The organism is Williamsia sp., assembly GCF_036566845.1.
Taxonomy (GTDB): Bacteria; Actinomycetota; Actinomycetes; order Mycobacteriales; family Mycobacteriaceae; genus Williamsia.
In genome coordinates, this window is sequence record NZ_DATCVM010000105.1 from 1 (window position 1) to 57,671 (window position 57,671).

Sequence of the window (57,671 nt, forward strand, 5' to 3'; positions counted from 1 at the left end):
ACTCGCTGGTCGCCATGCCGCGGCCCGACGATCTGCAGGCCGAACGGAAGGCCGTCGACGATGCCACAGGGCACGGTGACAGCGGGCTGCTGTGTCAGGTTGAACGGATAGGTGTACGGCGTCCAGCTGGTCCAATCCGGATCCGAACTGTCCGGCGGCACATCCGTTCCCGCCGCAAAAGCGACGTCGGGGATCGTCGGGGTGACCAGGACGTCGTAGTCCTGATGCAGCAATCCCATCTTTCGCCCGAGGTCCATGCGCACGGTCGTGGCGTCGATGAAGTCGCCGGCCGAGTAGTTCGAATGCCGCGACAACGCCTGCACCAGTGAAGGATCCACCTTCTCCGCGGCACCGTCCCCGTAGGCGGCGAGCACCACGGCGGCGCCACTGAACCACAGCACGTGATACGCCCAGACCGGGTCGTCGAGCGACAGGTCGATCTCCTCGACCGTGGCGCCGAGACCCGTGAACGTCTCGAGTGCGTCCCGGACCCCGGCCTCGACAGCGGGATTGTTGATCCCGTAGCCGAGGTTCGGACTGAACGCGACGCGGAGGCCATCGAGCGGATCTTTCGTCAGGTCGATGGGGTCGGCCGCGGCCAGAGCCGACCAGTCCCGGGCATCGAACCCGCTGATGACGTCGAGCATCGCCGCGACATCGGCAACACTGCGTCCCATCGGCCCCACGTGCGCGAGGGTTCCGAACGGGCTCGCCGGATAGATCGGCACCCGGCCATAGGTGGGTTTGAAACCCACCACACCGCAGAACGCCGCGGGGATCCGGATGGAGCCGCCGCCGTCCGTCCCGACCGACAACACGCCCAGCCCCGCCGAGACGGCGGCCGCACCGCCACCGCTCGATCCCCCGGAAGTCCGATCGAGATTCCACGGATTCCGCGTGATGCCACAGGACGGACTGTCCGTCACGCCCTTCCAGCCGAACTCGGGGGTGGTGACCTTGCCCAGGAGGACGGCACCGGCCTCCCGCAGCCGGGCCACAGCAGGCGAATCCTCCGGCCAGGGCTGGTCGGGGTTGATCAGCTCCGACCCCCGCAGCGTCGGTCTCCCAGCGGTCAACAGCAGGTCTTTGATGGTCACCGGCACCCCGTCGAGCGGGCCCAGCGGCGATCCCTGTCGGTGACGCTGCGCCGAGAGTTCGGCGTCTCGCCCGGCCGAATCAGCCCAGACCTGCGTAAACGCGTTGATCGACGGGTTGAGGCGCTCGATCGCGTCGAGTGTTTCCGAGGTCACGTCGATCGGCGAGATCTCACCAGAGGAATAGCGAACCTGCAGGTCAGTGACACCGAGGTCGCGAGATTCCGAGTTCCGTCGCATGTCCACGATGTTCAGTTCGCCTCCGTCCGGCCACAGTGCTCCACCTTGGTAGATTGTTGACAATTTACCGTAAGCTCTCGAGGAGACAAAGTCCCCCGCCGCCTCATATCCCGATCTGCCCAGTTCAACCGGCGAAAGGAACCCGGATCAATGGTGACCACCGTTGGCATGCTGTACCCCGGCAACGCCGCCGAGGACGACTACCCGCTGCTCGAACAGATCCTGGGCGACAACATCGCGCTGCCCGTGGTCATCACCAGCGTGGGGGTCGACGCGCATGAGGTCGAGGCCCTGCTCGACCTCGGAAGTAGCGAACGGCTACTCGACGGTGCCCGGCAGGTCGCGCAGCACCGACCCGATTCGGTCATGTGGGCGTGCACCTCGGGCAGTTTCGTTTTCGGCTGGAATGGCGCCCACCAACAGGCCGGCGAGATCAGCGAAACACTCGGTATTCCAACAGGTTCGACGTCGATCGCATTCGCTGCGGCATGCCGGGCTCTGGAACTCGAACGCGTTGCGGTGGCCGCCACCTACCCCGACGACGTGTCCCGGCACTTCTCGAAATTCCTTGCCGCAGCGGGTGTCGCCGTCACCGAGCTGGTCTCACACGACATCCCCACCGCCGCATTGGCCGGCGAACTCGGGCACGACGACGTGCTCGACCTGGCACGGAGCAACGACTCCACCGAGGCCCGCGCCATTCTGATCCCCGATACCGCGCTGCACACCGTCGCCTGGATCGACGAACTCGAAGAGGTCCTGGGCAAACCTGTGCTGACGGCCAATCAGGTGACCGCCTGGTACGGGCTGCTCCTCGCCGGCAATCAGGTCACCAGCGATCGCCTCGGAACACTGTTCCGGCAGTAGGCGCCTCAGGCGTCGGCCACGACCGACAGTCCGATCGTCCCGTTCTTGCCACGCCGCAGCAGGCTTCCCTTCACCGTCAGCCACCCCAGGATCCCGTATTTCTTCACGATCACCTTGCGGGCGTGATCGGTTCCGGCCGCGTCCAAGACCCTTCCGGTTCCGTGGACGGGTGGACCAAATGTCTCCTTGCCGCGCACGTCACAGGCCTGCACGATCACCGCGGTGTTGCGGCGCAGCCGTTTGACCTTCCACGAATCGGAGACGGTCCACATCAGCAGCTCGTCACCGTCGAGTGCGGCCCAGATCGGCGATGCCACCGGGGTGCCGTCCTTACGAAAAGTCGTCAGTCGCACGTACTTTGCGGTACCAGCTTGTCCAAACGGCGCGGTCATCGAAAAACCCTCTCCTCGCGGACTCGTGGCGTTGATGCCACGCATCCGACAGGGAATCGATGCTACGCAACCAGAGGGCGTGTTGCGCGCGCCGATAGGATTTCCCAGTGGTCAGACCGATAGGAGGACAGCCGAACGCCCGTGAACCGGACGTCGCGCCTCGCGCGGACGGTGGCGCGTTCGGCGGCGGTATCGGCGTGCCGATGTTCCTGGCTCTGGTCCTGTTGTCCGCAACCGCCCCGCTGGCGACCGACCTGTATCTGCCGGGCCTGCCGACCGTGGCAGATTCGCTGCACACCACCAATGTGACCACCCAGCTCACACTGACGACGTTCATGTTCGGCATGGGTGTCGGGCAGCTGCTGACCGGAGCCCTCTCCGACGGCTGGGGCAGACGGCGTCTATTGATCGGCGGGACGATCGCCTTCGTCGTCGCGAGCGTTCTGTGCGCGCTCGCTCCGTCGATCGCCGTTCTGATCGCCGCCCGACTCTTGCAGGGATTCGCCGGTGGGATGGGAATCGTGTTGTCCCGGGCGGTCATCTCCGATCGCGCCCGCGGAGACAGCGCGGCACGGCTGTTCAGCCTGATGATGCTCGTCGGCGCCACGGCACCTGTCGTCGCGCCCATCCTGGGCGGCGTTCTCCTGAGCCCGATCGGGTGGCGCGGCATCTTCTGGGTCCTGGCCGGCATCGGCGGTGTCATGCTCATCGACGTACTCACCATGATCCCCGAGACACTCCCGGCCGAGAAACGACACGGCATCAGCCTCACGAGGCTGGCCGCCAACTTCGGAAAGGTACTGCGCAACCGCAGGTTTGTGGCCTATACAGCCACGCTGGCCCTCGCATTCGGCGTGATGTTCTCGTACATTTCGGCCTCGCCGTTCGTGGTACAGGAGATCTTCGGGTTCTCCCCCTCCCAGTTCTCGATGGTGTTCGCGGTCAACTCTGTGGGACTGGTTCTCGCCAGCGCGATCAATACCCGCCTGATCGGTCGGGTGCACGTCCGCACTCTTCTCGGAATCGGCCTGGTCTTGATCAGTTCCTCGAGTGTCGTCTTACTCGTCCTGGCCCTGACGACACCGACGTCGACGTGGGTCTTCTTACCGTTTCTGTTCGTCACGGTGCTCGGAATGGGTTTCACCATGGGCAATTCGGTCGCCCTGGCCATCGACCAGGCCCACGAGGTCGCCGGCACCGGCTCGGCCCTGATCGGCGCATCGCAGTTCACCCTCGCGGCCATCGTGTCACCCCTCGTCGGGATCGGCGGCGAAGGCACATCGGTGCCGATGGCCCTGACGATGACGATCTGCGCCGCACTCGCCGCCGCCGCGTTCCTGCGATCCAGATAGGTGCAGGTCGGGACCAGTCGATGAGGCGACCAGTCGTTCAGGCAGTCAGGTGGTCAGGCAGTCAGGCAGTCAGGCAATCAGGCAACGCGGCCGAACAATGACTGCGCGGCACAGGGTTCAGCGGTGTGGTCCGCAACGCCGGCGTCCTGCAACGTGGCCCAGGCAGTCACCTGATTCGCCGACAGCACCGGCTTCCCGAGCTCCTGTTCCAGCGCCGAAAGGATGTCGTAGGTGGGCAGATTGGTGCACGACACGAATATCGCGTCGGCCTCGGGCGAGTCTGCCGCGCGGATCAGATCGGCGGTGACGCTGTACGGAATCGTCCAGATGTCGTGGTCGTAGCCCAGACCGGCCTGCGAGACCACCGACCGGCCGGACTCGGCGAGGAAGTCGCACAGCAAGTCGGTCAGGGACGCCACGTACGGGGTGGCCACCGCGATCCGGCCCAGGTCCATCACATCGAGCGCCCGGAGAAGGGCTTCCGACGTGGTGACCGCGGCCGGGGCGCCGGCAGCCCGCATACAGTCCGACAACGCGATGGCGCCGGCCATGCCATGAACGAAGCTGCCCGAGGCGCAGGCGTATCCGACGGCAGCGGGCCGGACGCCGAGCACACTGCGGACCGCGGCGGAGATCTGGTCGTGTTCGCCGAGGGCACTGACCATCTCGACGTCCACGGCGCGAGTCGGGGGCATCGGTGTGCGGGTGAAATAGAGCGACACCGACCACGGCATCCAACGCCAGAGTTCACGGTCGGTTGCCATGTCGAACGGGCAGACCATACCGATCCCGATATCTGTTCCCGGCGCCTCCGCATCGGGCACCGGACGCAGGAAATGACTGTCCATCAGCCGATGATGGCACCCGGCGATCCTCACGACAATCGTTGGAAGATCAAATCCCGGTTACGAATGCCGATCGTCTGCCGGCCAGGTCGCGGTGGGCACGCGCAGTCCCTCTCGTAGTCTCGACAAGGTCGGTTGAGCCGACGCGTGACCACGAGGCACCAACGCGAGGAGTCATCCATGAGCGCAGAGATCCGGGTACTCGATCACCCGCACGAATCCGGTCAGGCACTTCGTATCTTCGGGCGGGCCATGGTTGGCCTGGCCGGCATCAACCAGCTCGATCCCGAGCGCGTGCTCGAACCGGGACGTTTCCTCGGCGCCGTGGAGTCCGGCACAGCAGGCTCGGGCACAGCAGGCTCCGACACAGTGGTGGGTGGGGCCGACTCGTACACGAGCTGGCTCGCCGTACCCGGCGGCAACCGTGTTCCCCACGCGGCTGTGACACACGTCGGAGTGCTGCCCACTCACCGGCGCCGCGGCATCGTCCGCCGGCTGATCACCGCTCAACTGGAAGATCTCGCCCGCCGCGGCGAGGTCGTCGCGACCCTGCGCGCGTCGGAGGCCACCATCTACGGCCGCTTCGGCTATGCCGTGGCGAGCAGTGCCGCGTCGATCGAAATCCTCAGTGCGCGAGCGGGTCTTCTTCCCACAGTTCCCGATCCGGGTCCGGTACGGCTGATCGACGACGACCCCGATTCAGGTGCGCTGACCCGCGAGATCTACTCTGGCGCCCGTTGGGCCGGCGCGATCGATCGGCCGGACGGTTGGTGGAATCTGCGCGATCTACAACGTGAGAAACAGAGCACACCAACCTATCTCGTCGCCTTCGAGGAGGACGGGGTCGGCACCGGGTACGCACGCTATCAACCCGCAGACCCGGCTCACTGGTTCACCAGCGACCGCCGCGAAGTGGTGGTCGACGACTTCGTGGCCAACTCCGACAAGGCGTACCTGGCGCTGATTCGGCACCTACTGTCACTCGACCTCGTCGATGTCATCATCTTCGCATCCCGGCCCCTCGACGACCCGCTGCCCATCCTCTTGAAAGACCCGCGAGCGGCGCGAGTTCGCTCGGTCAGCGACGAAACCTGGCTCCGCATAATCGATGTGGAGCCCGCACTGGCGGCCCGGCGCTACGGCGCCGCAGCGCCGGTGACCATCGCGGTGTCCGACCCACTCCTCGCGGGCAACAATGGAACCTTCGAGGTCGGCCCGGACAACGTCCGGAGAGTCGACACTGCCCCCGACATCTCGGTGGACGTCACCGGCCTCGCGGCGACCTATCTGGGCGGCACCACGTGGCAGCACCTGGCCTTGGCCGGTGTCGCGACCGCCCATACCGACGGCGCGGCCGGGCGCGCCGACAACCTGTTCGGCACCACCAGGCTCCCTCACTCGGGCACAATTTTCTGATGACTCCACGGCGGGGAACGCTGTCGAACAATTATGCAAGCCCGCCGCTTGATGTTGCCTTCGACCATATTTCGCGTTTGTCTTGACCGAGGGAATACCCCGACTCGGCAGCGCTGCAAGATCTCGGGTCGCGTTACCGAGCATCCTTTGCGGTGACCCGCCCTCCAGGAATTCGAGGCCTTACCGACCCGACCCGCCGGTCAGACGCTTCGGGCGATCTCACAGAAGGTCTTGTACGTGGCTTTGAGGGTCTCGCCGGCGACCGCCGAGTCGGCGACGTCGCCGGCGGGCCCGCATCGCCACCTGTCCATCGAAATACGTATCAGCGAGGTGAACACCGACACGATCACGCGGACTCGCGGATCGTCGGGGTCAACACCCATCCGCTCGGCCACCTTGGTGGTGATGCTGCGGAATTTCTTGTCGCCGAGTTCGATACTCCGCGCGTTCACCGACGGCGCGTTCTGGATGATCCGGTTCATCGTCTCGAACCGGGTGAGGTCGACCGCGCCCACCGGGCATCGACCGTCGAGAATCTGCACCTGCGCATTGACCAACGCCTCGATCTCATTGCCGGTCTTCGGCTGGGCATCGAGCGACGCCGCCATCGAGGCAATCATGTCCTCGACGGGCGCCAGGACAACGTCCTCTTTCGTCGCGAAGTAGCGATTGAACGTACGCGGCGAGATGTCGGCGACGTCGGAAATCTGATCAACGGTCGTGGATTCGAAGCCCTGTCGATCGCATAGATCGAGCGCCGCGGTGATCAGCCGATCACGCGTCTGCAGCTTCTTACGTTCCCGAAGACCGGCCTTGACCTGGCCTGTTCGGACTTCTGCGAGGGTCACGTCCACATGATAACCCCACTTCCTGAGATTCATGCTGACCCCGCCAATTGGCGATGTCCGAATTTTGGCGCTTGACGACTTCTGTCTGAACCTGCCATTATTGGCAGCGCATTGCATTCACGCGATCCAAACCTCCAGATTTGAGGATCCAGTGGCTTCATCTGACACAGTCATCTCCCAAGATTTGCCTGACCCCACAACCACCGCGAAGGCCACCGCGTCTCCGGCCGGCGATTCACGTCGTTGGTTCGCACTGGTGATCATCGCGCTCGCACAACTGATGGTGGTTCTCGACGCCAGCATCGTCACCATCGCATTGCCCTACGCCCAAGCCGATCTGGACATTTCGGACGCCAACCGCCAGTGGGCACTCACCGCCTACACGCTGATGTTCGGCGGCCTGCTCCTCCTGGGCGGCCGGATGGCCGACTACCTGGGCCGACGCAACATGTTCCTGGTCGGCCTGGTCGGATTCGCCGCATCGTCTGCGATGGCCGGCTTTGCCTGGGATGCGATGTCGTTCTTCGCCGGCCGCGCCCTCCAAGGTGCATTCGCCGCGATCCTCGCACCGGCAGCCCTGTCGCTGATCACCGTCACGTTCATCGAACAGCATGAACGAGCGCGTGCCTTCGCCGTCTACGCAGCAGTGTCCGGCGGTGGAGCAGCCATCGGCCTGATCGCCGGCGGCGCGCTCACCGAGTTCTTCTCCTGGCGCTGGACACTGCTGGTCAACACCCCGATCGCCATCATCGCCGCCATCGGCGCGCTCGCCCTGGTGGTCCGCGACAAGCCCTCGCCCAGGACCGGTGGATACGACATACCCGGCGCCGTGACGGTCACCCTCGGCCTGGTCGGCCTGGTCTACGGATTCACCAAGGCCGCTGAGGACGGATGGGGTTCGTCGACGACGGTTCTGCTGTTCGTCGCTGCCGCAGTGTTGCTCGCCGCGTTCGTGACGATCGAGCTGCGAACCACCAATCCGCTACTGCCACTGCGTATCCCCGGTGAGATCAACCGAGGCGGAGCCTACCTGGTCGCGTTCATCACCCCGACCGCGATGTTCGCGATGTTCTTGTTCCTCAGTTACTACTTCCAGAACATCCTCGGCAACAGTCCTATGCGAGCAGGCGTCTTGTTCCTGCCGTTCCCGATCGTGGTCATCATCTCGGCAGGCCTCACCAGTAGCTTGCTGCCGAGGTTCGGACCCCGACCGCTGATGATGGTCGGCACCGCCCTGGGTGGCGTGGGCTTTGCATACCTGGCACAGCTGGACTCGAACTCGAGCTGGGTGTCCCACGTCCTGCCGAGCGAAATTCTGATCGCGTTCGGAATGGGCCTGGTGTTCGTGGCATCGCAAACTGTTGCGCTGCACCGGATCAAGGCCGAAGACTCTGGGGTGGCCAGCGCTCTGCTGAACACCTCACAGCAGGTCGGCGGATCAGTTGGCATCGCCCTCCTGAGCACCATTGTGGCGCAGGCATTCTCAGGTCACAATGGTTCGGAGATGACACAGGATCCGACAACCGGGGCGATGGTCCCCGTCGACCCGGCCGGGTTCATGGACGCCAACATCCACAGCTACGATGTCGCCTTCTACTGGGGTGCGGGATTCATGGTCCTGGCGTTTGTGGTCTCGATGTTCATGATCCGGATGAACCGTCACGAGCTGGGCGACGAGCCGCAGAACGCGGTGGCAGTCGCTCACTGAGTCGCCCACGAGTCACCTCACAGGCTTTCCTTCCGCGTGTAGGTGACACGTCACCTGCACTGAACAAGAACCCCCCGCACCGATCCTGGTGCCGGGGGTTCTTGGCCATCCGCGTAAACGGCTACGGCGTAGGTTGAGTGCTTGACCCTCACACTGTGTCAGGCTGCAACGTGGAGACTGCCATGAACACCATCGGAGATTTTGCCAAGCTGGGCCGGGTATCGGTCCGGATGTTGCGGCACTACGACTCGATCGGGCTGCTCACCCCGTCACGGACCGACCCGCACAGCGGCTACCGGTTCTACGAGATGAGTCAGCTCAATCGGCTCAACCGCATTGTTGCACTGAAAGATCTGGGCCTACGCCTCGACGAGGTCCGCCAGATCGTCGACAACGAACTCACAGGCTCGGACCTGCGGGCGATGTTGCGGCTGCGACGCGCGGAAATCGAGTCCCAGATCCGCGACGACCAATTCCGGCTGGCCCGAGTGGAAGCACGACTCCGACTCATCGAAAGCGAGGACGGCATGTCCACCCCATCCATCACCACCAAAACCGTTGCCCCGACCCAGAACGTGGGTCTGCGTGCGCTGGCCGCCAGCCCCACCAACGAAGACATCGGACCGATCATTCGGCCGCTGTACCCGCGCGTTGTCGAAGCACTCCATGCTGCACGGGTCACGCCGGTGGGTCCCAGCGTCGCCTACTACTCTCCCGCTCCGGAGGAGTCCGAAGACGCGGTGTGGATCCACGCCACCTTCCCGGTGTTGTCCGAGTCTGTCGATGGTCTCGAGACCTTCGAGATCCCAGGCGGCGAGGTTGCATCACTGATCCACCGCGGCGCGATGGATTCAATCGATTCGGCCTACCAGAACCTCAACCGGTGGGTCACCGACCAGGGACTCACGCTCACCGGGCAGGGCCGGGAGACGTATCTCGAGATCGCCGACGACGAGGCCGACTGGGTCACCGAGGTCCAGGTGGACTTCGTCCGCTGATCGCCGAGCTCCCGAACACAGCCCTTGGCTCGCGGGCACCGGCCGGCCTCATTCGGGCCGGCCGGATTCGGGCTCGGCTTCGGGCTCAGGTCCGGGCTCTGAGTCTTTCTCCTTCGGCGGATCCGGTGGCGAGACGCCACATTCGCGTCTTCGTTGTTCGAGTTGCTCATTGCGGCGGGCCCGCATCAAAGGTTCGTGGACTGCCGACCCACACTCAATCCTCGATGCCGTGCACGGTCCGAGTCGTCGGTCAACGTGCCATCAGGATCGAGGTACTCCACAATCCGCTCACCGATCCGCTCCACCTCCGGCGGGGTGTACCGCCGGCATAGATGCGCAAGCGCGGCCTCGGCGTTTTCCCGCTCCTCCGCATCAACCTTCGCCGGGATCTTGGCCATCACATCCATGACGATCGCCGCGTGATCCAGGTCGATCTCACCTTCTCGCAATGACGCCGCCGTCTCGGGATACCGCTGTTCGATGACCTCGCCGCTGGGTGTCATCGACAGTGTCAGCGCGTCTGTCGCTTCCAACCGCTTACGGGCCACCCCGGGCCGCAGCCTCAGCAGGCTCTTGAGCATCGCGATCGGTGATCCGAAACCGACCTTCGAATATGCGCGGCGCACAGTGACTTCGCGAAGCATCGGCAACCCGGCCGCCTGCAACCGCCGAGAAGCGACCTCGATGCGCTCCACCAACCGGACACAGTCCTCGTCGGACGATGCCGTCAGATTTACCGCGGCCAACTGCTCCACAGCAGCATCGAGCCCCGACAACACACCCTCGGGTGATGTATCGAAGCCGGCCTGGTCTGACATTGAGAACCCCTGCACATTGACGAACCAAAGACGGAAAAGATGGCTTCAGAATGATTCGTCATCAGGAGACTGCGCTGGTTTCCAGACTACCCACAGCCCGCAGATAGGCAGTACGTATGTTCGAACTTCTTGCCGCAAATCCTCCCGCGCACGCACAAACCCCCCTGCACCGCGACGGTGCAGGGGGGTTCGTATTCAGTGCGTCGGTACTTCAGGACGAGTCGTCAGGCCCCGTCGATCAGCCCACCACCAGCGTTTCGCCGTCCGCGCTGGTGTTCACCGGGACGACGTCGCCGTCGGTGATCTCACCGGCCAGCAATGCCCTGGCGAGCTGGTCGCCGATGGACTGCTGAACCAGCCGGCGCAGTGGACGCGCACCGTAGAGCGGGTCGAATCCACGTGTGGCAAGCCACTTCTTGGCGTTCTCGGAGACCTCCAGGTCGAGCCGTCGCTGCGCCAGGCGCTTTTGCAACTGACCCAACTGGATGTCGACGATCGAGACCAGTTGTTCAGCAGTGAGTGCATCGAAAACCACGACATCGTCGAGGCGGTTGATGAACTCCGGCTTGAACGCCGACCGCACCGCTGCCATCACCTGATCCTTGGTTCCACCTGAACCCAGGTTGGACGTCAGGATCAAGATGGTGTTGCGGAAGTCGACTGTGCGTCCCTGTCCATCGGTCAGACGACCTTCGTCGAGAACCTGCAGCAGGATGTCGAACACGTCCGGATGCGCCTTCTCGACCTCGTCGAACAGCACCACCGTGTAGGGGCGCCGCCGAACCGCCTCGGTCAACTGGCCGCCGGCCTCATAGCCGACATAGCCCGGAGGTGCACCCACCATCCTTGCCACGCTGTGCTTTTCGCCGTACTCACTCATATCGATCCGGACCATGGCATGTTCGTCGTCGAACAGGAACTCGGCAAGAGCCTTGGCCAGCTCTGTTTTACCGACGCCGGTTGGACCGAGGAACAGGAACGAACCCAGCGGCCGGTTCGGGTCGGCAACTCCGGCCCGGGACCGGCGCACCGCGTCGGACACCGCTTCGACAGCAAGCTTCTGGCCGATCACCCGGGATCCGAGTTCCTGCTCCATCCGCAGCAATTTGGCGGTTTCCCCTTCGAGCATGCGCCCGGCGGGGATACCGGTCCAGGCCGAAACCACCTGTGCCACATCGTCCGGTCCGACCTCTTCCTGCAACATCACGTCACCGGTCGAGGCGGCACCCGACTTCGCCACGGCGGCGTCGAGTTCCTTTTCCAAGGTCGGGATGGTGCCGTACCGGAGTTCAGCCGCACGGCCGAGATCGCCGTCGCGTTCTGCCCTATCCGATTCGCCGCGAAGGGTTTCGAGGCGTTCTTTGAGGTCACGCACCGAGTCGATGGCGTTCTTCTCGCCCTGCCAGCGAGCCGAGAGCTCGTTGAGCTTCTCCCGCTGATCGGCCAACTCCTGACGGAGCTTGTCCAGGCGCACCTTCGATGCCGCGTCGGTCTCTTTTTCCAAGGCGACCTCTTCGACCTCGAGCCGGCGAACGACCCGCTCGACCTCATCGATTTCGACTGGGCGCGAATCGATTTCCATGCGAAGACGGGATGCGGCCTCATCGACCAGGTCGATGGCCTTGTCCGGCAGGAAGCGCGAGGTGATGTACCGGTCACTCAGTGTCGCAGCGGACACCAGTGCGGAGTCCGTGATCCGGACGCCGTGGTGCACCTCGTAGCGCTCCTTGAGCCCGCGCAGGATGCCGATGGCGTCTTCGACCGACGGCTCACCGACATACACCTGCTGGAAACGACGTTCGAGCGCCGCGTCCTTCTCGATGTACTGGCGGTACTCGCTGAGCGTGGTGGCACCCACCAACCGCAGTTCACCGCGGGCGAGCATCGGCTTGATCATGTTGCCGGCGTCCATCGCGGAGTCGCCGGTGGCACCGGCACCCACGATGGTGTGCAGCTCGTCGATGAACGTGATGACCTGTCCGGCAGAGCCTTTGATCTCTTCCAGGACCGCCTTCAGGCGCTCCTCGAATTCACCGCGGTACTTGGCACCGGCAACCATCGAACCCATGTCGAGGGAGACGACGGTCTTGCCACGCAGGCTCTCGGGGACGTCGCCGGCGATGATGCGCTGGGCCAGTCCTTCCACGATCGCCGTCTTGCCCACACCGGGTTCGCCGATGAGGACCGGGTTGTTCTTGGTCCGACGACTCAGCACCTGCACGACGCGACGGATCTCGGTGTCGCGGCCGATGACCGGATCGAGCTTGCCTTCACGAGCGGCAGCGGTCAGGTCGGTGGAGTACTTCTCCAACGCCTGATATGTGCTTTCCGGATCGGCCGAGGTCACGCGAGCACTGCCACGCACCGCGACAAACGCGTCCTGAAGCGCTTTGGCGGTTGCGCCGGCACCGGCGAGCAACTTGGCGACGTCGGAGTCGCCCTTGGCCAGGCCGACAACAAGATGCTCGGTCGAGACGAACTCGTCATCGAGTTCACCGGCGAGCTGTTGCGCCGCCGAGATGGCCGCGATGCTCTCCCGGCTCAGTTGCGGGGTCGAGCTGGCACCGGAGGCCTTGGGCATCCGGTCGACGATCTGTTGCGCGGCGGCGCGGATCTGCGCAGGGTCAACGCCAACCGCCTTGAGCAGCGGCGCAGCGATTCCGTCGGACTGATCCAGCAGTCCGACCAGCACATGGGCGGGCCGAACATCGGGGTTACCGGACGCAGCGGCATCCTGGATCGCGGCCGACAACGCGGCCTGCGTCTTGGTGGTGGGGTTGAAGCTGTCCACGAGTCACCTTCCTTCTAAGGTCTATACAAGCAGTTTCGGGTCGCCATTGCGCCCGTTCAGAAGGTGTAACGCACCAAGACTTGAGTCTGTTCCGCTCAACTGTGAAATTGTCGAGAATGTTCTCGGACGATCTCCGGCTGCCGCGCTCGCATGAAGTCTGGACTGGTGGACGAAATTTCTGGACTACTGGACTGGATCGCCTCAGGAGTCACAAAGTCTGGACGATGTGTGACCCACATCACTCTAGAAGCCGCTGATCGAGCCTGTGGCTCGGCCCCGATCGCGTAAACCGCCCACAACCGAGACAGTAAACCGGAGGTGCCAAAGCCTCCCCAAACGCCAACACCAAGTAGCTTGGGCTGATGCTGGCTCCATACTTCACAGTTGACAAGATCGCAGTTGTATCAGCGCAGGCGGACTATACGACTTCGTAGTGAGCACTTCACCCGAAAGTCCCGATGGCTCCGCGCTCGACAACGCGGCGGGGCTATTGGGTCGTGTCCTACGGAACGAAGTGGACGTAGCGTCACTTCTCGGATTCTTGGCCGCACGCGATCCTTGCCCCTTGCAGCAGTTCCTCGATTTGCCGGAGCCAATTCGCAACGTACGGGTCGAAGTACAGTTCGCGAATACGAGCCGATTGGACGTCGTGCTCGATGGCGGCAGGGGGCCGATTGCAGTTCTTGAACTGAAGGTGTCCGCCACTGAGCACGGCGATCAACTCGCGCGATATGAGCAGTTCGCCTCTCGATACGGCGCAGCAAAGTACCTCGCCGACCTCGAACTCCCCGAGAGTTCTTCACCGAATGGGTGGACCCGAGTAGGCCTGGCAGAGTTGTTCGGTTGTTGGGTTGGTTCTGCGGATGCGACGACGAATGTATTCAGCACAGAGATCTCAAATGTGTTTCGCCAGTGGCACAAGCAGGCGCTGGGGCCACTGAGCAGTATGGACCGGGCCATGTTTCCGATCGTGCTGAGGTCCGTAAGCGCGGCCCTTTGCCGTGAGGGATTCAGTGCGTATGCAACTGGAACATCCGCTGGACAACCAAGCTTGGTCGTTTTCAAACCGCACCCGTCTGGGATGGACCGCGCCTACCTCTGCGTGGATATCAGGTGTCAGAATAAGAACGATCCCGCCGTCCCGTGGCTCTTTCGCATTGGCGTCCACGTCGATGAAGGCGATCACCTCCCTTCAGATCGCCGCCTCGCTCATGAGCTGGCCTCCCAGCTGGAGTCTGCACTGAACCTTGTAGATCTCCGAGCAGGTGTCTCGCACATCGCTTCCGACCATGTCGTGGAGGCGATTTCCGGAGCCCGCCCCCTCAAAGCACCGCGAAATCACAGGTCCGCCATTACTCGTTGGCTCGAAGGCGTTGACGAAGCCGGCAACGGGGCCGTTTTCCGGCACCCTGTCTTTCACCATGACAAGGGCCGAAGACTCTGCGCCCAGTTCTCGCTCGACACCAGCAAGGTCAGCTCGTCCGACATCCACGCACTGGCCCAAGCGACGTTGACCTATCTATCGGAGAAGTCGAGATAATCCGTGAGCTCGATGCGGACGAACAAGAAGGTCGAGACACTCCCGGCCTTTACGCAGTCCGACCTCCAGCCGACTCGTTAAAGTCTTCAATTACCTTGACGAGCTGGGTAAGAGCAGAGATCTCGAAGACCTGATCCGGCCCTTGTGGCGCCTTGTCGGTGAACGGCGGATCATAGAGCTGTGCGGGGTCCATCGCGCCATTGCGCGTCAGGTGTTCGACGATGAGGCCGACGAAGTCGATCTGGCTGGCCGTCGCGTTGGACTGCGTGAGGAATTGCGCGAACTGCTCGTTGACGGCTTCCCGGTCCAGCCCGACGAGGGATCGGATGAACCGTCCGAGTCCTTCGGCGTCGTCGATGGCTCGCTGCAGCTCATCGGGTGAACCCGCCCCGCTGCGAGCCAGGAGTTCTTGCAAGGAGTCCAGATCAGCCTGGGTGAGCGGCTTTCCGGTGCGCAGCTTCTGCAGCGCGAGGTTGTCCGGTTGACGGCGCAGATAGTCGCGCACCTTTGCGGTGAACCGTTCCTTGTCGGTGCCGGACACCATATGCGGCATATCGATCTCTTCAACCTCACCGGTAAAGGTGTCTTCGAGATCGGTATACACAATCGCCTGTTTGGTCTTTTCCAACAGTCCGACGAGCGACCGGAGTTCCTTGCGGGCTCCTTCGAGCATCTCCGGGGTGATGTCAACCCACCATTCGTCGGACGCGACCTCGCGCAAGAGTTCCTCTGCGGCTTTGATTTTCGGAATGGTGAGCTGTTCCAGAAGTCCGTCTGCGATCTCGCGAACTCGCACTCCTTGTCGATCGAGTGCAGTCTCGTCCCCCTCGATCACCGCGAGCTGGCTGCTCAGCACCATCAGATCAAACCGCTTGGCCATCTCGTCGGTATCTCGAATGGTCGTCGGCAACGGAGCGAAGCTGTCGACGATCTCGCGGACCTTCTGCTCGGTCAACGACTCCCATGCAGCGCGGTCACGATAGACCTCTATCTGACGCCGCTTGGGCCGCACCAAGAAGTTGTCGAGGTTCATTGCCTGCACATATGTGTGCAGCCCGTCGGCGATTTCCCTACGCAGTTCAGCGCTTGTGTGTGCGCGGTCGAGCGCAAACACCACGTCGGTGCGTGCGGTGAACAGGCGCTGCGACAACGACGGGGCCAAACGTCCCTCGGCCGGTGCTGGATGTGCGTTGAAGAACTCGACGTTGCCGCACAGATCGAAGATGAAGAAGTCGGTCTTGTCTTGGCCGGGACCGTAGAGGTCAGGTCGCATTCGGGTGCCGCGCCCCACCATCTGCCAAAACTTGGTTTTTGACCGGATTGGTTTGAAGAACATCAGGTTGACGACATCGGGGACGTCGATACCGGTGTCGAGCATGTCGACCGAGACTGCGATTTGTGGCTCAGACTCTGTCTGAGAGAACTTGTCGATCAGGTCTTGGCCGTGCGATACGGAGTGGGTGATCACCGAGGCAAAGGTGCCCCGATACTGCGGGTAGTTGTGGTCGAAACGCTGCGCGATGAAGTCGGCGTGACGCTGATTCTTTGCGAAGACTATGGTCTTGCCGAGCCGGTCACCACCGGCTACCCGATGTCCACGGGTCATCAGAACTTCGAGGGCTTTGTCAACGGTGTCGGTGTTGAAGAGCCATTTGTTGACTGCTTCGGCATTGACGATGTCGGGGAACTCGTCGTCGTCGCCGTCGTCACCCCAGTCCTCAGACTCCCATCTCTTTTTCTCGGCCTCAGACAGGTCGTCGTACTTGATACCCTGCCGTGGGAAGGCAAGCGGGACTGTCACCGCACGCGGCGGCACGAGCCATTTGTCCCGGATTGCCTCCTCAAGGCTGTAATCATCAGTGGGAACACCGGTTTCGAGATTGAACAGCTGATACGTGTTGTAGTCGACTTCATCCTTGGGTGTCGCGGTGAGACCGAGCAGCAGCGAGTCGAAGTACTCGAAGATTCGGCGATACTTTTGATACACCGATCGGTGCGCCTCGTCGATAATGACGAGGTCGAAGTGCCCTGGACCGAATCGTCGCCGTCCGTCGTCGACTTCGTTGATCAACCCCATCATCGTGGGGTAGGTGGAGACGTAGATGCGGCCGTCGGTGTTCTTTTCAGTCAGCAGGTTCACTGGGAGTGCTTCTGGCAAGAACGTTTTGAAAGCGTTGGTCGCCTGCTTCACCAGCGCCACTCGATCGGCCAGAAACAGGATGCGTTTGGTCCAGTTGGCGCGTATCAGCATGTCCGACAAGGCGATCACCGTGCGCGTCTTCCCCGAACCAGTCGCCATCACCAGCAGCGCGGCGCGCTGCGGTTTGTCTCCTTCAAAGCTCTCGGTGACGTGCCGGATGGCGCGCGTCTGATATGGCCGCTCGACGATGACAGTGGGCACGTCTATCTCGGCGAGCTTTCTGCGGCTTGCGCGACGCTGGACTTCAAGCTGCAGCTCGTCCCTGGTGTAAAAGCCTTCGACCCCACGCGGCGGGTAACGCAGATCGTCCCAGAAGTAGGTGTCAAAACCGTTGGTGTAGAAGATGAGTGGTCGTTGTCCGGTCATCTCTTGCAAGCAGTCTGCATAGAGCTTCGCCTGATGTTTGCCGACGCCGGCATCGGATGACGTACGTTTCGCCTCCACAACCGCCAGCGGTAGCCCGTCGAGTCCCCACAGAACGTAGTCGACGAATCCGGACTTTCCGTCGGGCATCCCGGTGACCGGGTATTCACGGTCCCGAGCTTGATCGAGTGGCCACCCCGCCTCGTGGAGGAGGAGGTCGATGATGTCGGCGCGGGTCCGCGCTTCGTCGTAGTCGTGGGTATCGGGCTTTCCGGTGGCGGCAGCCTTGGCCGCGGCGACTTCGGATTGCAGCTTGGCAACTAGATCTTCCAGGCTTGCCTTCGCGGCATCGGCAGCTTTGAGCTCGTCGTTGCGAGCCAAGAGCTGCTCGGTGAGGTCCGCACGTTGCGCGGCGGCCTGCTCAAGCTCGGCATCTTTGGCCTGCAGCTGTGCGTTGACCTGTTGCAGCTGGACCAACGTTTTGGCAACGGCTGGTCCTCCGCCGGGCTTGGGCAGCCGCTCACGATCGAATTGGAGCGCAGGGGACGGCTTGGATTCCGGTAGTGAAGCGTACTCACGCGCCATCCAGGACAGAAGGTGGAACAGATCCTCCAGGACCCGCAGCCCGAACTCCTTGCTAACCGGCCGATCGTCGTGAACGGCGTGGTTGCCGCTCTTGCGGATCAGGTTCATTTTCGGAAACAATTGAGGCGGTAGCAGCGCCTGGAAGCTCGGGTCGTGAATACGTGCCGACAGGTCGTCCCGATAGGGTTCCTGGAGGTGATTCGCGGTGTACAGCCACTTCACCGCGGATTCGAGCGTTCGGCGCGCGTAGAAGCAAGTGGTCCGCGGATCGAAAAGTGCGTCACGCTCTGCGCTCTTCGCGCTGGTATGAACCTGCGGCCACTCGCTCTGCAGAAACTCAAAATTGCTGGCCACGCTGCCTCCTTTCAGCTATCCGATACAGACACAAGTAAACACACCGACATCAGATTCGGCCACGCTGCACGAACAGACCTACCGTGCATGCCCTGAGATGAAGTGTGCCGAACAGAGCAAGCTACCAAGAGCGTCGGACAACCCATGATTGCGAGCCCTCGGCGCCCTTCATCTGCCGTGGTCTTTGACATCACAGACGCCACAGCCCGCGGAGTGCTGCCAGTTCGTTGGTGTCCGTGATCTTCCGGCCGTCGTCCTCGAGTTCGAAGTCTGGTAGGCCCGCCTGTGCGAGTTCCGCGAGTACGTCCTTCCGCGACAGTGTCTTGTCCTCTGATCGGTACCTCAACGTGACTAAGTACTGCCGCTTTCGTCGTGGCACTAGTGCGACATCTTCTACCACTGCCGGTGGCCTGACAGACACGCGGTTGTTCCCCGCCGTGCGAATCAGGATCAGCACATCACCATTCCTGTAGGGCACCTTGCCGTCATAGAGCCAGGCATAGAACCCAAACTTTGAATCCGGGCCGAGCGCGCTTCGGACACGTGCGCGGCGATCCCGCTCGAGTCGCTTGGCATCGTCGGAGAACTCAATGGGCTCTTCGCCTTCCAGAAAGAGCTCAGTCAGGGGATCGGGCAGATTCCTGGTGTCCGCAGGAGGCTGGCCAGTCACGCCGGGGATGTTGATCCGGGGCACGTGTGGCGACGCATCACGAATCTTCCGTGCGCGTTTGATGAACAGCTCATTGATTTCTTTGCCGCCGCGGATCTCCTTCTTCACGAAGGCCTTCACGTCTTCGAGAACCGACCGCTGGTCTGTGACGATCACTGCTTCGCTGGACTGCTGAGAGTTCCGGGAGGCGTTTGCCGAACCCACCACGGCAGTCGTCCGGGTGGCCAGCACTTTGGCATGCAGATTGCTTGAGCTCACCAGCCGTACGCCCCGGTCGAAGAAAGCCTGAAGTGCTTCTGGCGACGTTGCATGCGCGGCGATCGCGTCGTCACCGGCGTTGACCACGATGACGTCGCGCCTTCCAAATCTGTCGAGGAGATTCGGCGCCGAAGCGCCGAGAAATGCTATGGCTGCGTATCGCGGCCCGGCTTTGCGGGCGACGTCCGAGATGGCCTGCCATGGGTCAGGTGCGAAGAATGTGGTAGCCACAAAGCAATGAGACCACGCGAGGTCCCGCAGAGGGAGTCGTTCTCATTCAGTCGCCCGCGCTTTGAGGTCGGCTTCGGTGATCTCCTCGGGATGTTCCCTCAGCATCCGCTGACCAAAATCGGTGATCTACAATTCGCCGTTCTTGATCTTGCGAACCGCTTGCGCCCGCGTGAGGAACGACAGCGCCCACCCGATTGTCGGTTCGGGTCCCCGACCGGAGTTCAGTGTATCGGCGCGCTGCGCCTCGGTCAGACCCGACCGGGCAATGACCTCGACCTTGAGGTCGCATGTTCGCCAGCTCTCCCCGTCGTCCAATACGTCGAGGGTTGGACCAACAAACTTGGGCCAAGGCGGCACCGCCGACCGCGCGGCCGTATCACTCATAACTCGCCCCGAGAGGCTCGCGATTGTAGCGAGACGAATAGGGCATCCGCGCCCTTTAAACTGTCCGACAACACTGTCCGGTGGGCCGCAATCGCATCACAACGTCGAGCGAAATCCTGTTGCAAAGCGAGCGGCGGCAGTCGAATCGGAAGCTCCTTAATAATCCCCATGTTCAATCCCGCCATGATTGCACCTTTAGCCTTCCCACGTAGATACGACCTGGCGATTGGATGGTAAAGAAAGTAGCTGTGAACAAAGACGGGACTGACCTTATTAATGTCGAGAGTTATGCAGCACAAGTGCTTCGTGTTGATCGCGGCCGGAATTCCTTCCGGCACAATTGCGCAACGCCCGTTCGTTCCCATAATAGTAATTAGGACATCCCCTGGGTAGACCGTATATCGCGATAGCTGCTGATACTTCTCGGGTGTTATGAACCTAGGTCGCGCCCACTCAAATCGGTTACGCACAGCGTTGTCAATGCCGAGTACGGCAATCCCGTCGTCGGTGAATTCTTCATGAAGCAACTGACTCCCAAACGGACCCGTTCGGATCGATCCTTTCCGGGGCGCTGCAACCTCTTCGATCGTCAGCTCCGGCCAAAGATCCCCAGCTGTCGCGAACATATCCAGGAAGACTGCGTGCACGAGCTCGTCGACGCGGGAGACCGTTTCGCGGCGTTTGGCACGCAGAGTCTCTGCTTGGTCCAAGATCGATGCGATGCGGCGCTGCTCAGCAAGGGGAGGGAGCGGCACCATTATTGCCCCTACTTGCTCTGGACGAGCACGCAACAACGAACCGCCGACTCCCGCTACCGTCTGCATCATTCTTGCGTGGAACTCGTCTCCGAGTAGTAGGTGTCGCAGATATTCGGGCGCAAATTCTTCAGATTTGAATACGATCCATTCACCAGAAGCGATCATCCGCCTATCAGTGCGCTCGCCTACAATCCAAGCCCTGCGAATATGCGGGACGATCTTCGAAAGAAGAACGTCTCCTGGTTCAACTAGCTGCTTGGCCGACCCAATGGCGTGACCAGCCAGTAGGTCCGGTTGACGGCTATCGAATGCCGGTACGCTGTAGAGTTCGAACTCCTCATCGGGATACTTCTGCGGAGTCACAGACCCCCGGCGTTTCACGATTGCACCGGCAAGCGGAACGGTCGGCCAGGTCATTTGGCGCTCCGCGGTAGCATCTGGCGCAGTTCACCTAACCCCGACCGAATGTCGAGTTCGATCTTGTCGAGTTCGTCCAAGATTTCCTGCGGCGACCGGTGTTCCACTTCTTCGTGGACGAGCTCCTGGTACCGATTCAAAGCGAGATCATAGCCCTCCGCTTCGATAGCTTCCCTTGGAACGCAGAATGATTGCTCAGTGCGCGCGCGATTCAGTTCGCTGCCGTCCCGGTCGGCCCAGCGCGCCAACACATCTGGCAAGTTGTTCTTGGCGTGCTCATCGTCGGAGAGTTCTGCGAGCGGACCGAGTTTGTCTGCGTCAAGAAGTGCAGCGCGCTTGTCGTCCAGTGACAGTCCGTCGGCTCGCAATTCGTAAAACCAGACATTGTCGGTGCCACCGGAGTTGGTCTTGGTGAAGAACAGTATCGCGGTCGAAACACCCGCATACGGCTTGAAGACCCCAGAAGGCAGTTTCACGACCGCGTCGAGTTTCTGATCGTCGACCAGCATCCGTCGAAGCTCCTTGTGCGCCTTCGTCGATCCGGACAGTACACCATCAGGCACGATCACCGCGCCACGTCCACCTGGCTTCAAGAGACGCAAGAACAATGCGAGGAAGAGGAGTTCAGTCTTCTTCGTCTTGACGATTTGCTGGAGGTCCTTGGCCGTGGTCTCGTAGTCGAGACTGCCTGCGAACGGTGGGTTCGCCAGCACCATTGAGTAAGCGCCAGCGTCGCCGGCGTTGGCCTCTGCGAGAGAGTCCCGGTAGCGAATGTCGGGTTGCTCGATTCCGTGCAGCAGCATGTTCATCGAGCCAATGCGGAGCATCGTGTTGTCAAAGTCGAACCCGTGGAACATCTTGTGGTGGAAGTGCTTGGCTCCTGCGCCAGAGTTGATCGCCCGGGCATGGTGGCTACGCATGTATTCAATGGCAGCGACCAGGAAGCCGCACGTACCCGAGGCTGGGTCGACGATGGTGTCACCAGGTTCGGGCGCCATCATCTCGACCATCAACTTGATGATGTGTCGAGGAGTACGAAACTGGCCGTTCTGTCCGGCGCTTGCGATCTTGCCGAGCATGTACTCGTAGATGTCGCCTTTGGTGTCGAGGTCCTGCATCTCGATGCTGTCGAGGCGGTCGACCACCCTCACTAGCATCGCGGGATTCGGGATCGACAGCCGTGCATCTTTCATGAAGTGCGCGTAGGTCGAGTCCTCGTCCCGCATCGTGCGGATGAACGGGAACACCTGCTGATCGATGGTGTCGAACATCTCCTGCGCCGAGTACGCCTTGAACACCGACCACCGCAACTCGTCACGGTTCGCCGGAAACGGATTACCTGCCAGCGGCTTCTTCGTGAGATTCGCCCGATTTAGTGCACGGGTCTGCTCGTCATCGAGCCGTCGGATGAACAGCAGGTAGGTGATCTGTTCCATCACTTCCAACGGGTTGGAGATGCCACCAGTCCAGAATGCGTCCCATACCGCGTCTACCTTGCTCTTCTGCTCGCCAGTGATCACTGATTGCGCTCCGTAACACTCGTTGTAAACCCGAACAGAACTGTATATCGCATATGTCAGACACCTCCCCGGGTCGACCCGTTCGATGGTTACCAGGTGAGTCAGGCCTCGAGCAGTGAGAACTGGCTGTGCACACCCATACGCCCAATCGAAGGCGAACTGCACGGGCGATCGCCGCGTAGGTCCAGGACATGGAACCGCATGTGCAGTCGGCCGACGGAGAGTTCGCGTGTACGTCCGGCGCGAACGCTGGGCGTGTGCGCGATCTGCGAACCCACTTGCGCGTTCTACGAAGGCCGACTCGGCTACGTCGCTGAACACAACGACCTCGCGGCCTATGGCAAGAACAAGACGATGGTCGCCATCAACCCCCGTAACGCCGCGGTGCAGTACAAGATGGCCTCGTACCGGCCGCGGCGTCGTGCGAGATCCAAAATCTGGTTTACTTCGAGAAGGTCATCGCCAAGATCAACGACCTGTTCGCTGGCAAGTACTACGAGGCCAGTACTCATGTGGTCGTCACTCACATTCGCGACTAACTCACCGAGAGCGCGGCGCTGCTGGAGCGTGCTCGGGCGAATGGGCTGGCCCAGTTCTCGGCCAGCCCGCGTTCAATACGTTCGCCGGTGCAGTGATCGAGTCCATGAAGCGGAGATCGGCCACGCGAGGTGGTTGTTCGAGTCGGCGGAATGGACTGGCATCTCGTCGACGGGTTATCGGTAGCCACCCGAGACACACGTTTTCGCCGACATCGGCCCGCTCATGCACCCGCTGGGGTGGACTTCGGATCTCTCACCGCACGGTCGGCTGGCGTGAGGTCAAGATTCGTTCCGTCCCAAAAAGGGCCATCTCCCTGCGGTCAGGGTTAGCCAAACGACTACCAAGCGATGCTGGGGTTCGGTTGTGCTGGCGGCAGTTCCGTTGTATCCATTGCGATCGCTAACTCTGGATACCGACGCGAGAGAGCCACGCGAGCGCTAATATCCATGACATCGGAGCCTTGAGAGCCCTACGACCGGAAAGGTTCGCAAGTAGTGGTCAGGTCCCGATCCGTGCGTTGTCATCCCCGGTCGCTGGCTTGCGTTGCTTTCGCGTCCCCCGGTAGCGCAGTCGGTTGGCGCACGGGTCCTCCTCATCTTGCAGCACCCCGACCGCCGCGGTTCCCCCAGCGACCCGCCAGTCATCGGCATCCCGAGCGTGCGCAGCAGCTGGCGCGTGGACCGCCCATATCTCTTGTCCCTGTGATGATCTCGCGCCATAGAGCCATGTCACTTTCGGGGCCAGATACACAGAAAGCCGGGCTGCCACCCGGCTTACTGCTTCACCACGCAAGCGCGTGGACCAACCAGCTAATTCGAAGGATATACCCCATGCCTAGTTTTGTGCACCCTTTTCCACCGATGCCTCCCTCACCCTTCACCCGCATTCAGGGAGGGCTGGCATGACTACTCAGCGCCCCACACCACCCCGCGTCCCCGCACGTCGAGGAACGCGCCGGATGGAGGCTGACCTGCGCACACTGTTCGGCAACCAGATGCGCCGCGACGATGCGGAACGCGTGCTGAAAGACGACGAGGCGATCAACGAGTTGGCCTCCTCCGCGACGTTGCTCCTTTGGGACGGAAAGCACGTCCTCGAGAACCCATTCACAGATCTCGGCGACGTCGAGCTTGCACTTCTGCATCCCGTGCGAAGAATCGGCACACACAACAAAGCGCGATCCAAATTTGCCTATCATGCAACACAATTCGACGGACTGCCGCACTTGGTGCTGGCCGAGTCGCTACTCGAAGCCGCCTGGCTTCGTCAGTTCGATCGACGTGCACAACACTGGGGGTACATCGGGCAGCCTGCGGTCGTGCGATGGCAGTACGGCTCAAAAACACTGATCCACATACCCGATGTGCTAGGGCAGGACATCGACCACCATCACTGGTTCGCCGACATCCGATATTCCGGTGGTATGGACACCTTCACCGGTCGTGTCATGGACCGTCTGATGCGCGAGACCTGCCGCCAGGCCGGCACCGACTACGAGATCTTCACGGACATGAAGCCTGAGCGCAGAGCGAACCTGTCGGTGTTGGCGATGCGTCGATGGCGAAACCCAGTCACAGCAGAGGCCTGGTGGCCGGATGTGGACAAATCCCGGCCCGCCACCATGATGTGGCTGTCCGAAGCGGCCGGCGGAGGCCCTGTCGGACTGAGCCGGGCGATTCGTGTCGTCGCGCAGTGCCACGCCGACATCAAACTCTCTGAACCGATCTCCATGCGCAGTCGCCTGACCTGGAGGTCGTCCAATGCCTGAGACCTCACGCCTCTTTCGGGCCAGTGCCAGCTGGGTTTACAACGGCACCTCACACACCATGGTCGCCGTCAACGCGGACAAGTTCCCATCGATGGCCATACTCAGCAATGACAAGACCGGGGAGATGTGCGAAGTTCCGCTACTGCAGGCCATTTCGGGACACTCGCACTGGGTAACTCCAGCGCGGGAGCCGGACGCTGACATGAAGACATCACTCGAGCTACTATCGCCGAAGAATCGCGCAACAGCTTTCGAACGAGCCTCGCATATCCGCGAAGTCCTGTGTGGCAACAAAACTGGAGAGCCGTTCAATCCAAAAACCTGTGACCGCCGGTTCGACCCTGCCCGATATGACATCGACATGCGGATGAACGTCAAGATCGCAGACCTCAAAGGCATCCGGGGTTACAGTCGATCAACCCTCTTCGAACTTCGGCAGACCTACCTGGCGACCAAAGGCAACGTTGCCGCATTGGCACCCGGCGGCATTCCGGTACCTAGCGACCCCCGGATCGGAATCAAGGACAACATTCTTGACCTCATCTCCGCTACGGTCGCCATTCTCAACAGCGAGAGAAAATCGAGCACCAACCTAGACGCCAAGATCGTCGCAGTCCGTGTCGCGCTCGACAACGCCGATGTCATAGACCCAGCACTGACCGCGCGGCGTCTAAAGAATCTCATCAAGTTGTACCAGAGGGGAATCCCACAGGACAGCGCGGTCCAACGACGAAACAAAGAGTCGCGCAACATCTCCGGCCATCGGCGACCAAGGCCTTCGCGACCGCTCAAGCGAGTCGAAGTCGATGGAACACCACTGAACATCGAGGTCTTCGACCACGATAGCGGCGGATCGTTTCGCCCACACGTCCTCGTTGCAACCTGCTGCGCGACAAAACTCTTTCATACCCGCCTGTGCGCGGGCCGACCCACAACCCGTGATGTCAAGCTTCTGTTGTTCGAGATGATGCGTCCCATCGTACTACCCGACATTGAACGCGATCACCTGATAGCACTGGGCATTCCCGAACAGCTTGTCGTCCACCAAAGCGACGAAATCGGTTCCGTTGTTGTGGACAACGGGGGCGAGATGGTGGGAGTGTCCATCATCGACCTCGCACTGCGGTTCGGGATCGACATCGAAGGATGCCGATCCCGTACCGGCTCCGACAAGGGGCAAGTTGAATCGGCGAACGCCTCGCTTGACCTTATGCAGCAGTGGTTCGCCGGGTATGTGGGCAATAGCTCACATAAGCGGGGCAGCGAAGTCAAGGCAGCGATTAGCTTTCGCGCCGCCTCACGCATCGTGCAGGAGTTCGCCCATACGTTCCATCCGTATCTGCCACACACCGGGTTGCCGGCCGACCCGCACGAGACCACTCTTCTATCGCCGGCGCAAGCGTACGCACGCGCGCTCGCACGTGGAGGTTGGGTTGAGACGCGAATCCATGCTGACGATGTGTTCGGCCTCCTCGAATCTGCGGTTGCCGCCGTAGATTCGGGTGTGGTCCGGCACGACGGCCTTAAGTACGCCAGCCCCGAACTGAACTACATCACCCGCGAAACGAACCCGTCGGGCAAATACGAAAAGACCGTACGCATCCACTTCGACCCCGCCGACAAGTCACGAACCTTCTTCTACTCCACCGAACGTGAAAAATGGTGCGAGTTGCAGGCGATTCACGACGACGGCACCGCAGTCGAACCATTCAGTGACATCTTGATGGCGGACTATATGTTTGAACTCCGTCAGAAGAAGTTCTCACCCGACGAAAAGCTCAACGCGCAGTCAGCCTTCGTCCACTTCTGTAATCGCATCATCGAGGCAGAACCGGGCAAATGGGCGCATGACCGGGCCAAACTGCAGACCGCGCTGCAGTCTCCGGAGGGCACTCCCAACGCCAAAAGGCCGATCGTGTCCGAGGACAAGCGAACGAAAGCGTTCCCCGTGGACGTGTCCATCTACGAGATCGATGACTTCGAGATGGCCAAAGTCTATGTCTCGGAGGAAGACTGATGACCACACAACGAGTCATGCGCCCGCTCAACGTCTACGACCGCTTCGACCTCGTCAAGTTCGTTCGCCGCATCGACGAGATGCCGCCTCCTCCCTGCGCCCTTTCGGACAACCCCGCGCTCGTCGCGAATTGGATCAGGAAGATCGGACCTATTGAGACCAGCGACGTGACTGACCTCCATCAGATCATGGTGAACCTACTCATCGAAAACGGATCGTCGGTCAACGGTGCACGACAGTGGCTGGCGATCGATGGTCCGCCACTTGTAGGCAAGACTCTCGCGGTGACAGCAGCCGCGTTGCGGATTCACGACTGGCTCTGCGACAACCAGGCGGACGACGTCGCTGCTCCCTTCGAACACATTCCAGTCGTGATCATCTCTGGCAACCTGGGTGACGGAAAACTCGCACGGACACTGCTCGACAAGATCGCACGGTTCATCGGAGTCCCACTACCAAGTCGCGGCGGCTTCGCCGCAGCGCTCGATTGCCTCGAAGCAGCGATGCGCAACGTCGGCACGCTGCTCATCGTCGTCGACGACGCACATTTCATCAAACGCAGCAGCGGAACCCGCGCGCTCACCGACCACCTGAAGGACATCATGACGGCACTACCTGCAAACTTCGTGTTCGTGGGCGCAGGCCTTCAACAAAGCGCACTGCTCCACGTTCCATCCGAAACCGTCGCGCCACGTTCAGGCCGAGAGCAATCCGGCTCAAAAGTACTCACCGAAGGTGCGTTTCAGCGGTCTCAGTACTCCGCAGTCGAGCAACTTCGACTGCGCATGCAGTACTTTCCGATGCGGCCACTACCCTCCGGCGATCGGAAGCAACCCGACGATCGCTTCATCGAGCGCATGCTTTCGATGATCGACCAGCTAGACAGAATCGAAGGGTTCGACCCGAAGCATCTCCGCACGATCACCGCGCTAAAGCAGATCAACGTACGGTCAGGAGGCCGTACCGGGCGCGGACTCAAACTCATCGCCCGAATCGCCTCCCTCGCAGCCAACATGGGCCTCTCACCCTCACGCGCACACGTCTATGCCGTGACCGGCATGAGCGACGAGGAGATCGACCGTGGTTAGGTTCCCGCTCACAGACCAGCCGCTCCCGGACGAGTCGCTAGACTCCTGGCTTGAGTATCTGGCGAGACTTTTTCGATGCACGGTCCGCGATGTCCTACTTGCCTGCGGAATCGAACCTGGTCGCCGTTTCTCCGGTTTCTCCACCGGTGTCACCGACGATTTCGCGGACAAGGTTGCCGCCGCCACGGGTGCGCCCACTGAATCGATTCGCAACGCAACGCTGCACCGATACGGACGAACGCTGGGGGAACCCGCCACCGGACAACTTGTCCCGGCATTGACTACCGGATACGCCAGTAAGTTCTGCCCGCTGTGCCTTCGCGACTCCGGTGATCGGTGGAGCCTCCGGTGGTATCTGCAAACCAGCGTCGTCTGCCTGACCCATCACTGTGTTCTTCTCCACGCGTGTCCCAGATGCGGCGCGAAGCCACGGATGACGACCGCGCGGAAGCCTCAGACCCTTGAGCCTCAGATACGTCGCGACTCCATCTGCGGAGAAGCGGGATGCGCCGACGAAATTCGGATCGCCGACGTGCACTTCGTCAGTTCTAGCGGTCGCGTATCGCTGGCCCAGGCATGGATCGACAGCGCAAGTACGTCCCCAACAGTTTTAGTGCCCGCGCTTCAGGGACTCGAGGAAACCACACGAACCTTGTTCAAAGACATTGTGAGCATCAGTCTTTCGGCCAGTCGCCGAACAGCAAACGAAGATTCGGAATCCGTAATCGTGCCCTACGGACGTCAGGACCCACACACGACTGCCATTCTCGAGGAAATCGCAGTCAGTCCGGTCGCCAGCAGGAGTGCAATCAGCCAAGTCGTTGCTCAGACGCTTCTCATCATTGCGTGCACGAAACCGGAAAGGAGTCGCGCGATCGAGCACCTTTCCTGGGTTCCGCCAGCGTTCGCGCGACAATACGGTGCCACCCGGCCTGCCAGCGACGACAAACGAGCGGCCACCACTACGAGCACCCGCTACCTTATGGCTCATCGGGCGATGACGACACTGACAGAGAACCAGTCGTCGTCACCCTTATGGCATGCGGAGGTAATGCAGACTGCGCCTGTGTTACCCCTGCCGACCAACTATCTGCCAGCGCGGGCATGGCCGGAAGTGGTCGGCCATCATCCCGAAGTCGGCTGCCGGGCCCGCAGCCTGCTGGCGCTCACCGCAACGATCACTCTGGCTTCCCTTGGCCATTCCGGCAAACCCAAGTCTCAACGCCGGCACTTCGGAATCGTAATGAAGGAGTATCTCCTCGATATTGAACTACAAGCCCTGTGGGCATCCGGGATTCCCGCGGACTCGCTGGATTACTACTTATCGCTGCATGACCACTTGCGGGCGCATCCGCCACCAATCGACTACGCACGCCGACGCACCCTGTTTCCTTCGCCGACAGTCCTCTACGTCAAAGGAACCCTTCACCCGCATCCGACGCGCTTCGTCTGGCAACTACTCACTGGCTCAGATCCGTTCGGTAACACCGGCGCAAGCTCGCACTTCGGCCCGTTCGTGAAGTCGTACATCAGCTTTGTCGCCAAACTCACCACGCGACAACGTGACGCACTCCGTAACGAAGCACAACGAGTGCTGGCAATGAACGGATTAGGAGACGAACCCGTCGTCTACACCCCTATATTCGAAGCTGGCCGGTTTCGACGGCCTTCAGCGAGCGAGCTAGAACAGCGAACCCTGGATTCCGTCATCCTGCCCGGAAGCTACGTTCTAGAGCTACTCGACCCGCATCGAGGTATCACAGCGGAGACGCTAATACGCCAAGCCCTTGACGGCGACGTGGCCCTCGCACGAGCTATCTACCGATTCGTGCGAACCGCGAACCAGCATCAGATGAGAACGGCCGAAGAGATTGGGTTCGGCCAAACCCTGATTTCGTTACACGAGGGGCGGCTGGAGGGCTTTCTCGGCAGGAACCTGCACGTTCGCGGGCGGCGCGGTAACCCCCGGTACCTGACTAGAACCGGTGTTGAGATGTATGAGGCCGCGTCTGCCCAGCTAGCGAGACTCGCCGCGATCGCCGAAATCGAGAAGCGGAACCCGCCAAGACCAGCGGCAGACGTCGACAAGAACCTCGACGACCCCAGTCGAGCCCTCGGCAGCGAGCCACCCGACGCCTAGTCGCCATCACCATTACGCGCCGTCGAGGGTGATATCTGCGTATGGCGTTCCGGCAACGCCCTTGCTGACCACTGGCGCAGGTCCGTGGCAACATGCTCGACGCCCCTTCGAACGAGGTCTCGATGCTGGGTCATCAGCACTGGCATCACGCCCATAACCTCATCAATAATGGGACCAGCGTCCAGGCCGCTGAGTAACCGACGGAGGGAGATCAGCATGAACCACTACGGTAATCCCGAAGACCGCCAGGTCGAGCTGAACCCTGCTTTCTGGGGTCCCGCACCAACCGCGGCCGAGTCCGCAGATGCCGAAGTCGAGAACCGGCGATTGAGATCAGCGGCATACGAAGCCGTCGCAGCCAACAGTCTGACCGAACCTCAGGCCGCATCGACCCTCGGGATGTCGGAAGCCGAAGTTCGCAGCCGTGCCAGCGGTGGGGACCTGATTGCGCTATCTGGCGATCAGTGGCTCTACCCCGCGTGGCAGTTCGACCCTTCGACTCCTGCGGCTCTCCCAGCGCTTCGCGAACTTCTCGCACTGTTCGGTAGCGCCGTCATCCTGACTGAGTGGGCGACAACGCCCAACGCCGATCTCGATAATCGCACTCCCGCAGACCGTCTGGTCGCAGGCGACGAATCGGGGGTACTCCGCATCGCGGCGATCGCCACAGCGGCCGCGTGGTAACACTGGAACCCCACCACTCCAAATCCCGACACTGAACAGATAGCTGGACGCGCTCGCGATCTACTTCAACCTCACCGATCCTGCGTCGGCTGACCAGCTCGAGGCGCTGTTGTGGCGTCCGTCTTCGCGAGAGTTGGTCGACCACTTGCGCCAGGGCCCGCTGATGCCAAAGTGGCTGAAGCCCACAGCTCTGACCTCGCTCACCTCATAACCGGCGATTCCTAACGACTTTCTTCGGTCCGCACCGAGCTCGATCGATGCGAGCACGCTCACTGAAAGAGCGATCACAATCCACTTTCGCACGCAATCCGAGTTCACGATGATCTGAACCGAACGACTCAATATCAGGGCCCCAGATCTCGACCGTCCGTTTCAGGGGCCACACATCTCGGTTGACTGAGATCCCAAATATTTTCTTAGGCAGCACCATTCGAGCACTTGACCGACTCCTAGTCGCGTGACCCCGGATGGTCAAGCCTGATTCCTGGTCTGCCATAAACCGTTCCTGCGCGCGAGATTGGTCGCAACGGCGGGCGATGTCGGACCAAACGCACATACTGTTGGCCTTGCAACTCAAGATCGGGGAAATCATGCACACACTCAGCGAAGAGTTCGGGCAGGCGGTCCGCAACGTCAGCATCCACGGGGTCAAACGCGATCGCGCGATCACCGCACACACCGAAGTACGCGAACTTCTCGAGGCCGACACCGAACTGAGCGGCTGGGGCATCGACACTCGGCTGATCGGATCCTATGCACGCCAGACCGCTCGCTACCCGGGCAAGGACGTCGATGTCTTCCTGCGGTTCAACAACCTCTCTGTGCGGCACAGTCCAGAGAAAATCTACAACGCCGTTGAGCGGGTCCTCGCCGAAGAGTACGGCGTGAAGGACGAAGACGAAGGCGGCCGACTGACCCGCCAGGCGCGGTCCCTGAAGATCGACTTCCCGGCCACTGACGACCAACCCAGCGATGTCTCGTTTTCCATCGACGCGGTGCCGGCCGTGCCATGGGAGACACGTTGGGGGATCCCCAACCGCGATCGCGAAAAGTGGGATAACGATGAGGGGCGATGGATCAAGACCGATCCGGTGCAATTCGCCGACGACACGGACGCACTGGCTACCGCATCATGGAGTCCGACCGTTGGCGCGGTGAACGCTTACCGGCCGATCGTTCGACTGCTACGTCAAGCACGCCATGTTCATCTTGGGGACCAGCGCCCAGGCGGGCTATTCGTCGAAATCGCCGCCTACTACGTGTGGAATGAACGGCTGGTCACAGGAACTTCGTGGGCACAGTTGCTGGCCTCGACATTCGAACACGTCGCGACTCGGCTGATCGATAGCGCGGGCGAAGGATTGATTGACCCGGTCCTCGGCACAACGCTAGAGCCCGAGCTCGACCCTGGGCAGTGGTCCTCAGCTGGGCAGACCTTCAAGCGCCTGTCCAACGATGCCAACGAGGCGCTCGGCGCCGAACGGTGCCGTGCCGCCAAACTTTGGCGCGATATCCTTGGCACGAACGATCGCGGGCAGATCTTGCCGCTGCCGGACGGTTGCGATGCAGCAGGATTTCCGGTCGGGTCCATCACCGCGGTAAACGCTCTGGGCAGTGATCAACCGCGCGGGTTCGCCATGCTTGCCCCGCGTCGTTAAGCGTGCAATTGGATACCTACGATGACGCCGCGTTCGACCGGTTCTGCTCAGAGCTGGTCAACGCCGGCTTCTCGCCCAGCAGAGACGGTGAACGCCTTTACTGGACGGGGCCGATTCGAACGAGCCTGCAGCCCCTTACAGAGGCCTCCCGGATGCAGATCCATTTCTTCCCAGGGTGGCCGCTCCGCTACGCGCACGTGGTCGTGCCGGGCCTACAATCCGAGCACGACGCGCAGGGCACCATCTGCTTGTGGGCTGAAGACGACCCAGCCCAGATCGCCGGCCGTCACCTGCAAGGACTGTTCGACCGCCTCGACCAGTGGGCCGCAGCGGCCCAACAAGGGTTCCACGCCGAAGACCAAGCACTCGACGCACACCGCCTGTATCAGGAACAGAGCAATTATCGAGCCGAACTACCGCTGCAAGACTTGATCGACCGTGGCACCAATGGTTATACGGCGGACGTCTTTGGATTCATCCAAGGCAATGCACTGCTTATCGAGTACGGCAACGCCCCGGACCGACGCACCAGCGGCAAGCCCATCCTCAGCGGCGCGTTCTACCTCCGCAGGCATCTCGCGGTGCCGCCGGCCAACCTCGACGAGGTCCGTGATGCACTGACCCGCCGCCAACGCAACAAACTCACACGCGGACTGGCCAACAGATCCCCGATGGCGTTTCCCGAGCCCAGCGGCGGGCATGACTTCATTGTGCTCGCCTGGCCACGTCACGGAGACGACTACGATGCTGTCGCGCTCTCCATCTCGGGCGATGGAGACACGTTGTGTACGGAGGCTCTGGCTGCCACCTCTAGTGACGCACATGCGTTGCGACGACGCGCCGGCCCCGACGCAGATCGGCTCTCCACAAAGACAGTTTTGATAGCTGGCGCCGGTTCCGTCGGCGGACATGTCGCGGCCGCAGTCGCATGCAGCGGCGTGGGCACAATCCGCTTGCACGACAGCGATTTCCTGACCAGCACCAACCTCGTCCGCCACGTCGGTCCGCGCCAGTACGTGGGCTACCGCAAGACCGAGGCGGTAGCAGTGGCCGTCGAGCAACACGCACCATGGACTGACCTGACCCATCACCCCGACCTGCCTTACGACCCGGTTGGATTGATTGAAGCGATCGACGGAGTCGATCTAGTCATCGACTGCACCGGGGTTTTGCCGATGACGGCCGCACTCGCCGAAACATGCCGCCGGCGCGGCGTTGCACTCGTCGCCGGCGCCTTGTTCCACCACGGAGCGCTGGCTCGCGTCCAACGGCAAGCCGTCGGCGACACCCCGATCGCGGCACGCTCAACCGACACGCGTTATCACTCCCTACCACCAGACGACCAAGCAATCGGTTCAGCAGGCTTCCTCGAACTCGGCTGCACCGCTCCCGTGAATAACGCCCCACCGCTAGCTGTCCTGACCACTGCGGCCGACATCGCTTTCGCCGCAGTCGATTTGTTGACTGAGAGACGCGAACGACCCGATGAGCGCATCACAGTGCTCCGAACGATGGACCCACCATTTCACCGGACGGGCGCAATGGACCCCCGCCACACAGCTTCCGCGGAGCTTCCGTGAACAGCAGCACTCAACTGCGGATCACCGAGACTGCCCAAACCGCGATGACGACGGCCGCCGCACGTGCCCATCCCTATGAAACCGGCGGCATCCTGATCGGTGTGCACCTCGGTGAACACCCGTGGGTCACCGTCATCGTCGAGATCCCCACCAACGAAAGGGACCGTTCCCACTATCGGATTCCTGCCGGAACCACCCAGGCTGCGGTGTTGCGCGCACGGGCGGCTGACTCACGACTCGGATACCTCGGCGACTGGCACAGCCATCCCCACGACGTCGGTCCGAGCCTCACTGATCTCGCGTCGTTGGCCCGAATTTCGCTGAAGTACCCACGGTTACCGAACCCTACCCAAATCGTCGTCCGCAGAACCGATCACGAATACACCTTTGATGCCAGGCGCATCGTCCTCCTCACCCCGCGCATCTGCACCATCGGACTGACGGGCTCACTTCCTCTTGATCCATCTCCGAACACATTCCCCACCGACCCCCGAGGAGCCTAGAAATGGCCGGCAACAAGATGCCCAGCGCGACCGGTGTGAGGATCGCCGGCGACAACTACCAGTGGCTCCATGTGTGGCGGGTGTGCATGGAAGCGTTGCATCACGACCTGACGAGTAAGACCGACAACCCCACAATCGCCGTCGGCGTCGAGGAGCCCGGCGTCGGCAATGGAGATGACGTCGTACAGCACCGACTACGGCCGCCGCACGCATATACGCAGGTCAAGTACGCCGTCGACAACCGAACAGCCGTGGGATTGAACTACTTGGCCGATGAAGGCATCCTCCGAAAGATGGTCGCTGCGCACAAGACGCTCGCTGCCGACGGCACCCCGGTAGAAATGCGATTGTCCACTAATCGCACAAACGATCCCAACGATCTGCTGATGCAACAACGCGAAGGCTGCGACGGCAGACTGGTGCCCCGCGGCGCTCGAGGTGGCCCGACTTCCGCATTGGGTAAAGCTCGCGCAGCCTGGGCAGAGGCGGCGAACACCGACGAAGCCAACCTGATGGCCTTCCTCGAAGACTTCCACCTCACGATCGCCTACGACCTGACGCGCCTACGCGATGAAGTGAGTCATTTAATGACTGCCAATGGCCTGCGATCAGACGACAACGCCGTCAGCCAAGGTGCAGACTGGGTGGCCGCACAGGTCCGAGCTGGTCACCGCCGACTCGACCTCGACGACATCAAGCAAGCAATCACTTCAATGGGCCTCCAGTCGGGATCACCATGGACGACCGTGTCCATTGCGACCATCAAACACGACGAACTCGCCGCGCAGGCCGCGGTGAGCATCGATTGGGTCGAACGGATCGCCGGCGAGAAGCCCTGGCACCGGGTTGCCCCAGCGACTCCTCACACGTGGGCAGATCTCGCCGCCGACATCTCCACCGTCCCATCACAACTCGGCGGCGTCCGGCGCATTCTCGTTAGCGGATCCATGCGGCAAGCTACCGGATTCCTGCTCGGAGCCGAACTTCGGCGTGTTCTGGGCTACGAAATCGGTATCCGCCAAGGAGATCAACTGTGGAGCAGCGAGGACGCGACCAACACTTTCCGCCTGCAGGTGGATGAGCACGCAACAGGCTCTGGCTCGGAGACGGCGCTCATTGTGAACATTGCCGCCAACGCAACCGATGCCGTGACCGACTGGATCCGGCGGACAGGACTACCCGTCGCCCAGATTGTTACCGCGGCCCCTGCGGCTGGTGTGGGCCCACGTGCCGTCACCAGCCCGGCCGCAGCCAACAGCCTTGCCGTCGAGATTCGAAATCTCGCCCGCCAGAATGCCCGCTCAGAAGCGCTGCATCTATTCCTCATCGGCCCACTCGGACTTGCCGTCCTACTCGGCCACCACTGGAACCGCGTCACGACCACCCGCGTCTACGAACACCTCGGCGCGCAGGACTACGTCTACGCCTACAGTGTCGACGCGTAACCGGCCTGATGGCCAGGGCTTCGCACGGCGACGGGACCCTGCCGTAGCCCAAGAGACATACTCATCGCAGGAGGAGGTCGCGAACTCATCGAACGACTCGACGCGCAGCGGGTGCTCGCCAACGCTCAAGAGCGACAGCGCGCCGCCGCAGCTGAGAGGGCGACCGTCGGTGACCCGTGTCCGGTAGCTTCACCCGGCAGGAGAGAGTAAGTTCTGTATGTGAACCGACCCACGATGTCGCTGCGAAAACAACCGGAGATGCATCTTTATTTACTTCACGCCCAGCGTTCGTGTTGCTAGCTCACTCGCTATGACGAAATCCCAGTCATCCATCCGCCAAGTTCGTTACGTTCGATCCAAACGTCGATTGTATCTCGATGGCACCGAGTCGAAGGACTGGACGCAAGGATGGTCTGTTCACCGCTACACGTCGAGCGGTTTCTTCGTGCCACTCGAGGTCGCAGAGGGAATTAGCCTCTCGTCACTGCGTCGGGCATTGGCGGCAGCAGCAGATCATGGCACTGTTCATGGCGAGTCGAGAGGCATAGAGTGGCCAGACCTCCCAGTCGACTCGGGCTCACTACTAATTGCCGACGCAACAGAGAACGTGTTCGACGGAAAGCACTCTCCAATCCACCCCGCTAGTCTTGTTCTCGTCGATGACGAATTGAGACTGCGAATTGATGTCGAGTTGACGAACAGAAGCATCGATGCTCAATCGGTTGGCGTAGCTATTAGGCCAATGCTCTCGCGGGCGAAGGCTAGTCTGGCCCATTGTTCCGTCGCAGAATCCGCAGGGTTCGCGGGAGGAAATTACCCGTGGGCGATCGATGTTAACCTAAACTTGCGTGGACGCACCGTCGGCGACGCACTAGAACTTGCTCAAAGCATCGAGGCACTATTGAAAGTCCTCGACGGCGGCAGACTCGGCGACAGTGCCGCTTGGGACCTCCTAGAGGCTGGTCAAGTCGCCGCACTCTTTGGACAGCCCGAGTCGGAGTGGCTCGAAGTGAAAAGTAAGGACTGGGACCTCGCCACCGAACCAGGAAAAATTGAGATGGCACAGGATATCTCACGCTTCGCTAACGGCGACGTATCAGCTGTCCTCGTGGTTGGTCTGGGGTCAAAGAAAGTAGATGGCGTTGACACCGTACATTGCGGACCTCCGAGCAGCTTTACTTCCAGAGATGCACACCGCCATCATCAAATCATCGACCAACGTGTGTATCCCTCAGTAGTGGGGCTTCGCGTCGCCATATTTCAGAAACCGGACGGTGGAGATGTTCTGGCCTTTCGGATTCCCCAGCAGCCTGCAGAGCTTAAGCCATTTCTTGTTCACGGCGCGGTAGTGGGCCCGAAGGTGGAAGGAGCATTCATCAGCATTGTCCGAAGACGCGGCGAACACAGCATAACTGTTTCACCCCAGGTTCTCCATGCCCAGATCGCCGCTGGTCGTGCCTTTCTTCATTCGACTGGAGCGCAGCCCCCAATCATCACGTCTTGCGAAACACCTACCTAACGTAGCCACTTACAGAGCGACCAATTTTTGCGTGCACCACTTAGTTCAGTAAACGCGTTGATTGACTATCTGCTGGGGTGAGCAGACAGGCAGAGACGTCAATCTCAGATCAGTCGGGCCACGTTTTGCAGTGGATCCCAGGCTTTGCGCTCGACGCGAGTCGCGATTCTGATCGTTTACGCAGGCGGTCAGTTCGCAAAGCCTGGTCTGAATGTCTAACAAGAGGCGCAAGCGGGCATACAGCGTGAAGCACCTCAGCCGTGGTGGATTCGTCAGCACGACGACGGCCACAGGTCTTCCGATCAGCAATTACGACGAGTACACCGAGTACCACTCCCGGGAAGTACCGAACGGACACCCCAGGAGTGGCCGACGACGGTGAAGACGACCCAGCCGCCCTCCGACGTATATCCCGGTAGATCCGCTTTCAGGAGAGTTCGAGGATCTTGGCTGCAAGTTCGTTGAGATCTTCGTGGCGTTCTCGACCGGCCCGAGCCGCTCTTACTGCCGCAGCCTCAATCGCTTCATTGACCAACTTCGTCTCAGCAGGGAAACACGGATTTGAACTAGAAGGATGTGAACTCAGAAACTTCTTGATGCTTCTGGGTCGAAAACTCTTGCCCTGCTGGATTTTTCTGGCCTGTTCGGCGCCGAGAAAGTCTTCAATTAACTTGTCCCATTCCCAATCCTGGTCCGCTGCACACCGATTCAGAATTAGATCCTCAGGAAGGTAACAGATGACATCCGGGCGTCTGACCCCGAAAAACCTAACCCGACCAAGACCATCAGATTCGATTCCAGCGCGAGCCAATTCCTTAAGATAGGTCAGCTCATCAACACCCCTGAGTTTCTCATCAGCGAGTGCTCTCGCCTTCTCCATATCGCCAGCCTCGGCGAGACTCACTATTTCAGTCCAAATCGGCTCAATCTCCTCCTGGACGGTGTTGTCCAGGACGACCAGAATCGGCACAGCGCTACCGTCGATCAGTAACTTCGCCTCGAGCAGTGTCGGAGCCTTCGCGCCGCCACGGAGTGGGAAAATGCCGGCTACCGCCGCATTCAGTTCCTTCCGGAGAAGGTGGGAGAAGACAACCTCGTCGTGTAGACCTTCGACCACAACGGCGACCTTCATCAGCGACTGGAGTTCTGCCGGTGTCAGGCCGAGTTCTTGCTCGGAACGTCGCCGAGACGTCGAGTCAATGAGGCTGATCGTGTTGTGAATGTCGAGCGAGGTGCCGCGCTCGACAGTATTGTCAACCCGAATCACGCTCACTTTCGGGTCGACAAGTGTGTAGTGCGAATGGCTGGCGATGAGAACTGCGACTTCGTCACGTCGCGCGACGTACGCGAGCGCCCCGGGAAGCCTGCGTTCGGCACTCAGATGCAGGCCCTGTTCTGGCTCGTCGCAGAGGACGATTGTCGGCCGTTCGCCGAAACCTCATTTCCGCGACCCCGAGAGCAATTTGCGCCCAGCGGAGTTCCGCAGCGGACAGGCTTTCGGCCATTGACGGTGAGGTGTCCACCGCACCAAGTTGGTGTACCCAATGTGGAACATTTCCCACGATCCAGTCGGACGGACCGCCAACACTGAACGACAGGCGCGGCGCCGGATCGAAGATCTGGCGGAGGGTGTCATTCGCGCGCTCACCGACCCGTTCAACCTCGTTACGTATGCCGTCACCGAGCTCTCCACGCTCATCCGTCAGTCCGAGTTTCGGATTGCTCGTCTCAGCTCGTGCAATGTAAAGCGCCGATTCCAGCGTGGACCTGCCCCCGTCCAGTGACGGTCCTCAGTACCCCCGACGAGATCCGCAGCAGGCACCTCGATCTCGAAGCCAAGATCGTATACAGGTATCTGAGACCACTCCGGAAGCGACGCGTCATTGTTCCAGTTGAAGGTGTTGCCTACATAGTCGACGACAGCGCGCACTCCGCCGTCGTAGGCCCCACTTCCGTGTCTTCTTGGCGGACGACCAAGGATAGGCTCCGCGGCGTTCGGCCGATACCAATCTTCGTCTTCCAAGTCCAACTCGGGCAACTCATCTGGCGAGTCCACCCCGATCCGGACCCGACGAAGCTCTTCGGGTCTGGGATGGTACGCAAGCCAGACCCGCCACCGCGGCGCGCCGGTGGTCCCGGTCGCGACGAGGGAAAGTCGGCCCTGGTGGGTGAACTCGGTGAGTCGGTAGTAGACGTCGTTGTCCGCTTCGGAGTTAAAGGTTTGCGCTAGCAGGTTTTCGATCAGATCCAAGAGAGTTTCCGGGCTCTTGTGAGCATACGAGTCGTGGGGGTCTGCTTCCTTGCGGGTTTCCTCCGCTTTCTTGCCCAACACTGCTTGGGCAGCCCTCTTTGCACCTTTCGCAATGGCGGCCAGAAGGGGGCTGGAGTTGTAGTGACGGTCAGCGACATCGACGAGCCTGAGGTGAAGGTGGGCAAAACTCTGTCGCGGCAGGTAATGAAGGATGTCCACAACCTCCTGAGGCTGGTGAGAAAACGCCGCGTCGCTCACGGCTGACTCCACGATGCGTAGCAACTGCGTCTTGCCCGCGCCGTTGCGGCCGTAGAGGGCCTGCACGCCTCCGCTCAGCGGCATGTGGACTACGCCCGTAACCGGCCCGACATGGCCTCCGGTGACAGATAGGAGTTCATAGTGCCGATTGCCGATACCCAAAGCTGTTTCTTTCAACTTGACCTCTACAAGAACAACCCGCTGCTCCGCTTCGTTCGGCAGCTCCTCGATCTCGGCGATTTCGAACTGCGTCGAGTCCTCCGCTGCACCGCGGCCCACATCTCGCGGCGCTGCCTTACCCATCGCATTCTCCTCTAAGTCGCACAGTCGTCGCCGGCGCTCGACGAAGTAGGAATCGAAATCGTCGGCGCGCAGAGACGTGGCCGGCACCAGTCTCGGAGTCCCCCAGCGTGGTCACCGGCCAGTGGGCGTTCCGGACGAACGATTGGGGAGGGCAAATCGCCAGTTTGCGCAACAAGGTTGACCTCGAGAACGCGCTCGTGTGAGTGAAGGCGAATCCATTCCAACGCGATTGAGCCGCTCGGCAACGGCGCCCTGTCCACCTCAATCGAAGTTTTGCTTGAGAGCTGAGATTTCCAATGTAGGCGCGAACATAGCGAATCCTCGCTGACCAGGCTCCAGCCGCAATCTCAGCGCCTCTGTGCAGACGAATCTAACGCAGGTAGAGCTGTTGTTTGAGCTCCTGTTGATTGTCGAAAATCAATCCGTACGCTCGCTCTGCTCCGATCTGTGGCGCCTCTTCTGTTATGTATGCGTTGAGCCTCGCTTCCGCATCCCCGATGCCTTCTCCGGCCTCAGGGCAGATTGCGAGGAAAAACGCTGGCCGGCCCCAAGCGCCATCGAACGAGAAGACACAATGGTGGTAGGCGCTATCGGCTTCAGCGCGGTCGACAAGCTCCGTGATGTAGTCGAGAACTTGTTGTTGTATTTTCCCAGCCAATGACAAGAGATCGGCACCGCACCGCATCCACCCAGGGAGGTGCAGGGCAGTGATGGCATCGATGAGTTCGAGCATCGCGGGAACACCGTTGTACGGCGGTTTCTCCGCCGATTCTCCATCGGGAAGATGGTGTCGGTCCATCCAAATAGTGAGGTCGGCACACTCGTCGCCAATCATATTGATGCCAGTCGCGTTACTTTCGTCTATCCATAGATCACCTTGCCGGAAGCACATATAGAAATCGAGTTCGTCAAGGGCCCAGTAGTGCTTGGTCACCGGACTGTCTGTGCGAATTCTGAGATAGTGAAGGAACTCCGCGGGTCTGTCAGAGACCGCCGCAATGGTGGCGAGGTCGTGGAGCGAAATAATCAAGGGCGGCTTGGTCATGCTGACAACGCCGGCCTCCTGAAGTTGACCGATCGCGGTGCCGAGCGGACCGACGTCATCGAGGAGTGCAGTTACCGAACGGATTTCCCGGACATGCGACAGATCCAACCAGGTCTTGTCGCCGAGCCATATGCCCCGGTTGATCTCAATTAGCTCCTGCAGCCGTTTCGCCTGATCGCAGGCATCACCTACGGTCGCAGCCAGGTCACGCGAAAGCCGCCTGAGGTCGCCACGCCGCGCTTGATCCGCCATGGACTTACCTTTGGTTTCCACGACAATTGCGACGTCGTCCACTACAAAGAGGCCATCGCCCTCGACCTGTTTGGACACCTCATTCAGGTCCAAGCACTCGGAATGTAGGAGGGCGACCTGGCCAGCATCTTGCGGCGCGTAGTACTTGAACCCGGATTGCGCCGGCGGAGTATCAAGGAGCGCTGTGAGTTCATCTATGGCTATCTGCTCGCTCATAACCACCCGGAGTTTTTTATCGTAGGAGTTGAAATCCCTGCCGTTGGAAGTGAGGGCCTTTTCAAAGATTCGGCGCAAAGAATCGTTACCCACTTCATTTGAAGTGGCCACGAATCTGCCGTCTCCGTCGGAAACAAGAGGCGTAACGAGGAACGGGTTGGTTCCCACCAGCACGTCATAGATTCGATCAATAGCACAGATCGACTGGTCAAACGACTGCGAATACGACGTCAACACAGGGAGCGCAACATCGACGCTGATACCTGCTGCGGCAGCGACTTCGTGCGCGGTAAACGTCGCACGGTCACCTGGCAGGAACATGAACGAGACCATCTGCGACATAAATTCTCCGACCTCTGCCGCGGGTACCTCTGCCGGTGGAACATTCTGGTTGCGCAACAGTATGTCTGCGGTGCCATCCCTGAGCGCAGTCATCCGCTCCGACGACAGGGCGGCGATAGCCGAGCGAACGGCGACGACATCTGGATACGTATACCCGAGGTGCTTGCGCATCAACTCAGCCGCACGTTCGTTGTCGAACAGCCGAGCTTCGTGTGCGTCTCGAATGGCGACATACTGCATGTTACGGATTGTGACGACTGAGCCTTGATATTCAGCTGCAAGCCTGGCAAGAACGTCATCGCTGAATCGGACCTCTGCGAGTTGCCTAGCCTGAGCGAGCCGACCCAGGCGCACGGCGCGGTGGTGTAGCTCGTTGACCGCCATATGTGGTCGGGTTTCACTACGAGGCCGAAGGTCGGGCTTCCGACAGTCTCGCGATAGCAGCAAGGCGGCGACTAGCTCGATGGCCAGCGCACTGCTACCGGGAACGACGACCCGTGGATCGGGGACCGGCGGGAGCTCGCGCATTCGCATGAGCTCTATGACGTCGAACGCGTCGGAGTCCTCGATAAATGCGGCCATCGCATCAGCCTCAAGACGGATCTGATCACGTAGTATTTGTCTCGCGTCGAGAGCTGTTTCGCATCCAGCGAAAAGACCTATGTCTTCTACCCAGTTGGCAAGGTCTGGAGCCGCCGAATGGTCCCGAAGGCCCAGTGGGTCAATTCGACGGGTGCGTGCCGAACTCTTGCGGCGTCCCCTCTTACGATTCTTCGCTCGTTTTCCCATCTCTCTCCTGTCTCAGTGGGCGCCAACCAGCTCACGAGAAGGCTCCATGGCACGTAGTCGCACGGCACCCAAATTACTATCGGTGACCGACAAGGCATGAGAGCCGCAGGTACGAAAAGTGATCCAGCGGCGCCAGGTTTTTGTCGTGACGACATACGGCCCAGCAACGAGACAAACATGATCAAGCCGACTCCACGACGACGATTGCTGCGGCGAGTCGTCGCCAACCGCAGGGAGCTACGCGATTGGGCAGCCCCTCTCCGCTGGCGGGGTTCAACGAGGAGGCGGCATTGACGACACGCCTCACCGATGGACGAGTAGTCGTAGGGAGTATTCGAGGTCCAGGGCCTCGTACGTACATACATGCAGTTCAGAGCCTCATTGCAAGCGAGTCCAGACTTTCCGCCAAAACCAAGTCCGGGATTTCACCGTCTTCCCAGCTCACCAGTCCAGACTTTCAACGAGCGCGGCACCGGCTGCCGCGGTCGCCCTAAGTCTGGGCTGGATGACGCACACTCACCGCGACGGGCTACTCCTGCGCGGGTATGCACCGCAGGCCAGCACCACCCAACCCGATCTGCACTTCTACCCGCTCCCGCCCAACTCAGCGCCGCCACCACGCCGATCCCAGGAACCCAGCCCCGGACTACGGAGTAGAGCGACCAACCGAGCGACATCGGCCACGGAACGGACCCCGTCGTCGACGCGAAAGGATCGAACGAACCCCGATCTCGGACCGCACAGGCAGGCAACGAGCGCAGTCAACTCCGCGAATACGCGCTGCCATGATGAACCACCTCTCGGAGAACCATCGCCATCGACGCTGCCGGTTCGCGCAAAACCGAACACCTCCAGACGAGGAAGGGCCTCGCGGCGTGGGCAGAGACCGCTTCGAACATGTGGTTGCTCCGCGATTTCCCAAGCCAATTTCCCACGAATCGCACGCTCGCGCTCATTCGGCGACGATCAATTCGGTCACGGAACCTAGACTCGTTCAGATGATGGTCATGGCAACGCCGCAGAGAAGGGACCCCAGCCGCAGATGAGCGACAAGCCGAACGGGCGCGAGGCGCAACGCCTCGAGACACGTCGCCGGATCTTCGACGCCGCGGTCGCGGAGTTCAAGCGAAGGGGTGTGGCCGACGCAGATGTCGGCACGATCGTCGCCGACGCAGGTGTCGCCCGTGGAACTTTCTACTTCCACTTTCCCAGCAAGGAACACGTGCTCATCGAGATCGAGAACGACGAAGTTGCCAGAGCGGCAAAAGATCTCGAACGCTTCATCACCAAGTCTCCAGACTTGCCCGCGGTTTTGTCCGAGACCGTTCGTCTGACGAAATCTGCAAAGCGCCGACTGGGGAAGAACCTCTTCCGGGATGTGCTGGCGCTGTACTTCTCCCCCACCCGACCGCAACTCGATCCCGCACCCGCCAAAGGCCTGTCCGTCATCGAACTGGTTGTCACCCAAATCGAACTGGCCCGCGACCGCGGTGAGATCTACGCCGACGTCGACCCCGCGCACAGCGCGCTCTTCTTCTTCTTGGGCCTCTACGCCTACCTGACCGTGAGTCACGACGGTCCACCCGATCCCAGCGCGCTCGACCAGTACGTGGCCACCGTGATGCGGGGTCTCGAACCCCGCTGACCGAGCCCTGTACTGACTCACCGACATCCACGCAGTCTGCGCACTGGCGTTCCCTACGCTCCAGCCGGTTTCGGGACCCAATCACTCTCACTGACTCAACTCATTGACTCATTTCATTGACAGAAGTCAGTGAGTTGGTCTAGAACTGACACCATCATCAGATCGAGATGGGGTCTTGAAAATGTGGCTGGACATTCTGCGACTGGTGGTCGCGTGGAGCGCAATGGGTGCGGTCATCGCATTCTGGTACTGGGTCATGAAGAACATCGGAACCTTTTGACGAACGCGCCCGACGATGCGAACGAGCCTTGCGTGGAAGGGATTCCGATATGACAGTGACAGTGATTCCATCGCCACTCTCACTGGAACGTACCTGCGGCCTGATCGCTGTCGCGTTCTCGGGACATCGCCGCAGCGGTGCGCGGCTCATGACGGGTGTGCGTCGAAGCTTCGGAGTCGACCGAACCCAGACCATCGTCGAGGTGCCCTACCCGCCTCCGCAGACCGACTGGACGACAAGAACGCTGACCTGTGGTGTCGCACTGCAGTGTTCACCCTCCAAAGAAGACATCGGACGCTATCCACTGCACGAACTCTCACCTCGCGAACTCGCGGCATTGACCATTGTCGAGGCAGAGGTCGCGCTCGGATGGATCGCCGAGCACTGGCCAGGTCTGGTACCTGAACTCAATCGCATCTTGGCCGGCGTCCCGATTCCCGACCACCCGTACAACGCCACCGAGATGCTCCGGCGCGCGGACGTGATGGCCCGTTCCAGAGATTCGATCGTCCCGCATCCACTACTCGGGCAGTTGCCGCTGCAGAGTCCGCCGGGTCGAGGTCTGGCGGCCGCGATCAAGCGGACATACGGCCGCATGCCGTGGTCCTCGCCACGTAGCGATGCCCAGCGACTCCTGTCGATTCCGGTAGGAGGCGAAGGCGGAGTGCGCAATTCGAACATGCCACCACCGAGCCGTCCCGAGGACGAGGACATCGAGATCCGGCCCGACCAGCGGGTGGGCATCCCCTATCCCGAGTGGAACGCGTGGCAGGACTCTTTCCTCGTCGACCACGTCGCAGTGCTGGAGCGTAAACATCGGGGCACCGGCTCACCGGGATCGCCGGTGTCAACCGATCTCAGACGATGGTTTGCCGAACACACCCACCGGTCGATCAAGACCCGGATGGAAGACGGCTCCGATCTCGATGTCGACGCGTACGTCAACCACCACCTGGACCTGCTCACCGGCGACGCCGCCGAGCCACGAGTGTTCCGGGAACTGCTGCCCACGTCGAGGGACGTCACCACCGCGTTGCTACTCGACGGCAGCTCGTCACTCGGAATTCGTCGTGGCGAGGTCTTCGATCTGGAATTGGCCTGTGCCGACGCACTTTCCAGGGCCATGATGCTCACAAAGGAACGACACGGGGTCTTCGTGTTCAGCGGCAACACCCGACATCGAGTCGAGGTCAACTGCCTCAAGGACTTTGACGACCCGCGCTTGGCGATCCCTAGCGGTTCCGGCCTGGTCACCGGCGGATACACCCGACTCGGTGCTCCCATTCGGCACCTGACAACCCGGCTGCTGGCCCAGCCGTGCGAGCGACGTCTACTCATCGTGATCGGTGACGGCCTGATCTCCGACGAGGGGTACGAGGGTCGGTACGCCTGGGCCGATGTCGCCCACTCGCTCGACGAAGCCGACGAAGCCGGAGTATCGGTCTACTACATCGGTGTCGGTCCGGCACGCGTCGACCCGCTCCCCGAGGTATTCGGCCCGAGACGGTCCCAGCGAATCCGGCTGGTTGAACAACTCCCCCAAGTTCTGGCTCAGGTTCACCGTGAGCTGGTCAGCGTATGAAAGATTGGAGCACAACGACTTTGACAACCGACCTCTACCTGCCCACTGGCAGCGAAATCGAGATGTTCGGGCGCGCTTTCGATCAGCAGCTACCGGTGATGCTGACCGGTCCCACCGGTTGTGGCAAGACCCGGTTCGTCGAGCACATGGGTGTACTGCTCGACCGTCCCATTGTCACCATCAGCTGCCACGACGACCTCACCAGCTCCGATCTCGTCGGACGCTTCATGGTCACCGGCGGCGACGTACGGTGGACCGACGGCCCACTCACCCGCGCGGTGAAGGAAGGTGCCATCTGCTACCTGGACGAAGTGGTCGAAGCCCGACACGACTCCCTTGCGATACTCCATTCCCTCACCGACCACCGCAGATCCCTGTATCTCGACCGGGCCGGCGAAGTCGTCGATGCGCCGAGTTCCTTCATGGTTGTCTGTTCCTACAATCCTGCCTATCGCAGTTCACTCAAAGAGCTCAAACCTTCCTTCCGGCAACGGTTTGTCACCCTCCCGATGGACTACCTGCCGCCCGACCGCGAAGCTGCCGTTCTGATCGCCGAAGCAGGTATCGAGATGGCTGTGGCGAACCGGCTCGTCCAGTGCGCGATCAGCATCAGAGAAGCAGATGCGGCCTACCACTTCGAGCCACCATCGACGCGTGTGCTCGTGACCGCGGCCAGGCTCATCGCCGCAGGCGCATCGGAGATGCAAGCAGCCGAGGCGTCGATACTGGCCCCCCTGAGCACGGACGGTGCCATCAGCAGCGGCTTGAGAGAAGTCGCGGCAGCGAGTCTCGAGACTGCCGAATACCAAGAAGCACCATCACATTGAGCGAGGAGCTGCACATGAACGAACAGGACAGACGGCGCAAACGAGCGCTGATCGTCTTCCAGATCTTTGCGTACGGCTTCCTGCTGTCGCAGTTCCTGATCCAGCTGTACATGTACACCGCCCGGGATTGGTAGGCCGACAATGAATCTACCTTCGATCAACCTGCGACGCGACAAGAACGAAGGCAAGACGTCCGCCTCCTACGACGAACACCAAGACGATTCTCGCCGCGCACAACGAGAAGCCGACTGGTGGCTCACCATCGGCACACTCCTCATGGGCACGCTGGTCCTCGGAATCATCGGTCTGCCGATCTTCCTCCGAGGCGTATGGCTCCAGCGACGAGCGCAACTCGAAGGGCTTTCAGTCCGCCCCATCATCGTCACACTCATCGGCTACCTCGTGATCCTCGACGCCGCGCTCAACAGCCTCGGGTGGGCACTGGATCTGATCGCCAACCACACCTTGATCAACCGTGTGATCCTCACCGCCTGGGGAAACATGTTCGATGCGGGCTACTTCTGGCACTACAACGAGTTGTGGATCGGCGGTGCGGGTGGTCCGGGTGAAAAGGGCTGGGAGGTCGCCCTCATGCTCACCGTGTTCCCGATGCGCATCGCGGCCGGCATCGCCTTCCTTCAGATGAAACGCTGGGGACATCAATGGATGATCGTCACCTGCTGGTTCGGAGTGGTCATCTGGATCGGCTACACGTTCAACATGACGATGTACGCCGACGTGCGCTACTCAGGCGTTGTGCTCCCGGTGATCGGCTGGTGGCTGTATGACATCTTCTACATCACCCCATTTCTGGCGATTCCCTACTTGCACACGGTAAATCGAGAAATCTTCACCGACTGAGCACCACATCCCCTCAAAGGAGACAACAGAATGTCCACTGAGACACCAAAATCAGAATCGGACGAGGATTCAGCCGGCGAGGCCCTGCCACTGGGTACCACTGCGCCATATGCCCGGATGCACAAGTTCATCAGACGCGGGGTGTTCGTCTGCCTGTTCGCCCTTGTCATCGAAGGCGCATTCACCGTTCCGGCACTGGCTATCTGGTACGGCTATCCCACACTGTCATTCCAGGAGATCTGCAGCGAGATGATGAAGGTCCGCTACTCAGACGACACTCTCGAATGCGAATATCCATACCCCCTGTTCGGCCCACCCGAGGGCGCCGGCCAACAGACCGCCGAAGACGAATGGGGTGTCCAGCCCAAACCCGGCTGGGACCCGATCGGCTTCCGCGAACTCGTCAAAAACCACGAGGAGCGCGAGGCCCGCGAAGCCGCCGGAAAGTAGTCGCCGGCGGACCGGCATCGCCGATCGAGGGCCCATCGCCGCGGCCAGTTGGCCTTCGGCGAAATCCGTCAGACCGCGAACTCGCTCACCAGCGCGAAGTAACGTTGCGACGGGGGTGGATCAAGTTTGACTGCAACGGGTTTTGTCAACCTTCCCGCCGCGGCGGCGGCTTGTAGACTCACCTTGGCTGTGTCGATGTCGGTATCGATTTCATAGACGGCCACGAACTTCGTTCCATCCGCAGATGTGAAACGACGTGCGGAAACGAAGCCGTCGACGGTCAGGATCTCGGGGATGTGAATCTCGTCGTACCACCTGTTGAACTCATCGGCCGAATCCGACGTCATCGGCTCGCTCTCGACCAGAAATATTCCGCTGGGCATCTCGTCTCCTGTCAGGGTGGATCTAGGTTGATCACGGGTGATTTTCACGGGTGTGAAAGCTATTCGATCGGTTCATCTCCGAGGACCGTCGTACGGAGCATCTCCCGCGGCGAGTCGGGTGCGTAGGGCGAAGCACGGTGCAGCACACCCCGATTGTCCCAGATGACCGTGTCACCAACGGACCATTCATGCCGGTACACACAGTCGGGTGTTGTTGTGCGCTGCAACAGCTCGTCGAGCAGAGCCCGTCCTTCGTCGAGGTCCATACCAACAACATGGTCGGCAGAGGCGCCCAGGACCAATGAGCGGCGTCCGGAACGGTGGGTCCAGATCAATGGATGCTCTGATATTGGACGGGATCGCCAGCGTTCAAGTAGGTCGGGCGCCGGGTCAGGGGTGACCCTCCGCTGGGATGCTTCGAGTGAATGTACAACCCTCAACGACGCGAATCGCTGTTTCTCGTTCTCATCCAACGCATCGTACGCAGCATAGGAGCTGGCAAACTCCGTTTCGCCGCCGGTCTCGGCCACCCTTTTGGCGCTCAGAACGGTAGCCTTCTGGGGATACTCGTCACCGATGGGGGTGCAACCGTCGATGTGCCAGTCGAACGTCGCTCGAAGGTAGCCGGCCGACGAGTTCTTGGAGGTGTCGAGAGTGACGCGGTAGATACCCGGGACGTGATGATGTCCCTCCGAGTAGTCGATGCCACCGAGTCGCTTGCAGAACTCGACCTGGGTTTCGGGGTCTATGTCCAACCCGCGAAACAACAGGACGCCGTTGTGTTCCAGCGAATCGAGAATCGCCGATGCCAATGCGTCGTCCGATGCCAGCCGGTCGGCATCGACCCCGACCACCTCGGCGCCGACAGACGACGTCAACTTCTCCACGGTGAGCAGACTCATGCTCCCATCCCTTTCCATCGAGACTGTGGCGTCGGCCTTTCGCCGAAACCCCCAGCATTTCGCAGATTGACAACACGCCCTGTGATGCTCACGGCGCCGGCTCCCGAACTCTGGACAACACGGCATCTGCGGCATCAACAGCTTTGGGCTGCTTGAATATCTCGATCGACATCGACACCGTGATCAGCGAGTACACGAGGTGCAGGAGGTTCACGGCGTCCTCGGGCAGCTCGTCGAGTGGGAACGAGTCGCAATACTTGATCCCGTCTTCGAGGCGCGGAAAGAATGCGTCGTAGAACTCGGACATGTCCGCCATCGAACTGGCCAGACGCTTGTCGTACCGCTCCTGTTCGGTGCCCAGACACCAGTCCTGTGCAAAACGCTCGAGGTCCGCGAACTCGGCAGGCAGCAGTGTGTCCGGCATCGTCACACTCCCGCCGTCACGCGCTGCTGCGCCTGGTAGTTGTTCACCCAGTCGGCGACGACCTTATGGAAATGGCGGACGAGAACTTCCTGGTCATTCAACGGAAATCCGTCGACGACACCGGTTTCGAGTGCACTCTGGGTGCCACCGAGCATGCCCGCATCCTGCAGCGCAAACTCCTTGAACACGACGGACGACACCTCATGCGCAACGCGTTCGCGGACATTGCGTGCGGGGTGATAGGCGAGATAGCCTTCGAAGCGGTGGGTGTTGTGGGATGTCGGCCAATACCGGTACAGCAGGTACCAGCCCCCATAGACAAGTATTTCGATGTTGGGAAAAATCTGAAAGTTGCTTATTCCCCAGTTCTCGATTCTGCCGGGGTTCAGGCCCGCCGACAGTTCACCCAGGTCCGGTGTCTCCCAGGGACCTACGAGTCCACTTCGGGTGGCCCTCTCGATCGGATACATGAACTCCGGTGCCAGGGTCCATCGGCGCGCACCTGCGGTACTGACCAATCGGTGTGGTCCATCGATCTGAAAGTGTGCACACTCGAACGCGGCTTCGGGATCGCGCACCGCCGACGGAACCTGTTGCGAATGAAGCGCGGGCACATGGTAATACTCCTGGAACGCGTCTTCGAAGATCTTCCAGTTGCTGTTGTTGTTTCCCACAAAGTCGTATCGCTCGGTCAGTTTGCCGAACGGGTAGTCGTCGAGCGCGGTGATCATCGGCCCGAGGAACTCGCGCAACGACTGCTGCGGCTCGTCCGCGAGGTTCACGAAGATGAACCCGTTCCAGACGTCGCAGTGGATCTCAGCCAGACCGTAGCTGTCCTTGTCCACATCGAAGAACTCGCCCTCCTGCTGGATGAAGGTGAGCGCTCCGTCGAGGTCGTATCGCCAGCCGTGGTACTTGCAGGTGAACTGTCGACAGGTGCCGTGCGTCTCATCGTTCGGAAAGTCGTTCCACATCAACTTGTTCCCGCGGTGACGACAGATGTTGTGAAAAGCCTTGACAGTCCCGTCCTTGGTCCGCACCACCAGGATTGACGTCTTGACGACCTCGAGTTCCTTCGTGAAGTAGCTTCCCGTTCGCGGGACATCCTCGACCCGGCCGAGGTTCAGCCACGCACGCCTGAAGATCGCCTCACGTTCGAGTTCGTAGAACTCGGGCGAATACGAATCGCGCAGGGAAATCGGACCGGTTCCCAATTCGGGGTAGTGCTCGGTCCAGCTCCCCTCGGATGGCTTGGCGTACTTGACCATCGTGTTCCTTCCTTCGTGACGTTCGGACTTCGGAGTTGGTCTGGAAGATGCTCAGATCACGGACCCGCCGTTGACGCCGACAACCTGACCGGTTATGTATCCGGCCTCTTCGGAGCAGAGAAATGCTGCGGTAGAGGCGATGTCGTATCCGGAACCGAGGTGCCCTACCGGAATTGCCTTGACCATGACCTCATTCGATGGCAGGTTGCCCATCGCCTGGGACTGATGTTGCATCGGCGTCTCGATACCCGACGGCGGAATCGTGTTGACGGTGATGCCGCTGCGTGCATACTCGCGCGCCAAAGACTTGGTCAACGCGATGACCGCGCCTTTCGACGCGGCGTAATGAGCCATCCCGGGTGAACCGCGCTGCGCACTCGACGACGAGATCGTGACGATGCGGCCCCATCCTCCGGCAACCATGTCATCGATCACGGCCTGGCAACAATGAAAGGTCCCATTGAGATTGACGTCGATGACCTTGGTCCAGGATTGCGCAGTGATCTCGGAGAACTTGTCGAAGGCGACAAGGCCTGCGCTGGTCACCAATACTTCGATCGGGCCGAGTTCGCTGCGCACCTTGGCAAAAGCATCATCGACGAGCACCCGATCGGTCACGTCGACGGCGACACCAACGGATTCTGCTCCCGAGGCCCTCAACTCCTCTGCGACACGATGCGCGCCGTCGCCGTCCACATCTGCCACTGCGACGCGATACCCCCGGCCGGCCAGTACCCGGCACGTGTCAGCACCCATTCCGGAGGCGCCACCCGTCACCACAGCTGTCCGCCGGCGCGCGGCCGATCCACTCGTCGCGCCGGCCATCTCACTGCTTTGCATGGTGAGAACCCCTCTACTCGTAGTCAATTCGAACCGATGTGGTCATAGGTATGGACTGGCACGTGAGAATCCAGCCATCGTCGATCTCGTCCTGTGTCAGCACGTCGTTGTTCATCATCGTCACCTCGCCGTCAACCAGTCGAGCGATACATGTTGCACAAGAACCGGTTTCGCATTGCGCCGGCGGTCGGATGCCTGCCGCCCGGCCGGTCTGCAACAACGTGTTCCCTTCTCGGTAGTCGACGACGGTTTTGCGCCCATTGAGCCTGATGCCGACCGTCTCGGTCATCGAGGCCCCGGCGTTGGCGTGAGCCGAGATGGTCGGCTTGACAAACCTCTCCGTACGGAGACGTTCGAGATCTGATCCGGTCGTTTTCAACGCGGCCTCCACGGTGTCCATGAACGGCCCGGGCCCGCAGATGAAATAGTCGGCGTCCTCGTCGACTCCGAGGACAAAGGTTCGGACCTCGTCAGCGTCAACAACACCGTTGTCGCTGTCCAAGTGATGCTCAACGGTCAATCGGCTCGGATACACATTGATCAGTTCATCGAGGCGGCCGGCGAAGATCACCGAATCCTGGTCCCGATTCGCGTAGAGCAGTCGAATCCGCCGGCTCGATGTCGCAAGAGCCGACCGGATTATCGAGAACACCGGGGTGATGCCACTGCCACCCGCAAAAGCTACGATCTCCCGATCTTCGCCGGGGCCCAGCACAAAAACACCACCAGGACCGGACACTTCGACTTCACTGCCGCCGTCGATGTTGTCGTGCACCCAGTTGGAGACCACTCCGCCGCGTTCACGCTTGACCGTGACCTGAAGGTTGCGGTCGAGCATCGGCGCGGAGGACATCGAATAGCACCGATCGTGCACACTTCCATCGATCTCGACCCGCAAGGTCAAGAACTGGCCCGCGCGGTAGGTGAAGGCTTCGCCGGACACTGTTGAGGTGTCGAGGAGCAGGGAAACGGTGTCTGCCGTTTCCCGGATCACCTGTGTCACCGGCACGCGATAGAAGGCCTCATCCGCCCGGCGGGAGGAGACGTGGGTGAGAACGCGGGGTTGTGCAGTCAACGGATCGGCCCTCCAGGTGGTCTCGTCTAACCGAGGCTCTCGAAGGCAACAGTATCAAGCACTTGAGATGTTCTCAAGTAGTTGAGATTCCTTCGGTGCCGGCGAACAGGTACCTATGACAAGATGACGAAAGCGGGTCAGTCCTCTTGCTGTGGCGCAAGATCGACGATCTCGGCGCCCTGATCCACGATTCTCCGGAGCAGCCGGCGCAACTCTTCTTGGTCATCGTCGGCGAGAACGCTGAACAATCGGTCATGGGCGGCGACCGCATCTGATCGGCACACCGAGGTCATCTGCAGACCCTGATCAGTGAGATACGCACGGAGAATCCTGCCGTGGTGTGGATCACGACGCCGTTCCACTATTCCGCGACGCTCCAGAGCCGCCAGCGCCAGCTGCGCTGCTTGTGGGGTGATGAGCAGGCGGCGAGCCAGTTCGGCGCCCGACAAACCGGGTTCGTCTGCCAACTGGTTCATCAAACCGATCTGCGCCGTGCTCACGCCGTGCCGGCTCAAGGCATCATTGACCGATTCCCGCGCATAGTAGAACGTGCGCTTGAGGAGCCACAAGATGTCCTGAGTGTTCTCGGCTGGTTCCACTCTCACACCATGCCGCACATCCGCTACAGATGTGTAACCGGACACGGCCGTTGCCACAGAGATGTCAGGCGTTCGAGACCCGCAACGTAGGTGCGTCGACCACGTCCGTCGGTTCGTCGGGCGTCAATCCTGCGCTGTTGCATACCAATGCGAAGCACACGTACGCACCCACCAAGAACAGCAGCTCGAGCATCTGCGCTTCGTCGAAATACATCTGGAGTCGGGCCCGGGCAGAACTGTCGATGACGCTGCCGGCGATCATCTGATCCGTCGCGCTGAGCACCGCACGTTCGACAGGTGACCAAATGGCTGCCGCCGCCCCATCAGGGATGGCGTGGATCTGCTCGGTGGTCAGGCCTGCCGCCGTCCCGATCCGGGTATGTTGCGCCCATTCGTACGCACACTCGGTTTGCCACGCAACGCGCAGGATGACCAGCTCGCGGAGCCGGACATCGATGGTTGCCTGTGCTGCGAGCACCTCGTTGAAGTCGAGCCACGCACCGCCCAGGACGGCGTTGTGTGCCATCATGCCAAGGACTTTCGGCAGAGGTCGTCGCGGTTCGCCGTCGGCGAGGTAAACCTCCGGTCGACGGAGATAACGCGGAAGTCGTGCACGTGCGTCCGCGGGCCATTGCTCGAAGTCCAGCGGTGTGAGCCGGTTTCGATCACTCATTCTTGTACACCCGGCCATCTTTCATCACAAACCGCACGTCTGATGTGACCGTGATGTCCTCACAGGGATTGCCCGGAACACCGATGATGTCCGCAAGGTAGCCGGGCGCGAGTCTGCCCAGCTCGTCCTCGCGATCGATCAGTTCAGCGCTGGTCACGGTGGCCGCACGCAAGGCCTCGGTCGGCGACATCCCCCGCTCGACCAGTGCGCCGAGTTCCTTCGCATTTTCGCCATGGGGGATCGCGGGTGCATCTGTGCCACAGGCAATTCGCACGCCCGCCTTGATGGCCTTCGGCAGCATGGACCGGGCCTGGGGGAACACCTCGGCTGCCTTCTTCCGCAATTCGGGTGCAGCACGTTCAACAGCCATCGCGTCGGTGAGATACGTGGTCGACACCAGGAAGGTCCCGACTTCGGCCATCAACGCCAAGGTCTCGTCCGTCGCGAGGAAACCGTGTTCGACACAGTCTATTCCGGCCGTGATACACGCACGTATCGCGGTGTCGCCGACCGCGTGTGCCGCCACCCGTAGACCAGCACGGTGCGCCTCATCTGCGATCGCGACAAACTCCTCATCCGAGTACTGCTGGGAACCCGGAGACGTACTGTGCGACATGACGCCGCCTGACGCGGACACCTTGATGACTTTCGCGCCGTGGCGGATCTGATAACGAACGCACGCGCGAACTTCGGGAACACCGTTGGCGATGCCCTCGCCCACACTCAGGGGCATGATGCCGGGTGCGAGTCGCTGAAAAACGGTGGGATCGAGGTGACCGCCATACGGAGTGACGGCATGACCGGCAGGGACGATGCGCGGACCGATGAACCAACCTTGATCGATGGCTCGCTGCAACGCGACATCGAGAAGGTAGCCACCGGTCTTGACCATCAACCCGAGGTTGCGCACCGTGGTGAAGCCCGCCAACAGCGTGGTGCGAGCATTCACGGCACCACGCAGGGTGCGGTAGGCCGGGTCGTCCTGGACACCGTGCATGGGTTGTGGCAACCCACCCGGACCATCGGGACCGCCGATGAGGAGATTGAGTTCCATGTCCATCAGTCCGGGCAACAACGTCACGTCACCCAAGTCGATGACGGTCGAATCACCGGGTGCCGTGGCGTCGGAACCGACGGACTCGATCCGATTGTCCCTGACTATGACCACAGCAGGTGCGTGCACCACTCCTTTGTCGACGTCGACCCATCGTGCGGCACGCAGAACAGTAGTTTCGCTCACGGGGTCGGTTCCACCAGACAATCGAGGCTGGCAGCGCCCGAGTCCGGGATCCGGGGCTGACTCCAGCACTCTACCGAGAACGACACCGTGATCATCGAATACAGCAGATACAGCAGATTCTCGATCTCCTCCGGCAGGTCGTGCAGGTCGAACTTGTCGCAATACGAGATCGCGTCCTGCGCGATGGGCGTTATCGCGTCGTAGAACGCCTGCATCTCGAGCATCGAACTGCCGAGTCGTTTTTCGTAGCGCTCGCGCTCGGTGGGCAGGCACCACGAGGAGAACGGCGCCAGTACTTCGAATTCGATTGGGAGGGAAACAGTCTCCATGATCAAGCCTCCGCCGTCTGCTTCTGGTAGTGCTCGATCCATTCCGCAGTCTTCTTGTGCAGGTGGCGAAGCAGGATCTCCTGGTCGTTGAGTACGAAGTTCGCCACTGCCCTCGACTCGACCATCGTCTGCGTGGCTTCCAGGGTATTGGCGTCTTGCAGTCCGAACTCTTTGAACGATGCCGCGGCGAGTTCCTGCGCGACCCGTTCACTCGGTGTACGAGCAGGCACGAAGTAGATGTTTCCCTCGAAGGTGTGCGTGTTGTGCGACGTCGGCCAGTAGTGGTAGGTCAGGTACCAACCCTGACTCCAGAACAGGATCACGAAGTTGGGAAACAGCTGAAACGAATCGAGGCCCCACGGATCACATCGGCCCGGATTCACGCCCGTGGGCATCTCACCGAGGTCCTCTTTTGCCCACGGTCCGAAAAGCCCACTGCTACAGATGTCTTCGATCGGCTTACGCATCGAGGAGTCCATCTCCCAGGCCTTGACACCCGACGTACTCACCAATCGATGTGGCCCGTCGAGCTGATAGTGCGGCGCCTCGAACCCCGCCTCGGCCGCGGCTTTGGCATAGTTGGTCGGAGATTGGTTGGCGTGCAACACGGGAGCGTGATAAAACTCCTGGAACGCATCCATGTAGAGCTTCCAGTTGGCCTTCACCTCGGAGCGGTAGTACCAACGCGACGTCAGTTTGTCGAACGGATAGCCCGCGAGATCTGTGATCATCGGCCCGAGGAACTCGGTCAATACCTGCTCGGGTTCGGCGGCGAAGTTGACAAAAACGAACCCCTCCCACACGTCGCAGTGCACGGGGATCAGGCCGTAGTCGCTCTTGTCGAAGTCGAGGTAGTCGCTCTCGTGCGGCACAAATGTCAGTGCACCATCGAGGTCGTACCGCCAACCGCTGCGCTTGCCGACGAGCTCGCTACCCGACCCCTGCGTCTCGCGATCGGGAAAGTCGTTCCACACCAACTTGTCCCCGCGGTGACGGCAGATGTTGTGAAATGCTCGCACCCGCTCGTCGTGGCCGCGAACGACGACGATGGACGCGTCCGCGGCAACGATCTCTTTGGTGTAGTAACTCCCCGCCTCTGGCGCCTGTTCTACACGCCCGACATTGAGCCATGCGCGTTTGAAGATCGCCGCTCGTTCGAGTTCGTAGATCTCCGGGGAGATCGAATCCTCATACGACACCGGCGCCGTCCCGAGCTCCGGGTAATGCTCCGTCCAACTGCCTTCCG

The 57,671-nt window shown here is 61.0% G+C and carries 46 protein-coding genes and 1 pseudogene (1 of these 47 running past the window's edge); 22 read left to right on the forward strand and 25 right to left on the reverse strand.

The genetic code is table 11. The annotated features are described in order from the left end of the window. Nucleotides 1-1,334 (reverse strand): amidase (locus VIQ49_RS09120; RefSeq protein WP_331883489.1); only part of this gene is annotated, 1,334 nt, incomplete at its 3' end. 150 nt (nt 1,335-1,484) lie between these two features. Between VIQ49_RS09120 and VIQ49_RS09125 the strand changes: the two genes are divergently transcribed. Continuing rightward, a complete protein-coding gene (locus VIQ49_RS09125; RefSeq protein WP_331883492.1) occupies nt 1,485-2,201 on the forward strand; it encodes a maleate cis-trans isomerase in 717 nt (238 codons plus the stop codon). A gap of 5 nt (nt 2,202-2,206) precedes the next feature. On the opposite strand, the gene VIQ49_RS09130 is transcribed toward VIQ49_RS09125, so the two are convergent. Beyond that, the gene (locus tag VIQ49_RS09130) at nt 2,207-2,593 is read right to left on the reverse strand and encodes a PPOX class F420-dependent oxidoreductase (protein WP_331883494.1); all 387 of its coding nucleotides are present in this window, start codon (nt 2,591-2,593) and stop codon (nt 2,207-2,209) included. A 203-nt stretch (nt 2,594-2,796) separates the two neighbouring features. Here VIQ49_RS09130 and VIQ49_RS09135 point away from each other — a divergent pair, with 203 nt between their 5' ends. Continuing rightward, nucleotides 2,797-3,945 carry a multidrug effflux MFS transporter gene (locus tag VIQ49_RS09135; protein ID WP_331883778.1) on the forward strand — a complete coding sequence of 383 codons (1,149 nt, stop codon included), beginning with the start codon at nt 2,797-2,799 and terminating at the stop codon, nt 3,943-3,945. 77 nt (nt 3,946-4,022) lie between these two features. On the opposite strand, the gene VIQ49_RS09140 is transcribed toward VIQ49_RS09135, so the two are convergent. Next, entirely contained in the window at nt 4,023-4,793 is a 771-nt protein-coding gene (locus VIQ49_RS09140) for an Asp/Glu/hydantoin racemase (protein WP_331883496.1), read from the reverse strand. A gap of 177 nt (nt 4,794-4,970) precedes the next feature. On the opposite strand from VIQ49_RS09140, the gene VIQ49_RS09145 reads away from it, so the two are divergent. Next, nucleotides 4,971-6,206: a GNAT family N-acetyltransferase gene (locus tag VIQ49_RS09145; protein ID WP_331883498.1), complete on the forward strand. Its 1,236-nt coding sequence runs from the start codon at nt 4,971-4,973 to the stop codon at nt 6,204-6,206. Nucleotides 6,207-6,406: 200 nt separating this feature from the next. On the opposite strand, the gene VIQ49_RS09150 is transcribed toward VIQ49_RS09145, so the two are convergent. Next, nucleotides 6,407-7,054: a TetR family transcriptional regulator gene (locus VIQ49_RS09150; protein WP_331883501.1), complete on the reverse strand. Its 648-nt coding sequence runs from the start codon at nt 7,052-7,054 to the stop codon at nt 6,407-6,409. Between the two features lie 151 nt (nt 7,055-7,205). Here VIQ49_RS09150 and VIQ49_RS09155 point away from each other — a divergent pair, with 151 nt between their 5' ends. Next, nucleotides 7,206-8,762 (forward strand): MFS transporter, encoded by a 1,557-nt coding sequence (locus tag VIQ49_RS09155; protein ID WP_331883504.1) that lies wholly within the window; start codon nt 7,206-7,208, stop codon nt 8,760-8,762. A 182-nt stretch (nt 8,763-8,944) separates the two neighbouring features. Beyond that, on the forward strand, nt 8,945-9,760 hold the full coding sequence (locus VIQ49_RS09160; RefSeq protein ID WP_331883506.1) for a MerR family transcriptional regulator: 816 nt from the start codon (nt 8,945-8,947) through the stop codon (nt 9,758-9,760). 185 nt (nt 9,761-9,945) lie between these two features. On the opposite strand, the gene VIQ49_RS09165 is transcribed toward VIQ49_RS09160, so the two are convergent. Together VIQ49_RS09165 and clpB are read right to left on the reverse strand one after the other, a co-directional pair. Further along, nucleotides 9,946-10,578 carry a DUF222 domain-containing protein gene (locus VIQ49_RS09165; protein WP_331883508.1) on the reverse strand — a complete coding sequence of 211 codons (633 nt, stop codon included), beginning with the start codon at nt 10,576-10,578 and terminating at the stop codon, nt 9,946-9,948. Nucleotides 10,579-10,816: 238 nt separating this feature from the next. Next, nucleotides 10,817-13,369, reverse strand: a complete 2,553-nt coding sequence (gene clpB, locus VIQ49_RS09170; RefSeq protein WP_331883510.1) for an ATP-dependent chaperone ClpB — start codon at nt 13,367-13,369, stop codon at nt 10,817-10,819. A 565-nt stretch (nt 13,370-13,934) separates the two neighbouring features. Between clpB and VIQ49_RS09175 the strand changes: the two genes are divergently transcribed. Then, nucleotides 13,935-14,909 (forward strand): PD-(D/E)XK nuclease family protein, encoded by a 975-nt coding sequence (locus VIQ49_RS09175; protein WP_331883513.1) that lies wholly within the window; start codon nt 13,935-13,937, stop codon nt 14,907-14,909. Nucleotides 14,910-14,958: 49 nt separating this feature from the next. Here the strand turns inward: VIQ49_RS09175 and VIQ49_RS09180 are convergent, their stop codons facing one another. The 5 genes from VIQ49_RS09180 to VIQ49_RS09200 all read right to left on the reverse strand — a co-directional run bounded on the left by VIQ49_RS09180 (nt 14,959) and on the right by VIQ49_RS09200 (nt 22,649). Further along, the gene (locus tag VIQ49_RS09180) at nt 14,959-18,411 is read right to left on the reverse strand and encodes a DEAD/DEAH box helicase family protein (RefSeq protein WP_331883516.1); all 3,453 of its coding nucleotides are present in this window, start codon (nt 18,409-18,411) and stop codon (nt 14,959-14,961) included. A 190-nt stretch (nt 18,412-18,601) separates the two neighbouring features. After that, a complete protein-coding gene (locus VIQ49_RS09185) occupies nt 18,602-19,426 on the reverse strand; it encodes a hypothetical protein (protein WP_331883519.1) in 825 nt (274 codons plus the stop codon). Between the two features lie 270 nt (nt 19,427-19,696). Continuing rightward, nucleotides 19,697-19,954: a winged helix-turn-helix domain-containing protein gene (locus VIQ49_RS09190; RefSeq protein WP_331883522.1), complete on the reverse strand. Its 258-nt coding sequence runs from the start codon at nt 19,952-19,954 to the stop codon at nt 19,697-19,699. Next, the gene (locus VIQ49_RS09195) at nt 19,951-21,129 is read right to left on the reverse strand and encodes a restriction endonuclease subunit S (RefSeq protein WP_331883525.1); all 1,179 of its coding nucleotides are present in this window, start codon (nt 21,127-21,129) and stop codon (nt 19,951-19,953) included. Before VIQ49_RS09195 ends, VIQ49_RS09190 begins: the two co-directional genes overlap by 4 nt. Continuing rightward, complete coding sequence (locus VIQ49_RS09200) at nt 21,126-22,649, reverse strand: class I SAM-dependent DNA methyltransferase (RefSeq protein WP_331883780.1); 1,524 nt, start codon at nt 22,647-22,649, stop codon at nt 21,126-21,128. Before VIQ49_RS09200 ends, VIQ49_RS09195 begins: the two co-directional genes overlap by 4 nt. 1,441 nt (nt 22,650-24,090) lie before the next feature. On the opposite strand from VIQ49_RS09200, the gene VIQ49_RS09205 reads away from it, so the two are divergent. From VIQ49_RS09205 to VIQ49_RS09250, 11 genes and pseudogenes are all read left to right on the forward strand, one after another. Beyond that, nucleotides 24,091-24,957: a hypothetical protein gene (locus VIQ49_RS09205; protein ID WP_331883527.1), complete on the forward strand. Its 867-nt coding sequence runs from the start codon at nt 24,091-24,093 to the stop codon at nt 24,955-24,957. Beyond that, on the forward strand, nt 24,950-26,974 hold the full coding sequence (locus tag VIQ49_RS09210) for a transposase (protein ID WP_331883530.1): 2,025 nt from the start codon (nt 24,950-24,952) through the stop codon (nt 26,972-26,974). Before VIQ49_RS09205 ends, VIQ49_RS09210 begins: the two co-directional genes overlap by 8 nt. Then, complete coding sequence (locus VIQ49_RS09215) at nt 26,974-28,062, forward strand: hypothetical protein (protein ID WP_331883532.1); 1,089 nt, start codon at nt 26,974-26,976, stop codon at nt 28,060-28,062. The genes VIQ49_RS09210 and VIQ49_RS09215 overlap by 1 nt, the downstream gene beginning before the upstream one ends. Next, nucleotides 28,055-28,447 (forward strand): annotated as a pseudogene (locus VIQ49_RS28925) (TniQ family protein); the annotation flags it as partial. The gene VIQ49_RS09215 and the pseudogene VIQ49_RS28925, both read left to right, overlap by 8 nt. Before the next feature lie 48 nt (nt 28,448-28,495). Next, complete coding sequence (locus VIQ49_RS09220) at nt 28,496-30,202, forward strand: hypothetical protein (protein WP_331883534.1); 1,707 nt, start codon at nt 28,496-28,498, stop codon at nt 30,200-30,202. Between the two features lie 216 nt (nt 30,203-30,418). Further along, nucleotides 30,419-30,886: a DNA-binding protein gene (locus VIQ49_RS09225; protein ID WP_331883536.1), complete on the forward strand. Its 468-nt coding sequence runs from the start codon at nt 30,419-30,421 to the stop codon at nt 30,884-30,886. A 566-nt stretch (nt 30,887-31,452) separates the two neighbouring features. Continuing rightward, entirely contained in the window at nt 31,453-32,544 is a 1,092-nt protein-coding gene (locus tag VIQ49_RS09230) for a nucleotidyltransferase (protein WP_331883539.1), read from the forward strand. A gap of 152 nt (nt 32,545-32,696) precedes the next feature. Continuing rightward, complete coding sequence (locus VIQ49_RS09235; RefSeq protein ID WP_331883542.1) at nt 32,697-34,124, forward strand: ThiF family adenylyltransferase; 1,428 nt, start codon at nt 32,697-32,699, stop codon at nt 34,122-34,124. Then, nucleotides 34,121-34,627 carry a Mov34/MPN/PAD-1 family protein gene (locus tag VIQ49_RS09240; protein WP_331883544.1) on the forward strand — a complete coding sequence of 169 codons (507 nt, stop codon included), beginning with the start codon at nt 34,121-34,123 and terminating at the stop codon, nt 34,625-34,627. Before VIQ49_RS09235 ends, VIQ49_RS09240 begins: the two co-directional genes overlap by 4 nt. A gap of 2 nt (nt 34,628-34,629) precedes the next feature. After that, complete coding sequence (locus VIQ49_RS09245) at nt 34,630-36,072, forward strand: SAVED domain-containing protein (RefSeq protein WP_331883547.1); 1,443 nt, start codon at nt 34,630-34,632, stop codon at nt 36,070-36,072. 445 nt (nt 36,073-36,517) lie between these two features. Then, nucleotides 36,518-37,591 carry a hypothetical protein gene (locus tag VIQ49_RS09250; RefSeq protein ID WP_331883549.1) on the forward strand — a complete coding sequence of 358 codons (1,074 nt, stop codon included), beginning with the start codon at nt 36,518-36,520 and terminating at the stop codon, nt 37,589-37,591. Between the two features lie 427 nt (nt 37,592-38,018). Here the strand turns inward: VIQ49_RS09250 and VIQ49_RS09255 are convergent, their stop codons facing one another. The 3 genes from VIQ49_RS09255 to VIQ49_RS09265 form a co-directional block, all read right to left on the reverse strand. Further along, nucleotides 38,019-38,864, reverse strand: coding sequence for a hypothetical protein (locus VIQ49_RS09255; RefSeq protein ID WP_331883551.1), 846 nt, complete (start codon nt 38,862-38,864; stop codon nt 38,019-38,021). A gap of 429 nt (nt 38,865-39,293) precedes the next feature. After that, complete coding sequence (locus VIQ49_RS09260; protein ID WP_331883554.1) at nt 39,294-40,490, reverse strand: hypothetical protein; 1,197 nt, start codon at nt 40,488-40,490, stop codon at nt 39,294-39,296. A 283-nt stretch (nt 40,491-40,773) separates the two neighbouring features. Next, entirely contained in the window at nt 40,774-42,840 is a 2,067-nt protein-coding gene (locus VIQ49_RS09265) for a hypothetical protein (protein ID WP_331883556.1), read from the reverse strand. 1,249 nt (nt 42,841-44,089) lie between these two features. Here VIQ49_RS09265 and VIQ49_RS09270 point away from each other — a divergent pair. The 5 genes from VIQ49_RS09270 to VIQ49_RS09290 all read left to right on the forward strand — a co-directional run bounded on the left by VIQ49_RS09270 (nt 44,090) and on the right by VIQ49_RS09290 (nt 48,692). Next, complete coding sequence (locus VIQ49_RS09270; RefSeq protein ID WP_331883559.1) at nt 44,090-44,692, forward strand: TetR/AcrR family transcriptional regulator; 603 nt, start codon at nt 44,090-44,092, stop codon at nt 44,690-44,692. A 329-nt stretch (nt 44,693-45,021) separates the two neighbouring features. Continuing rightward, entirely contained in the window at nt 45,022-46,554 is a 1,533-nt protein-coding gene (locus tag VIQ49_RS09275) for a nitric oxide reductase activation protein NorD (RefSeq protein ID WP_331883562.1), read from the forward strand. 20 nt (nt 46,555-46,574) lie between these two features. Next, the gene (locus tag VIQ49_RS09280) at nt 46,575-47,381 is read left to right on the forward strand and encodes a CbbQ/NirQ/NorQ/GpvN family protein (protein WP_331883565.1); all 807 of its coding nucleotides are present in this window, start codon (nt 46,575-46,577) and stop codon (nt 47,379-47,381) included. 141 nt (nt 47,382-47,522) lie between these two features. Then, a complete protein-coding gene (locus VIQ49_RS09285) occupies nt 47,523-48,242 on the forward strand; it encodes a hypothetical protein (RefSeq protein WP_331883568.1) in 720 nt (239 codons plus the stop codon). A 30-nt stretch (nt 48,243-48,272) separates the two neighbouring features. Further along, nucleotides 48,273-48,692 (forward strand): hypothetical protein, encoded by a 420-nt coding sequence (locus tag VIQ49_RS09290; protein ID WP_331883571.1) that lies wholly within the window; start codon nt 48,273-48,275, stop codon nt 48,690-48,692. A 68-nt stretch (nt 48,693-48,760) separates the two neighbouring features. Here the strand turns inward: VIQ49_RS09290 and VIQ49_RS09295 are convergent, their stop codons facing one another. The 11 genes from VIQ49_RS09295 to VIQ49_RS09345 all read right to left on the reverse strand — a co-directional run. After that, nucleotides 48,761-49,075: a hypothetical protein gene (locus tag VIQ49_RS09295; RefSeq protein WP_331883573.1), complete on the reverse strand. Its 315-nt coding sequence runs from the start codon at nt 49,073-49,075 to the stop codon at nt 48,761-48,763. Nucleotides 49,076-49,134: 59 nt separating this feature from the next. Beyond that, a complete protein-coding gene (locus VIQ49_RS09300; RefSeq protein ID WP_331883574.1) occupies nt 49,135-49,977 on the reverse strand; it encodes a TauD/TfdA family dioxygenase in 843 nt (280 codons plus the stop codon). An 88-nt stretch (nt 49,978-50,065) separates the two neighbouring features. Continuing rightward, nucleotides 50,066-50,401, reverse strand: a complete 336-nt coding sequence (locus tag VIQ49_RS09305) for a hypothetical protein (protein WP_414731604.1) — start codon at nt 50,399-50,401, stop codon at nt 50,066-50,068. Between the two features lie 2 nt (nt 50,402-50,403). Beyond that, nucleotides 50,404-51,669, reverse strand: a complete 1,266-nt coding sequence (locus VIQ49_RS09310; protein ID WP_331883578.1) for an aromatic ring-hydroxylating dioxygenase subunit alpha — start codon at nt 51,667-51,669, stop codon at nt 50,404-50,406. Nucleotides 51,670-51,720: 51 nt separating this feature from the next. Further along, on the reverse strand, nt 51,721-52,509 hold the full coding sequence (locus VIQ49_RS09315; protein ID WP_331883580.1) for an SDR family NAD(P)-dependent oxidoreductase: 789 nt from the start codon (nt 52,507-52,509) through the stop codon (nt 51,721-51,723). A gap of 13 nt (nt 52,510-52,522) precedes the next feature. Beyond that, nucleotides 52,523-53,584 (reverse strand): ferredoxin--NADP reductase, encoded by a 1,062-nt coding sequence (locus tag VIQ49_RS09320; RefSeq protein ID WP_331883582.1) that lies wholly within the window; start codon nt 53,582-53,584, stop codon nt 52,523-52,525. Between the two features lie 137 nt (nt 53,585-53,721). Then, entirely contained in the window at nt 53,722-54,183 is a 462-nt protein-coding gene (locus tag VIQ49_RS09325) for a MarR family winged helix-turn-helix transcriptional regulator (RefSeq protein WP_331883584.1), read from the reverse strand. Between the two features lie 64 nt (nt 54,184-54,247). Further along, nucleotides 54,248-54,856 (reverse strand): carboxymuconolactone decarboxylase family protein, encoded by a 609-nt coding sequence (locus VIQ49_RS09330; RefSeq protein ID WP_331883586.1) that lies wholly within the window; start codon nt 54,854-54,856, stop codon nt 54,248-54,250. Then, nucleotides 54,849-56,096: an amidohydrolase family protein gene (locus VIQ49_RS09335; RefSeq protein ID WP_331883589.1), complete on the reverse strand. Its 1,248-nt coding sequence runs from the start codon at nt 56,094-56,096 to the stop codon at nt 54,849-54,851. Before VIQ49_RS09335 ends, VIQ49_RS09330 begins: the two co-directional genes overlap by 8 nt. Further along, complete coding sequence (locus VIQ49_RS09340) at nt 56,093-56,425, reverse strand: hypothetical protein (RefSeq protein ID WP_331883591.1); 333 nt, start codon at nt 56,423-56,425, stop codon at nt 56,093-56,095. Before VIQ49_RS09340 ends, VIQ49_RS09335 begins: the two co-directional genes overlap by 4 nt. 2 nt (nt 56,426-56,427) lie before the next feature. Then, nucleotides 56,428-57,671 carry the 3' portion of an aromatic ring-hydroxylating dioxygenase subunit alpha gene (locus tag VIQ49_RS09345; protein WP_331883594.1) on the reverse strand. Its footprint extends 22 nt past the window's final position, so 1,244 of the gene's 1,266 nt are visible here — the last part of the coding sequence; its start codon lies beyond the right edge, outside the window — the gene reads right to left on this strand; its stop codon occupies nt 56,428-56,430.

Excerpts from the sequence above, each read along its gene's own strand:
- VIQ49_RS09165 (WP_331883508.1), bottom strand. The coding sequence starts at position 10,578 with ATGTCAGACCAGGCCGGCTTCGATACATCACCCGAGGGTGTGTTGTCG.
- VIQ49_RS09140 (WP_331883496.1), bottom strand. The coding sequence starts at position 4,793 with ATGGACAGTCATTTCCTGCGTCCGGTGCCCGATGCGGAGGCGCCGGGA.
- VIQ49_RS09310 (WP_331883578.1), bottom strand. The coding sequence starts at position 51,669 with ATGGTCAAGTACGCCAAGCCATCCGAGGGGAGCTGGACCGAGCACTAC.
- VIQ49_RS09275 (WP_331883562.1), top strand. The coding sequence starts at position 45,022 with ATGACAGTGACAGTGATTCCATCGCCACTCTCACTGGAACGTACCTGC.
- VIQ49_RS09225 (WP_331883536.1), top strand. The coding sequence starts at position 30,419 with ATGAACCACTACGGTAATCCCGAAGACCGCCAGGTCGAGCTGAACCCT.
- VIQ49_RS09305 (WP_414731604.1), bottom strand. The coding sequence starts at position 50,401 with ATGCCGGACACACTGCTGCCTGCCGAGTTCGCGGACCTCGAGCGTTTT.
- VIQ49_RS09235 (WP_331883542.1), top strand. The coding sequence starts at position 32,697 with ATGCAGATCCATTTCTTCCCAGGGTGGCCGCTCCGCTACGCGCACGTG.
- VIQ49_RS09315 (WP_331883580.1), bottom strand. The coding sequence starts at position 52,509 with ATGCAAAGCAGTGAGATGGCCGGCGCGACGAGTGGATCGGCCGCGCGC.
- VIQ49_RS09340 (WP_331883591.1), bottom strand. The coding sequence starts at position 56,425 with ATGGAGACTGTTTCCCTCCCAATCGAATTCGAAGTACTGGCGCCGTTC.
- VIQ49_RS09210 (WP_331883530.1), top strand. The coding sequence starts at position 24,950 with ATGCCTGAGACCTCACGCCTCTTTCGGGCCAGTGCCAGCTGGGTTTAC.
- VIQ49_RS09220 (WP_331883534.1), top strand. The coding sequence starts at position 28,496 with ATGACGACCGCGCGGAAGCCTCAGACCCTTGAGCCTCAGATACGTCGC.
- VIQ49_RS09205 (WP_331883527.1), top strand. The coding sequence starts at position 24,091 with ATGACTACTCAGCGCCCCACACCACCCCGCGTCCCCGCACGTCGAGGA.
- VIQ49_RS09190 (WP_331883522.1), bottom strand. The coding sequence starts at position 19,954 with ATGAGTGATACGGCCGCGCGGTCGGCGGTGCCGCCTTGGCCCAAGTTT.
- VIQ49_RS09330 (WP_331883586.1), bottom strand. The coding sequence starts at position 54,856 with ATGAGTGATCGAAACCGGCTCACACCGCTGGACTTCGAGCAATGGCCC.
- VIQ49_RS09245 (WP_331883547.1), top strand. The coding sequence starts at position 34,630 with ATGGCCGGCAACAAGATGCCCAGCGCGACCGGTGTGAGGATCGCCGGC.
- VIQ49_RS09215 (WP_331883532.1), top strand. The coding sequence starts at position 26,974 with ATGACCACACAACGAGTCATGCGCCCGCTCAACGTCTACGACCGCTTC.
- VIQ49_RS09160 (WP_331883506.1), top strand. The coding sequence starts at position 8,945 with ATGAACACCATCGGAGATTTTGCCAAGCTGGGCCGGGTATCGGTCCGG.
- VIQ49_RS09300 (WP_331883574.1), bottom strand. The coding sequence starts at position 49,977 with ATGAGTCTGCTCACCGTGGAGAAGTTGACGTCGTCTGTCGGCGCCGAG.
- VIQ49_RS09270 (WP_331883559.1), top strand. The coding sequence starts at position 44,090 with ATGAGCGACAAGCCGAACGGGCGCGAGGCGCAACGCCTCGAGACACGT.
- VIQ49_RS09285 (WP_331883568.1), top strand. The coding sequence starts at position 47,523 with ATGAATCTACCTTCGATCAACCTGCGACGCGACAAGAACGAAGGCAAG.
- VIQ49_RS09130 (WP_331883494.1), bottom strand. The coding sequence starts at position 2,593 with ATGACCGCGCCGTTTGGACAAGCTGGTACCGCAAAGTACGTGCGACTG.
- VIQ49_RS09290 (WP_331883571.1), top strand. The coding sequence starts at position 48,273 with ATGTCCACTGAGACACCAAAATCAGAATCGGACGAGGATTCAGCCGGC.
- VIQ49_RS09125 (WP_331883492.1), top strand. The coding sequence starts at position 1,485 with ATGGTGACCACCGTTGGCATGCTGTACCCCGGCAACGCCGCCGAGGAC.
- VIQ49_RS09295 (WP_331883573.1), bottom strand. The coding sequence starts at position 49,075 with ATGCCCAGCGGAATATTTCTGGTCGAGAGCGAGCCGATGACGTCGGAT.
- VIQ49_RS09135 (WP_331883778.1), top strand. The coding sequence starts at position 2,797 with ATGTTCCTGGCTCTGGTCCTGTTGTCCGCAACCGCCCCGCTGGCGACC.
- VIQ49_RS09145 (WP_331883498.1), top strand. The coding sequence starts at position 4,971 with ATGAGCGCAGAGATCCGGGTACTCGATCACCCGCACGAATCCGGTCAG.
- VIQ49_RS09195 (WP_331883525.1), bottom strand. The coding sequence starts at position 21,129 with ATGACCTGGCCGACCGTTCCGCTTGCCGGTGCAATCGTGAAACGCCGG.
- VIQ49_RS09265 (WP_331883556.1), bottom strand. The coding sequence starts at position 42,840 with ATGGCCGCATTTATCGAGGACTCCGACGCGTTCGACGTCATAGAGCTC.